The sequence below is a fragment of the Roseibium sp. RKSG952 genome (assembly GCF_009711355.1).
Window position 1 is genome coordinate 1 of record NZ_SMMF01000950.1, and the last position, 52,575, is coordinate 52,575.

The 52,575-nt window shown below is 55.3% G+C and carries 46 protein-coding genes and 2 tRNA genes; 29 read left to right on the forward strand and 19 right to left on the reverse strand.

Annotated elements, in window-relative coordinates; all coding sequences use genetic code 11:
- Positions 1-1,075: 1-deoxy-D-xylulose-5-phosphate synthase N-terminal domain-containing protein (locus tag E1297_RS32815; RefSeq protein ID WP_305793820.1), on the reverse strand; the 1,075-nt coding region annotated here is incomplete at its 3' end.
- 14 nt (positions 1,076-1,089) lie between these two features.
- Positions 1,090-2,289, reverse strand: coding sequence for a methionine gamma-lyase (locus E1297_RS32820; RefSeq protein ID WP_155145526.1), 1,200 nt, complete (start codon positions 2,287-2,289; stop codon positions 1,090-1,092).
- Between the two features lie 115 nt (positions 2,290-2,404).
- Between E1297_RS32820 and E1297_RS32825 the strand changes: the two genes are divergently transcribed.
- Complete coding sequence (locus E1297_RS32825; protein WP_155145528.1) at positions 2,405-2,860, forward strand: Lrp/AsnC family transcriptional regulator; 456 nt, start codon at positions 2,405-2,407, stop codon at positions 2,858-2,860.
- 211 nt (positions 2,861-3,071) lie between these two features.
- Here E1297_RS32825 and E1297_RS32830 read toward each other — a convergent pair.
- Both E1297_RS32830 and E1297_RS32835 read right to left on the reverse strand, forming a co-directional pair.
- Positions 3,072-3,148 (reverse strand) — tRNA-Pro (locus E1297_RS32830).
- A gap of 146 nt (positions 3,149-3,294) precedes the next feature.
- The gene (locus E1297_RS32835; RefSeq protein WP_155145530.1) at positions 3,295-4,407 is read right to left on the reverse strand and encodes a class I SAM-dependent RNA methyltransferase; all 1,113 of its coding nucleotides are present in this window, start codon (positions 4,405-4,407) and stop codon (positions 3,295-3,297) included.
- A gap of 284 nt (positions 4,408-4,691) precedes the next feature.
- On the opposite strand from E1297_RS32835, the gene E1297_RS32840 reads away from it, so the two are divergent.
- From E1297_RS32840 to nqrF, 6 genes are read left to right on the forward strand one after another with little or no spacing between them, the layout of a single operon-like run.
- Entirely contained in the window at positions 4,692-6,053 is a 1,362-nt protein-coding gene (locus E1297_RS32840; RefSeq protein ID WP_244327974.1) for a Na(+)-translocating NADH-quinone reductase subunit A, read from the forward strand.
- Positions 6,054-6,058: 5 nt separating this feature from the next.
- The gene (locus E1297_RS32845; protein ID WP_155145532.1) at positions 6,059-7,267 is read left to right on the forward strand and encodes an NADH:ubiquinone reductase (Na(+)-transporting) subunit B; all 1,209 of its coding nucleotides are present in this window, start codon (positions 6,059-6,061) and stop codon (positions 7,265-7,267) included.
- Positions 7,260-8,075 (forward strand): Na(+)-translocating NADH-quinone reductase subunit C, encoded by an 816-nt coding sequence (locus E1297_RS32850; RefSeq protein ID WP_155145534.1) that lies wholly within the window; start codon positions 7,260-7,262, stop codon positions 8,073-8,075. The genes E1297_RS32845 and E1297_RS32850 overlap by 8 nt, the downstream gene beginning before the upstream one ends.
- Positions 8,075-8,728 (forward strand): NADH:ubiquinone reductase (Na(+)-transporting) subunit D, encoded by a 654-nt coding sequence (locus tag E1297_RS32855; RefSeq protein ID WP_155145536.1) that lies wholly within the window; start codon positions 8,075-8,077, stop codon positions 8,726-8,728. The genes E1297_RS32850 and E1297_RS32855 overlap by 1 nt, the downstream gene beginning before the upstream one ends.
- Positions 8,728-9,336: an NADH:ubiquinone reductase (Na(+)-transporting) subunit E gene (nqrE, locus tag E1297_RS32860; protein WP_010441340.1), complete on the forward strand. Its 609-nt coding sequence runs from the start codon at positions 8,728-8,730 to the stop codon at positions 9,334-9,336. Before E1297_RS32855 ends, nqrE begins: the two co-directional genes overlap by 1 nt.
- Positions 9,337-9,348: 12 nt before the next feature.
- A complete protein-coding gene (gene nqrF, locus E1297_RS32865; protein WP_155145538.1) occupies positions 9,349-10,572 on the forward strand; it encodes an NADH:ubiquinone reductase (Na(+)-transporting) subunit F in 1,224 nt (407 codons plus the stop codon).
- 65 nt (positions 10,573-10,637) lie between these two features.
- Here the strand turns inward: nqrF and E1297_RS32870 are convergent, their stop codons facing one another.
- The 3 genes from E1297_RS32870 to E1297_RS32880 all read right to left on the reverse strand — a co-directional run bounded on the left by E1297_RS32870 (position 10,638) and on the right by E1297_RS32880 (position 13,652).
- Positions 10,638-11,219, reverse strand: a complete 582-nt coding sequence (locus E1297_RS32870) for a hypothetical protein (RefSeq protein WP_155145540.1) — start codon at positions 11,217-11,219, stop codon at positions 10,638-10,640.
- Positions 11,220-11,340: 121 nt separating this feature from the next.
- A complete protein-coding gene (gene tviB, locus E1297_RS32875; protein ID WP_155145542.1) occupies positions 11,341-12,624 on the reverse strand; it encodes a Vi polysaccharide biosynthesis UDP-N-acetylglucosamine C-6 dehydrogenase TviB in 1,284 nt (427 codons plus the stop codon).
- Between the two features lie 14 nt (positions 12,625-12,638).
- Positions 12,639-13,652, reverse strand: a complete 1,014-nt coding sequence (locus E1297_RS32880) for an NAD-dependent epimerase/dehydratase family protein (RefSeq protein WP_155145544.1) — start codon at positions 13,650-13,652, stop codon at positions 12,639-12,641.
- Between the two features lie 359 nt (positions 13,653-14,011).
- Here E1297_RS32880 and E1297_RS32885 point away from each other — a divergent pair, with 359 nt between their 5' ends.
- Positions 14,012-14,782 carry a metallophosphoesterase family protein gene (locus tag E1297_RS32885; RefSeq protein WP_155145546.1) on the forward strand — a complete coding sequence of 257 codons (771 nt, stop codon included), beginning with the start codon at positions 14,012-14,014 and terminating at the stop codon, positions 14,780-14,782.
- Positions 14,783-14,944: 162 nt separating this feature from the next.
- Here E1297_RS32885 and E1297_RS32890 read toward each other — a convergent pair whose 3' ends face one another.
- Positions 14,945-15,469: a CBS domain-containing protein gene (locus E1297_RS32890; RefSeq protein ID WP_155145547.1), complete on the reverse strand. Its 525-nt coding sequence runs from the start codon at positions 15,467-15,469 to the stop codon at positions 14,945-14,947.
- 123 nt (positions 15,470-15,592) lie between these two features.
- Here E1297_RS32890 and E1297_RS32895 point away from each other — a divergent pair, with 123 nt between their 5' ends.
- The 7 genes from E1297_RS32895 (at position 15,593) to E1297_RS32925 (ending at position 22,981) form a co-directional block, all read left to right on the forward strand.
- Positions 15,593-15,778 carry a hypothetical protein gene (locus tag E1297_RS32895; RefSeq protein ID WP_155145549.1) on the forward strand — a complete coding sequence of 62 codons (186 nt, stop codon included), beginning with the start codon at positions 15,593-15,595 and terminating at the stop codon, positions 15,776-15,778.
- A gap of 66 nt (positions 15,779-15,844) precedes the next feature.
- On the forward strand, positions 15,845-16,870 hold the full coding sequence (locus tag E1297_RS32900) for an FAD:protein FMN transferase (RefSeq protein ID WP_155145551.1): 1,026 nt from the start codon (positions 15,845-15,847) through the stop codon (positions 16,868-16,870).
- Positions 16,871-16,885: 15 nt separating this feature from the next.
- The gene (gene nqrM / locus E1297_RS32905) at positions 16,886-17,122 is read left to right on the forward strand and encodes a (Na+)-NQR maturation NqrM (protein WP_155145553.1); all 237 of its coding nucleotides are present in this window, start codon (positions 16,886-16,888) and stop codon (positions 17,120-17,122) included.
- An 89-nt stretch (positions 17,123-17,211) separates the two neighbouring features.
- The gene (locus E1297_RS32910) at positions 17,212-18,885 is read left to right on the forward strand and encodes a sulfatase-like hydrolase/transferase (protein WP_155145555.1); all 1,674 of its coding nucleotides are present in this window, start codon (positions 17,212-17,214) and stop codon (positions 18,883-18,885) included.
- A 101-nt stretch (positions 18,886-18,986) separates the two neighbouring features.
- Complete coding sequence (gene gpmI, locus E1297_RS32915; RefSeq protein ID WP_155145558.1) at positions 18,987-20,504, forward strand: 2,3-bisphosphoglycerate-independent phosphoglycerate mutase; 1,518 nt, start codon at positions 18,987-18,989, stop codon at positions 20,502-20,504.
- Positions 20,501-21,634 (forward strand): murein hydrolase activator EnvC, encoded by a 1,134-nt coding sequence (locus E1297_RS32920; protein ID WP_155145560.1) that lies wholly within the window; start codon positions 20,501-20,503, stop codon positions 21,632-21,634. Before gpmI ends, E1297_RS32920 begins: the two co-directional genes overlap by 4 nt.
- 6 nt (positions 21,635-21,640) lie before the next feature.
- On the forward strand, positions 21,641-22,981 hold the full coding sequence (locus E1297_RS32925; RefSeq protein ID WP_155145562.1) for a S41 family peptidase: 1,341 nt from the start codon (positions 21,641-21,643) through the stop codon (positions 22,979-22,981).
- 45 nt (positions 22,982-23,026) lie between these two features.
- Here the strand turns inward: E1297_RS32925 and E1297_RS32930 are convergent, their stop codons facing one another.
- The 3 genes from E1297_RS32930 to E1297_RS32940 form a co-directional block, all read right to left on the reverse strand.
- Positions 23,027-24,553 carry an MFS transporter gene (locus E1297_RS32930; RefSeq protein WP_155145564.1) on the reverse strand — a complete coding sequence of 509 codons (1,527 nt, stop codon included), beginning with the start codon at positions 24,551-24,553 and terminating at the stop codon, positions 23,027-23,029.
- Between the two features lie 109 nt (positions 24,554-24,662).
- Entirely contained in the window at positions 24,663-25,025 is a 363-nt protein-coding gene (locus tag E1297_RS32935) for a hypothetical protein (protein ID WP_155145566.1), read from the reverse strand.
- 11 nt (positions 25,026-25,036) lie between these two features.
- Positions 25,037-25,798 carry a DUF6478 family protein gene (locus E1297_RS32940; RefSeq protein WP_155145569.1) on the reverse strand — a complete coding sequence of 254 codons (762 nt, stop codon included), beginning with the start codon at positions 25,796-25,798 and terminating at the stop codon, positions 25,037-25,039.
- Between the two features lie 247 nt (positions 25,799-26,045).
- On the opposite strand from E1297_RS32940, the gene E1297_RS32945 reads away from it, so the two are divergent.
- Genes E1297_RS32945 through E1297_RS32960 form a run of 4 tightly spaced genes read left to right on the forward strand, consistent with a single transcriptional unit; the run spans position 26,046 to position 32,292 of the window.
- Positions 26,046-29,141 carry an ABC transporter transmembrane domain-containing protein gene (locus tag E1297_RS32945; RefSeq protein ID WP_155145571.1) on the forward strand — a complete coding sequence of 1,032 codons (3,096 nt, stop codon included), beginning with the start codon at positions 26,046-26,048 and terminating at the stop codon, positions 29,139-29,141.
- Positions 29,131-30,030 carry a CPBP family intramembrane glutamic endopeptidase gene (locus tag E1297_RS32950; RefSeq protein ID WP_155145573.1) on the forward strand — a complete coding sequence of 300 codons (900 nt, stop codon included), beginning with the start codon at positions 29,131-29,133 and terminating at the stop codon, positions 30,028-30,030. Before E1297_RS32945 ends, E1297_RS32950 begins: the two co-directional genes overlap by 11 nt.
- A gap of 58 nt (positions 30,031-30,088) precedes the next feature.
- A complete protein-coding gene (gene accD, locus E1297_RS32955; protein WP_155145574.1) occupies positions 30,089-31,021 on the forward strand; it encodes an acetyl-CoA carboxylase, carboxyltransferase subunit beta in 933 nt (310 codons plus the stop codon).
- On the forward strand, positions 31,018-32,292 hold the full coding sequence (locus E1297_RS32960) for a folylpolyglutamate synthase/dihydrofolate synthase family protein (RefSeq protein WP_155145576.1): 1,275 nt from the start codon (positions 31,018-31,020) through the stop codon (positions 32,290-32,292). The genes accD and E1297_RS32960 overlap by 4 nt, the downstream gene beginning before the upstream one ends.
- Positions 32,293-32,345: 53 nt before the next feature.
- On the opposite strand, the gene zapE is transcribed toward E1297_RS32960, so the two are convergent.
- A complete protein-coding gene (gene zapE / locus E1297_RS32965; protein WP_155145578.1) occupies positions 32,346-33,404 on the reverse strand; it encodes a cell division protein ZapE in 1,059 nt (352 codons plus the stop codon).
- A gap of 145 nt (positions 33,405-33,549) precedes the next feature.
- Between zapE and E1297_RS32970 the strand changes: the two genes are divergently transcribed.
- Positions 33,550-34,791 (forward strand): MFS transporter, encoded by a 1,242-nt coding sequence (locus E1297_RS32970; RefSeq protein ID WP_155145580.1) that lies wholly within the window; start codon positions 33,550-33,552, stop codon positions 34,789-34,791.
- 1 nt (position 34,792) lies between these two features.
- On the opposite strand, the gene E1297_RS32975 is transcribed toward E1297_RS32970, so the two are convergent.
- The 6 genes from E1297_RS32975 to mbfA all read right to left on the reverse strand — a co-directional run bounded on the left by E1297_RS32975 (position 34,793) and on the right by mbfA (position 40,386).
- A complete protein-coding gene (locus E1297_RS32975) occupies positions 34,793-35,413 on the reverse strand; it encodes an HAD family phosphatase (protein ID WP_155145582.1) in 621 nt (206 codons plus the stop codon).
- Positions 35,414-35,568: 155 nt separating this feature from the next.
- A complete protein-coding gene (locus tag E1297_RS32980) occupies positions 35,569-36,024 on the reverse strand; it encodes a YaiI/YqxD family protein (RefSeq protein WP_368669770.1) in 456 nt (151 codons plus the stop codon).
- Positions 36,021-37,499 carry a Si-specific NAD(P)(+) transhydrogenase gene (gene sthA, locus E1297_RS32985; RefSeq protein WP_155145584.1) on the reverse strand — a complete coding sequence of 493 codons (1,479 nt, stop codon included), beginning with the start codon at positions 37,497-37,499 and terminating at the stop codon, positions 36,021-36,023. The genes E1297_RS32980 and sthA overlap by 4 nt, the downstream gene beginning before the upstream one ends.
- A gap of 3 nt (positions 37,500-37,502) precedes the next feature.
- Positions 37,503-38,336 carry an S-formylglutathione hydrolase gene (gene fghA, locus E1297_RS32990; protein ID WP_155145586.1) on the reverse strand — a complete coding sequence of 278 codons (834 nt, stop codon included), beginning with the start codon at positions 38,334-38,336 and terminating at the stop codon, positions 37,503-37,505.
- A 102-nt stretch (positions 38,337-38,438) separates the two neighbouring features.
- Positions 38,439-39,368, reverse strand: a complete 930-nt coding sequence (locus E1297_RS32995; RefSeq protein WP_155145588.1) for an AEC family transporter — start codon at positions 39,366-39,368, stop codon at positions 38,439-38,441.
- A gap of 43 nt (positions 39,369-39,411) precedes the next feature.
- Complete coding sequence (mbfA, locus tag E1297_RS33000; protein WP_155145590.1) at positions 39,412-40,386, reverse strand: iron exporter MbfA; 975 nt, start codon at positions 40,384-40,386, stop codon at positions 39,412-39,414.
- A gap of 128 nt (positions 40,387-40,514) precedes the next feature.
- On the opposite strand from mbfA, the gene E1297_RS33005 reads away from it, so the two are divergent.
- Entirely contained in the window at positions 40,515-41,132 is a 618-nt protein-coding gene (locus E1297_RS33005; protein WP_155145592.1) for a TetR/AcrR family transcriptional regulator, read from the forward strand.
- A 12-nt stretch (positions 41,133-41,144) separates the two neighbouring features.
- On the opposite strand, the gene E1297_RS33010 is transcribed toward E1297_RS33005, so the two are convergent.
- Positions 41,145-41,229 (reverse strand) — tRNA-Leu (locus tag E1297_RS33010).
- A gap of 693 nt (positions 41,230-41,922) precedes the next feature.
- Here E1297_RS33010 and E1297_RS33015 point away from each other — a divergent pair.
- The 8 genes from E1297_RS33015 to E1297_RS49955 all read left to right on the forward strand — a co-directional run.
- Positions 41,923-42,417, forward strand: a complete 495-nt coding sequence (locus E1297_RS33015; RefSeq protein WP_209016150.1) for a hypothetical protein — start codon at positions 41,923-41,925, stop codon at positions 42,415-42,417.
- Positions 42,418-42,419: 2 nt separating this feature from the next.
- A complete protein-coding gene (locus tag E1297_RS33020) occupies positions 42,420-44,432 on the forward strand; it encodes a dynamin family protein (protein ID WP_155145594.1) in 2,013 nt (670 codons plus the stop codon).
- Between the two features lie 8 nt (positions 44,433-44,440).
- Complete coding sequence (locus E1297_RS33025) at positions 44,441-46,234, forward strand: dynamin family protein (protein ID WP_155145596.1); 1,794 nt, start codon at positions 44,441-44,443, stop codon at positions 46,232-46,234.
- A 126-nt stretch (positions 46,235-46,360) separates the two neighbouring features.
- The gene (locus E1297_RS33030; protein ID WP_155145598.1) at positions 46,361-46,762 is read left to right on the forward strand and encodes a hypothetical protein; all 402 of its coding nucleotides are present in this window, start codon (positions 46,361-46,363) and stop codon (positions 46,760-46,762) included.
- Positions 46,763-46,785: 23 nt separating this feature from the next.
- Positions 46,786-47,676, forward strand: a complete 891-nt coding sequence (locus E1297_RS33035; protein WP_155145600.1) for a hypothetical protein — start codon at positions 46,786-46,788, stop codon at positions 47,674-47,676.
- A gap of 72 nt (positions 47,677-47,748) precedes the next feature.
- Complete coding sequence (locus tag E1297_RS33040) at positions 47,749-49,791, forward strand: dynamin family protein (RefSeq protein ID WP_155145602.1); 2,043 nt, start codon at positions 47,749-47,751, stop codon at positions 49,789-49,791.
- A complete protein-coding gene (locus tag E1297_RS33045; RefSeq protein WP_209016151.1) occupies positions 49,788-51,074 on the forward strand; it encodes a dynamin family protein in 1,287 nt (428 codons plus the stop codon). The genes E1297_RS33040 and E1297_RS33045 overlap by 4 nt, the downstream gene beginning before the upstream one ends.
- 340 nt (positions 51,075-51,414) lie before the next feature.
- On the forward strand, positions 51,415-52,575 hold a 1,161-nt coding region (locus E1297_RS49955), incomplete at its 3' end, for a serine/threonine-protein kinase (RefSeq protein ID WP_209016152.1).

The window sequence follows — 52,575 nt, forward strand, 5'->3', positions numbered from 1 at the left end:
GCTCCCATTCTTCGCCTTCTGGCACACCCATATGCGACTGCCACGCGGCAAACTGGTTAGTGTTCATCAGCCCGCCGTGATTGTCCTTGTGGCCTGCAATTGGGGTGCCCCATCCTTTGACTGTGTAGGCTAGGAAGCATGTCGGGCGATCATGATTGATGTCGGAAAATGTTTGGGCCATGGTCTCGACGCAGTTGCCGCCGAGGTTCTCCATAAGGGCTGCAAGCTCTGCATCCGTGCGCCGTTCGATCAGAGCGGTCACATCCCCTTGATCCCCCAGATCGTCCATGAGGCGCTGTCGCCAATTCGCACCACCCATGAAAGTTAAAGCGGAGTAATCCTGGTTGGGGCAAGCATCGATCCAGTCGCGCAGTCGGTCGCCGCCGGGCTCGTCGAAGGCAGCACGTTGCAAGACACCATATTTCACACGAACGACATCCCAACTGAACGCATCGAAGATTTTCTCGATCCGTTCAAACAGTCCTTCCCGGACAATACCGTCCAGCGACTGTCGGTTGTAATCGATGATCCACCACGTGTTTCGTAAGTCGTTTTTCCAGCCTTCTTGTAATGCCTCATAGACGTTGCCTTCATCCAGTTCGGCATCGCCTACCAAGGCTACCATACGACCCATTGGCGCGTCTGAACCCCAGCTTTTGGCCTTGATGTAGTCTTGAATGATAGAGGCAAACGAGGTGATCGCGACACCTAAACCCACAGACCCGGTCGAGAAATCAACATCATCAATATCCTTCGTCCGGCTGGGATAACTTTGCACACCCCCAAATCCGCGGAAATTCTCCATCTTTTCGCGGGTCTGATTACCCATGAGATACTGCATCGCATGAAACACCGGCGACGCATGGGGTTTGACTGCAACCCGGTCCTCAGGGCGTAAGGCCGAGAAATAGAGCGCGGTCATGATAGATACCATCGAAGCAGACGAAGCCTGATGGCCACCGATCTTGATCCCATCCACCTTTGGTCGGACATGGTTAGCATGGTGGATCATCCAATGAGACAACCACAGCAGGCGCTGTTCGACGATCTTTAGTTGGGTAGGATCAATGTGCATGGTGGTCTCCGGGTTCAGGCGGCGCTGCGGGCAGGGTAGGGCAAAGCTTGCTCTAGGTCTGCAAGGATATCTTCCACATCCTCTAGCCCGACAGACAGACGGATCAGGCCATCGCTGATCCCATGCTCGGCCCGCTCTTCCGGCGTATATGTCGAATGAGTCATGGATGCCGGGTGCTGGATCAGTGTTTCCGCGTCGCCCAAGGACACCGCACGCTGGATCATGTTCAGGCGGTTCATGAACTCGATCCCACCGGACAGGCCGGACTTGATCTCGAACGCTATCATAGCGCCCGGTTGGGACATCTGTCGCTGCGCTACATCGTGCTGAGCGAAACTCTCAAGACCGGGGAAATAAACTTCGTCGACGGCGGGATGTGCTTCGAGGAAGTCCGCGACGACCTTGGCGGACGCACAGTGACGATCCAGACGCAGGTTCAGTGTTTTCAGCCCTCGCAGGATCAACATCGCGTTGAAAGGAGCCATCACTGCACCTGTCATGTCCTTCATCCCAACAAGGCGGATTTCAGCAATCTGTTCGGCGGTTCCGACAACCAGCCCGGCCACCACATCTCCGTGTCCGCCGAGATATTTGGTGGCGGAGTGCAGAACGATATCTGCCCCGTGCTCGATCGGGCGGGTCAGATACGGGCTGGCATAGGTGTTGTCGACGACGACTGTTGCACCGACCGAGTGCGCAATTTCGACACTCGCGGCGATGTCCACCAATCGCATGTTCGGGTTGGCCGGGGTTTCGAAATAAACCACGCGGGTTTTGTCAGAAACGGCCGCTTTCAGGTTCTCGAGGTCTGTCATGTCGACATGTGTGATGGTGACCCCCCATTTCGCCAAACCGTGACGCATGAAGGCGAAGGTGCAGCCATAGAGCGTTTTGTCCACGATGACTTCGTCACCTGGCGACAGCAGGGTCCAGAGCACTGCTGTGATCGCCCCCATGCCGCTTGAGAGAGCTAGCCCAGCCTCGGCCCCCTCAAGCACGGCAATGCGTTGTTCAAGAAGGTCGCATGTGGGGTTTGAAATACGGCTGTAGATATGACCTTCACGCTCGCCTGCGAACATCTCTCCACCGGCCTCCGCGGTTTCGAAGGAAAACGTGGACGTCAAGTGCAGCGGTGGCGTCAGCGCGCCGTCATTTTCCAAAGGGTTGTAAGCGTGGTGAATGGCGCGGGTGGCAAATCCGGTTGAACGAGTCATTGCAAGCTCCTGATACATGTTGGAGCCAGTTTGCGCCTTTACTTTGGGCTATTGGTTGCGAAATATGTCAATCTGATTGGTTAAATTGGCATATTCCGCCAAACAAGAGGGTAAAATGGACGCTAAGGACAGGCAGATCATTCGAGCGCTGCAGCGTGACGGGCGCATGACGAACCAGGATCTTGCCGACGAGGTGAACTTGTCTCCCTCGCCGTGTTTGCGCCGGGTCAAAAACCTAGAAGCCAACGGAGTGATAAAGGGATACAGTGCCGACGTTGACGCTGCCGCGTATGGGATGGCCATTACCGTCTTCGTACGTATCCGGTTAGAGCGACACAATGAAACGGACGTTCAGAACTTCGAGAAACGCGTTCGGATGATCGATGAAGTTCTTGAATGCCACGTTCTTACCGGCGCAATGGACTACCAGTTGCGGGTTTTGGTATCGGATCTCGAGGCCTACGAGGAATTTATTCGTCACCGAATTCATCCGATCGGTGGAATAGCCTCGATCGATACCAGCTTTGTCTATGGAACAGTAAAAAGGACCGCTGTTTTTCCGCCCGGATAGAAAGAACGAGTCAGAATGAATTGTTCCCAACTGGCTAAAAATCTTTTCTGTTTGAGTTTTTTCGTCGCAATTTCCGATTGTCAGCTTCGCTATAGCCCCGAGTACCTGCGTAAAGCTGCCAGTGCGTTAGAGTTCGAGTATTGCTCAGGTTCAACGAACCTCGGACGCTGTCTTGAAAACAACAAAGGACCCCTCAGGGTCCTTGTTTTATTGGTCGGAGTGAGAGGATTCGAACCTCCGACCCCTGCCTCCCGAAGACAGTGCTCTACCAGGCTGAGCTACACTCCGACCGTGGCGGGTGATCTATACCCGGTGATGCTGATGCGCAAGGGGGATTTTCTCTCGGTTTGCACGAATTGATGCCGTCAAGGAGAACTGTGATTGACCATAAAATTGCAGCTGAAAAGTCGCGCGATTGGCGGCATTCTAGGCCACTATGGCAAGGCTTCTGTGCGATATAGTCGTATTTTGGTGCCGCCGTGATCGACCACCGGGCCAGCGGGCAACAAAGGCAGTCGGGTCGCGCGGGCGAGGGATTGGTTGCTGGTCACTATTCCGACCTGCCAACCGTGGAATCGGGACATCAATACCTTACCAAGACTACCGTACAGAGATCGCAGCCGCTTCTCATCTCCGATACGCGCGCCATATGGCGGATTGACTATCACGATACCGGCAGGTCCTTCGGGTGGCTTGATGTCACTGACCGAGCGGTGCTGGAACCTGGTAACAGCACCAACTCCTGCCTGTTCTGCATTGGCTGATGCAGCCTCGATTGCGCCCGCGTTTCGGTCGGACCCCAGAAACAGCAGATCTGTTGTGTCGGGCTGCGCACCGCTGCGCATGCCTTGCCATGCGGCGCTGTCGAAGGTTGCAAGCTCCTCAAAAGCAAATCGGCGTGTTCGACCGGGAAACAGCCCCAGGGCGATCTCGGCAGCCTCGATTACGAAGGTACCCGAGCCGCACATGGGATCCAGCACAGGCTGGGTTCCGTCGAATCCACATTCACGCAGAAACATCGCCGCCATAGTCTCGCGCATTGGCGCTTTGGCGACCGCGGTTTTGTGTCCGCGTTTGTGGAGTGGATCACCTGACGTATCGACCGAGAAGGTGCAGAGGTCTTTTTCGATGCGCAGCATCACCCGCACATTGGCATCCGACGAGATCGGAGCGCCAAGAGTTTCTGCAATCGCTGTTTCAATACGCTGACGGGCCGCACCTGCATGATAGATTCGCGATTTGCGACTGGTCGCCTCGACCTTTACCGGGACATCAGGCCGCAAAAATTCAGCCCACGGAAACTTGCGCGCTCGTTTGTCCAGCTGCGCAAGGTGAACCGCCGGAAATGAACCCAGGCGCACAAGTACCTTGTTCGCACCCCGAAGTTGCAAATTGGCGCGCCAGACTTCGGCCCAGTTACCTCGACAAGATACGCCGCCTGGCACTGCCTTGGCATCCGCAAACCCATGTTCGCTTGCTTCGGCACACAAAGGCGCTTCCAGCCCGGGTGTTGCCACCAGAAATATTTCGAGGTCAGTTTTTTCCATTCCGGTTGCTTACACCGGATGGACAGAAGGCGCGATACGCAAATTGGGATGTGAGATTTTGGACACCTGATCGATCAATTCAGTTTAAAGTGAACCCAATTCCCAGAATTGAGCGGGAACGGGTTTGCGTTTAGTGTCATCCCCGCGTAAAGGGGCCGTGATCGGAATTACGCTAGCGGATTCCAGTCGGTTTATGACGCAATCGCGACCACCCCGGCTGAAAGATTCGCGCTATCTGGTGCCGACCTTCGATCGGTCAGGGATAGCAGGCACAGGAAAGAGGCTTGGAAGAACGTAGCGACATGCAAACTTTCAAACTGAAGAAAGGGTTGGACCTACCGGTAGAAGGTGCACCCGAGCAGAAAATCCAACCGGGACCCGAATACTCGAGCGTTGGCGTATTGGGTGGGGACTATATCGGTCTCAAACCACGTATGCTGGTGCAGGAAGGTGATCAGGTTCAGCGCGGCACTCCGCTGTTCTGTCACAAAGATGCGCCAGACTCGATGATGGTCGCGCCGCTGAGCGGTAAAGTGGTTGCCATCAACCGGGGCGCACGCCGCGTATTGCAAAGCGTGGTGATCGAGGTTTCGGACGCCAACGACAACGGTGTGGATTTCTCAGGTATCGGCGATGCCCACACAGCCGAGGGCGTGACCGCCAAGCTTTGCGCCGCTGGTCTGTGGACCGCATTCCGGACACGGCCATATTCGAAAATGCCCGAGCCGGGCACCAAGCCTGCCGCTATCTTTGTTACGGCGATGGACAGCGACCCTCTGGCAGGTGACGCTGCGTTGATCATTGCAGACGCCGACGAAGCTTTTGTCAAAGGCCTTGAGGCGGTCGCAAAACTGACCGAAGGCAAAACCTACCTGTGTCAGAAAGACGGCGACTCGATTCCGGGCGCTGATCTGCCCGGTGTAGAAGCGGCGGCTTTCTCAGGACCGCATCCGTCGGGACTGGCCGGTACGCACATCCATTTCCTTGAGCCGCTGGCCGGAGACAAACAGGTCTGGACCATCGGCTATCAGGATGTGATCGCCATCGGCCGTCTGATGCAGACCGGACATCTGGATCCCAGCGTAGTCATCGCGCTGAGTGGACCCGGGGCACGGCAACCGCGCCTGATCCGGACCGTCATGGGCGCCTCGACCGACGATCTGACCCGCGACGAGGTCAATGTCGATGGTGTGGCGCGTATCATCACGGGTTCGATCTTGTCTGGCGGTCATGCCGAAGGTCCGCACGCGTATCTGAGCCGTTTCGCGCGTCAGATCACCATCATTCGTGAAGATCATGATCAGCACACACTGGGCTGGATCCTTCCGATGCCATCAAAGTACGCGGTGCAGCCGGTTCTGGGATCGGCATTTGCCAAGAAGCTGTTCGCATTTACCTCGAACCTGAACGGTGGTCGCCGCGCGATGGTGCCGACCGGCACGTTCGAGCAGTTGATGCCGCAGGATTATCTGCCCACGCAATTGCTGCGCGCATTGCTGGTAATGGACACAGATACCGCACAGGCGCTGGGTGCGCTGGAGCTGGACGAAGAGGATCTGGGCCTTGTCGGCTTTGCCTGTCCGGCGAAGTATGAATATGGGCTGGCGCTGCGCGACTGCCTTTCCAAGATTGAAAAGGAGGGCTGATCCGAATGGGTTTGCGAAACTTCTTTGACCGGATCGAGCCGAACTTTACCAAGGGCGGCAAGTACGAGAAGTATTTCCCCATCTACGAGATGGTCGAAAGCTTCATCTACACTCCGAAAACCGTAACCACTGTTGCGCCCCATGCGCGGTCTTATGTGGATATGAAGCGAATCATGACTTACGTCGTGATCGCAACAATCCCCTGTATCCTTTGGGGGATGTACAACACTGGCTATCAGGCAAACTCGGCCATTGCCGCGCTTGGTCCGGATTCCGCGACAGGTTGGCGGATTGCCATCCTACAGATGTTCGGCATTTCACTGAACCCCGACAGCATTTTTGCCAATGTGATGCACGGGTTGATGTATTTCCTACCGATTTACATCGTTACTCTGGTCGCAGGCGGTATCTTCGAGGTCATCTTTGCGACCGTCCGTGGACACGAGGTTAACGAAGGTTTCCTTGTAACCTCAATGCTTTATACGCTGATCATGCCCGCATCCGCGCCTCTTTGGCAGGTCGCGTTGGGCATTATATTCGGCGTAGTGATCGGTAAAGAAGTGTTTGGCGGTACAGGCAAAAACTTCCTTAACCCGGCACTTGTCGGCCGCGCGTTCCTGTATTTCGCTTATCCCGCGAACATGTCGGGCGACACTGTCTGGACTCCTGTTGATGGTTTCTCAGGCGCAACGGCGCTGTCGGTTTCCGCATCGGAAGGGTATCAGGCTCTGGCTACCGAAGGTTTGACCTGGTGGAACGCGTTTCTGGGTCAGATGCAGGGTAGTTTTGGTGAAACCTCGACGCTGGCCTGTATGATTGGTCTGGCATTCCTGCTGATGACCCGCATCGCCAATTTCCGCCTGATTGTCGGCTGTCTGGCGGGGACTATCGGTCTTACCCTGCTGTTCAACTTGATTGGGTCGGATACCAACCCGATGTTTGCGATGCCCTGGTACTGGCACATCGTTGTTGGTGGCTATGCCTTCGGTCTGGCCTTCATGGTGACCGAGCCCGTTTCGGCCAGCCACACTAACATGGGACGCTACATCTACGGCGCTTTGATCGGTGTCATGGTTGTGTTGATCCGTGTGGTTAACCCGGCTTTCCCGGAAGGCATGATGTTGGCAATCCTGTTCGGTAACGTCTTTGCACCGCTGATCGACTACTTCGTCGTTCAGGCAAACATCAAACGGAGGGCGCGTCGCCATGTCTGATACGCAACCCCAAGAACCCAAAGGGGCGATTGCCCGGTTCCTGGCGGCCTCGCCGGATTCCGTTGGCAAGACGATCTTTGTTGCCGTCGCCGTCTGTCTGGTTGCCTCGATGGTCGTTTCGGCCGCTGCAGTCAGCCTGCGCCCGGTGCAGGAAGCAAACGCGCTGAAGGACAAGCAGGTCAACGTTTTGCAGGTTGCCGGTGTTTACGAGCCGGGCATCAACGTGAGCGAAGCCTTCGCCGCGTTTGAACCTCACGTACTGGAATTGGCTACTGGCGAATTCGTTGACGATCAGTTCGATCCGGCGACCTTTGACGACATCGCTGCCGCCAGCGATCCCGAGTTGAGCGTTGCATTGGACAATGACCCGGCGGGTATTGGGCGCAAGTCCAAATACCGTGTGATCTATCTGCTGCGCGACGACGCCGGTGACCTGGATAAGGTCATCCTCCCGCTGCACGGTTACGGACTGTGGTCAACGCTCTATGGCTTTATCGCGCTGGAAAACAACGGCAACGATATCTTTGGTCTGCAGTTCTATCAGCATGGTGAAACCCCCGGCCTTGGCGCCGAGGTGGATAACCCGCGCTGGAAAGCACTGTGGAACGGCAAGAAACTGCGGGATGAGGCTGGCGATCTGCAGATCACCGTGTCCAAGTCACAACCCGCCGCCGGCCCTGAGTTCTATGTTGACGCGCTGGCCGGTGCCACGCTGACTTCGGTTGGTGTCGATAACCTGGTGAAATTCTGGATGGGTGATGCGGGCTACGCTCCGTTCCTGGCCAAACTGCAAGCAGGAGAGATTTGATGTCCCAGACCAAGAAAGAGATGCTGGTCGACCCGCTTGTCGACAACAACCCGATTACCCTGCAGGTGCTTGGCATCTGCTCGGCGCTGGCGGTGACCTCTTCGCTGCAGGTGTCCTTCGTGATGGCGCTGGCGGTGACCTTCGTGACCTCGTTCTCGTCCTTCTTCATCTCGTGCCTGCGGAACCAGATTCCGGGCTCGATCCGGATCATCGTTCAGATGGTGATCATCGCCTCGCTGGTGATTCTGGTGGATCAGGTTCTCAAGGCCTACGCCTTTGAGATCTCGAAAACCCTGTCGGTCTTCGTCGGCCTGATCATCACCAACTGTATCGTGATGGGCCGCGCCGAAGCGTTTGCAATGAAGAACCCACCGGTCGCGTCCTTCATCGATGGTCTGGGCAACGGCATGGGCTACGGCCTGATCCTGCTGCTGGTCGGTTTCATCCGCGAGCTTTTCGGGAACGGATCGCTGTTCGGCGTCACCATCCTTGAGACTGTCAACAACGGCGGCTGGTATGTACCCAACGGCATGTTGCTGCTTCCGCCATCGGCGTTCTTTATCATCGGTCTGATCATCTGGGCCTTCCGCACATGGAAGCCGAACCAGGTCGAAGAACGTGAATACAAAATTCAGCAGGTAGAGGCCCACTGATGGAAGGTCTGATTTCACTGGCCGTAAAGGCCATCTTTGTTGAAAACCTCGCGCTCAGCTTCTTCCTCGGCATGTGTACCTTCATCGCCGTATCCAAGAAGATCTCGACCGCGCTGGGACTGGGTATCTCGGTGATGGTTGTTCAGGCGATCACCGTACCGACGAACAACCTGCTGCTTAGCTATCTGCTGAAGCCGGGCGCGCTGGCTTGGGCCGGTTTCCCCGATGTGGATCTGACCTTCCTTGGCCTGATTTCCTACATCGGCGTGATCGCGGCGATGGTTCAGATCCTTGAGATGGTCTTGGATAAGTACTTCCCGCCGCTCTACAACGCGTTGGGGATCTTCCTGCCTCTGATCACGGTGAACTGCGCCATTTTGGGTGGCTCGCTGTTCATGGTCGAGCGCGACTATAACTTTGCCGAAGCCGCAACTTATGGTCTGTCTTCGGGCTTTGGCTGGGCGCTGGCGATTACTGCAATGGCGGGTGTGCGCGAAAAGCTGAAGTACTCGGACATTCCGGATGGCCTGCAGGGTCTTGGTATCACCTTCATCACCGCGGGACTGATGGCGATGGCCTTCATGTCCTTCTCGGGCGTGAAGCTGTAAGGAGAGGCTCGCATGGAAACTTTTAGCCTAGGCGTCGTCCTTTTCACCCTGATTGTTATCGCACTGGTGGCCATCATTATGGCTGCCCGTTCGAAACTGGTGTCGACCGGTGATGTGAACATCACGATTAACGGCGAGAAAACCATCTCGGTTCCTGCGGGGGGCAAACTGCTGCAAACACTGGCGGCCGAGAAGCTGTTCGTCCCGTCGGCCTGTGGTGGCGGTGGTACTTGTGCGCAGTGTCGCGTGCGTGTGCATTCGGGTGGAGGGTCCATCCTGCCGACTGAGGAAAGCCACATCACCAAGCGTGAAGCTGCCTGCGGCGACCGCCTGTCCTGTCAGGTTGCGGTCAAGCAGGACATGGATATCGAAGTTCCCGAAGAGGTCTTCGGCGTCAAGAAATGGGAATGTACAGTTCGTTCTAACGAAAACGTGGCGACCTTCATCAAGGCGCTGACGCTGGACTTGCCCGAAGGTGAGGATGTGAACTTCCGCGCCGGTGGATACATCCAGATCGAAGCCCCTGCGCACGCTCTGAAATACACCGATTTCGATATCGAAGAAGAGTACCGCGAAGACTGGGATCGCTTCAATCTATGGCAGTATGAGTCGGTTGTGAACGAACCGATCGAACGTGCCTATTCGATGGCCAACTATCCGGACGAAAAAGGCATGATCATGCTCAACGTTCGGGTTGCTTCGCCTCCTCCGGGGTCAGAAGGCATCCCGGCCGGTCAGATGTCGTCTTACATCTTCAACCTGAAGCCGGGTGACAAAGTGACAATCTCGGGTCCGTTCGGTGAATTCTTTGCCCGGGAAACCGAGAAAGAGATGGTCTTCATCGGCGGTGGTGCTGGTATGGCACCGATGCGCAGCCACATCTTTGACCAGCTCAAGCGTCTCGAGAACCGCAACCGCAAGATCAGCTTCTGGTACGGTGCGCGTTCAAAGAAAGAGATGTTCTTTGTCGAGGATTTCGACACGCTGGCCGCAGAGTTCGATAACTTTGAATGGCACGTAGCCCTGTCGGATGCGCAGCCTGAGGACGATTGGAAAGGCTATACCGGCTTCATCCACAATGTCCTGTTCGAAGAATATCTCAAGAACCATCCGGCACCAGAGGACTGCGAGTTCTACATGTGTGGCCCGCCAATTATGAACCAGTCGGTCATCAACATGCTGCTGGACCTGGGAGTGGACCGCGAAGACATCATGCTCGACGATTTCGGCGGGTAAGAAACGAAAAACCGGCGCTAATGGCGCCGGTTTTGTTTTTCAGACAGTGCTTGAGCAGAGCAGTGTCAGTGTTTCGGTGGATAAAGCCAAAACGCCATGAGGCGTGTAAATCTCGGCATTATGACGTATGTCATCAGGACCACTACGATGGCCACCGCAATTCCATTTCCTAAAATCGTTGGAAGCGCTCCGAATTCAGGAACGTATGCTAAGGCGGCATGGACCAGCAGGATCGTCGGAAAAAGCGCAATGTAAGTTGTGATGGCCATCTTATATGCTGGTGGCCTTGCCCCTGCGTTAGCCGAGACCGGCAAGGTAAACCAGGTCTCCAACCCGGTCAGCCAGGTCCGCTGAGGCTCACCTGCCGTAAACTCGTCAGCAGCTGTGACGAGGCGCACATGGTCATCAGACGCCTCCCAGGCCTTCAAATGCACATCGCTGTCGAAGGTGCAAATTACTCGGTATGCAGGCTGATGCGGCAGGGAGGGACGAACGACATGAACACTGTTGAGCCCATAAGCGTTACGCATGGCATCGATTATATCACTGATCGCAGCTTCAAGCTGCTGCTCCTGACCAGCCTTCGGTATTCTATCGATGATTTTCGTTGCGCCCTCACTAACGTGATCGCCAGTTGCACTGCTCATCAATCTCGTTCTCCCGAAACAAATCTGTAGCTATGTTAGCACCTTTATCCCACACAAACTGCGGTGTGTTGCAAACTACTGAATGACAGGTTGGCGTCTTTTCGTGAGCGGTTTCTGACTGTTACAACCTCAGATCGCTGGCCTCTCGCGGCAGGCATGACTTTACGTCGAACAGGATGTTCTTCGATTTACCATAGGACCGGATTTCTTCCGGAGACAGTGTAAGAAACTCCCGATGCGCGACTGCCAATACGATCCCGTCATAGCTGTCTCGCTGAGGTTCTGACACGAGCGTGATACCATGTTCGTCCAGCGCGGCCTGCGCATCGGCGTGAGGATCATGAACATCCACCGTGACACCGTAATCCTGCAGTTCATGAACAATATCGACCACGCGGGTGTTGCGCAGATCGGGGCAATTCTCCTTAAAGGTCAGCCCCATGACCAACACCTTTGCTGCCCCTACGTTGATCCCATCGCGCGTCATGCGTTTGACCAGTTGCGAAACCACATAGCTGCCCATCCCGTCATTCAACCGTCGCCCGGCGAGAATGATCTGCGGATGATGCCCAACCGCTTCGGCCTTGTGTGTGAGGTAGTAGGGGTCGACACCGATGCAGTGTCCGCCCACCAAACCGGGGCGGAATGGCAGGAAATTCCACTTGGTTCCGGCGGCACGCAACACGGCGTCAGTGTCGATATCCATCCGGCCAAAGATCATGGCCAGTTCATTCACCAAAGCGATGTTCAGGTCCCGCTGAGTGTTCTCGATGACCTTAGCCGCTTCGGCCACACAGATGCTTTCGGCCTTGTGCGTACCCGCCGAGATTATCCTAGCATAGAGGGCATCCACCAGATCAGCGACTTCGGGCGTTGATCCAGAGGTTACCTTGCAGATATCGGAAATCCGATGGGTTTTATCCCCGGGATTGATCCGTTCGGGGCTGTATCCCGCAAAGAAGTCCTGATTGAAGCGCAAGCCCGAGACACGTTCCAATACCGGAATACAGTCCTCTTCGGTTGCGCCGGGATAGACCGTGGATTCATAGATCACCAGGTCACCGCGCTTCAGTACACCGCCTACTGTTTCAGACGCGCTTAGCAGCGGGCTCAGATCAGGCTGCTTCCCTGCAGTGATCGGTGTTGGGACAGTAACAATGTAAGTATCGCAATCTGCCAGATCCGCAGCGTTGGTGGTGAAATTCAGGCCTGTGGCAGCGGCAAGGTCTTCCGGCTCAACCTCAAGCGTTGAATCCGCACCACGCTGCAGTTCCTCGATACGTGCCTGATTGATATCAAACCCAACTACCGATCCTAGTTTTCCAAACGCCACAGCCAGTGGCAGCCCGACATAGCCAAGGCCGATGACTGCGATTTTTCGGGAATTGGGGTTCGTTTCCAGCATCCAGATCTCTTGAGTCATTTTCCGTGGTAATCACGGAACCATTCTACAAATTGCGCGATGCCATCCTTGAAATCCGTTTGCGGACGGTATCCAGTCAGTCGCTGCAACAGATCCGTATTGGCCCATGTAGCAGGGACATCACCCATCTGCATGGGCATGTAGTTGCGGATCGCCTTTTTCCCGACGGCTTCTTCGATGGCTTCTACAAAATCCAGCAAGCGCACCTTGTCACCGTTTCCGATGTTCACGACCCGATACGGAGCAACCGGCGACAGGCTGTCGCCTTCTTCGATTTCGTCGGGACTCGCAGGTCGGATTGGGGGTGTATCAATCAACAATCGAATGCCCCGGACCAGATCGTTGACGTTGGTAAAGTCACGATACATGTCACCGTGGTTGTAGATGTCGATCGGACGGCCATCCAGAATCGCATCGACGAATTTATAAAGTGCCAGATCGGGACGTCCCCAGGTGCCATACACGGTGAAGAACCGGAACATTGTGGTCGGCAGGTCCCAGAGGTGAGCATAAGAGTGCCCCATCGCCTCATTCGCTTTCTTGGTCGCCGAGTAGATGGTCAGCTGAGTGTCCGCCTTTTCGACCTCGGTAAAAGGCATCTCATCGTTTGCGCCGTAAACCGACGAAGTGGATGCCATCAGCAAGTGATCCACCTTATGCTGACGGGCGGCCTCCATCACGTTGAACGTACCGACAATGTTGGAATCTATGTAGCTTCGTGGTTGCTCCAAACTGTACCGGACTCCGGCCTGACCAGCGAGATGGACAATGACATCGGGTTCAAAATCGTCTGCGACCTGCATCAGGCGTTCGTGGTTTTCCAACAGGTCTTCGGTGGCGGAGAAACCGGGTGTCTGCAGCAGCATCTGGTGTCGGCGTTGCTTGAGGCTGACATCGTAATAGTCGGTCATCCCGTCATAGCCATGCACCTGAAACCCCTCTGACAGCAACAGCTTTGCCAGATGGAACCCAATGAACCCCGCTGTACCCGTAACCAGAACCCGTTTCATGAAACCCTCGAACGTTATCCAAACACTGTGACCATCAGGGACCCTTTCCATCCGGTGAGGTCAAGAGGATTTCCCTGTCGGCGACCGTCATATCAGCCGGGCAGAGGTCTGCGTCAACCAGTTGGCTTATCAGGAGGAGATTGACCTGAACAGGCAGAAGCTAATCCAGCACGCGAGCTCATTGGTGGTGGGTTGCTTTCGGATGGAAGCGAAACAGTCGATGCGCGATATCTGATCGAGATTGCTTGTCGTTGCTCGCAAATCAGGTCCAGCGCTTGTTGATGTGTTGAAGGCACCTAAGTAACCTTTGGCAGTTGGGAATTGCCGATAACGACCGGGCAGGGTACTGAACTTCAGAGATGATTAAGGAATGGATCAGAAAACTCGCCAAGCAGTCCGCTGCCCAGGATATGGGAGCTTCGCTTGCCGAACTCGCACCGGATCAGCGGTTTTATGCGGTTGGTGACATCCATGGTCGACTTGATCTGCTGCAGACGTTGCTTCCCCGTTTGGACCGCCGATACCCTTTGGTCTTTGTTGGCGACTACATTGATCGGGGAGAGTACAGCGCACAGGTCTTGCATCATCTGAAACACCTCAGCGAAGACACCAACCGTCAGGTCGTGTGTCTGCTGGGCAATCACGAAGAAATGCTGTTGAAATTTGTCGATGACCCCAAGCGGATGGGGCGACTGTGGTTGCAAAATGGTGGCTTGCAAACATTGGCTTCTTTCGGGCTTGGTAATGTCACCGAAGCCGTTATCGGCAAGGAGGCGGTAGAGGTTGCAGAGCGATTGCGGGCCAGAATTGGCGACCGGGTTCTCGACTGGCTGCGAGGGCTGCCTCTGACCTGGAGCAGCGGAAACGTGACCGTGGTTCACGCCGCTTTGGATCCCGCCTTTCCCCTCGATGATCAGCCCCGGCAAGTATGTTTGTGGGGGCACCCTCGATTTCGTCTGGATCGCCGTACTGATGATCAATGGGTTGTGCACGGTCACACAATCGTTTCTGAGCCACGCATCAAACATAAGATTGTATCGATCGACACGGGCGCTTTTGCGACCGGTCGATTGACCGCGGCTGAAATCTCGACAGGCGAAATCCGATTTATTTCAGCTGATCAGAAGTAACCGGTACGGTATCTGATGACTTTCCCATAACTGACAAGTTGGTTCAGGCTGCACACCCAAAAGACCACCCCATGAGGTCGTCAGCAACAATCTGCACAATTTACTACACCGACCAACGGGCAGGTCCGTGAGGTCCTTGCCCGTTGCGACGAGGTTTATCTGTCAGCCGACAATCATCTGTTTCATGCGCAAGGCTTCATATTCCAGCTCTTTAAGCCGGAAATGCACGACATCTCCAATGGTAATGACACCTTTGAGGCTGCCATCACTGATCACTGGCATGTGACGGAACCGACCTTCGGTCATGGTCTTCAGCACATCCATCAGCAGATCATCCGGTGCGCAGCTTTTCACCTCTCGCGTCATCAGATCTTGGACGGATTGCGGCAGTGTCTGACCGGGTGTATCGGCCATGCGCCGAACGATATCACGTTCGGACAGGATACCCTGCAGCGCACCGTTCTGGTCTGTGACGACGACAGCACCGATGCGTTTTTCCTTCAGGATGTCCACGACTGAATGGATCGTATCGTTTGGACGTACCGCGATCACCGCATTTCCCTTGCCTTCCAGCAATTTCGCCACCGTCGTCTGAGTATGTGACAGGTTCGACTCGACGGATTGGCTGTAAGTACTGGACTCGGCCTTGTCGCCACGCGTCGGGGGCTGGTAAGAGCTTGGGGCCATGGGCGGTCTCCTCCTTTACCGGATTTGGCTTATACCTCCACCTTAGCGCAGGGACAGAACCTGTATAGGGTACAATTTCACAAACTGGCGTAACTCCGCCACTTCGCAAGGAAAATTGGCTTCTTGGACCAGCTGTATCTTACTCCTCCCGTTGCGGCGCTGATCTTTTTCTTTGTGGTGGTGTGTGGTCACAACTTCCGGAAAACCTGGAAACAGCAAGAAGCGGGCTGGCAAAAGCGTGCGTGGCTGTTCGGGGTGCCTGCCGCCGTTGGGTTGTTGGCATTGGGCTTTCTGCCGCTGAAAATCTGAAGCCGGTTTGACTCTGTTGGGGACCGCTGGCATACGCCGGTCACAGTTTTCCCAGGAGGTCGCCTAATGCGCCGTTTGACTGCACTGGCCCTGATGCTTTTCGTTTCCGGCTGTCTGTTCGATAAAGAACCCGAGGTGGTTCGTCTGTCGGGTGAGACGATGGGAACCACGTTCAACATCACTGCGATTGGTGAAGATATCGACGAAACAGCGCTTGCTGCGTCCGTTGAAGAAACCCTTGCGCAGGTCAATGCCAAGATGTCCAACTGGGATCCGAATTCCGAAGTTTCGACTTTCTCGGCCTCGGACAGCACAGCGCCTGCTGATGTGTCCGAAGAATTCGCGTATGTGATTGCTGCTGCAAATGAGGTTCATGAGAAAAGCAACGGTACCTTTGATGTGACCTTGGGCCCGCTGATCGAGCTTTGGGGCTTTGGCCCGCGCAAACCAGAGGACCCTGTACCTGCTGACGCCGACATTCAAGCCGCACTGAATGGGGTAGGCCAGGCGCGCTTGCTGAAACTGGATAGCGCGGCTGGAACGCTGGCGAAATCCAACGCGGATGTTGGCATCAACCTGTCCGCCATTGCCAAAGGTTACGGAATCGATGCTGTAGCTCAGAGCCTCAGCGATGCGGGTCTTGAGAACTATATGGTCGAGATCGGCGGCGATCTGGTCGCCAAAGGTCAGAATGATAAAGGTGAAAGCTGGCAGATCGGCGTGGAAAAGCCGGAAACCGGTAGCCAGATCATTCAACTGATCGTCCCTGTAGACAATCTGGGCATGGCAACATCCGGTGATTACAAGAACTTCTTCGAACAGGACGGTGTGCGCTATTCACACATCATTGACCCGACAACCGGGCACCCGATTACGCACCGCACAACCTCTGTCACAGTACTGGCTGAGAATGCGATGATGGCTGATGCGTGGGCAACGGCGATGCTGGCCTTGGGTCAGGAAGAGGGCTTGAGACTAGCCGAGGAGCATCAACTTGCCGTGTTCTTCATCTCGCGGGATGTTGCCGCTGGCGAAGATGCTTATATCACGGTACAAAGCAGTGCGTTCAACGACGCGCTGGGAACCAACTGACAGGTAGGAACCGGGATGAGCACCTTTATTCTAGCTTTCGTGCTTTTGCTGATCATCATGGTGGGCATGTCTCTGGGTGTCATGCTGATGGGCAAGACAATCAAAGGCAGCTGTGGCGGTCTGAACGCGATATCCGGTGCCGACAAATGTGTCGTCTGCAAGAAAGATGTCGATCCGAACAGCCCTCTGCGTGATCAGTTGCAATGCAAGCGCGCGAAAAAGATGCTGCAGCAGATGGAAAGCCAGACCTGAATTTTGGACCGCCTTGAAATTTGTCTTCGCTGTTAGGCCGCGACCGGTTAAGTTAGCATGTGAAGTAAATTTCAGGGACACCAATCGCGATGGCCAAAGCCAGGAACATTCTGTTCATCATGTTCGACCAGCTCCGCTGGGATTATCTGAGCTGCTACGGCCATCCACATCTGCATACACCGAACGTAGACCGTCTGGCGGCGCGCGGTGTCCGCTTTGATCGCGCCTATATCCAATCTCCGATCTGCGGTAGCTCCCGCATGTCCACTTATACCGGGCGGTATGTCCATTCTCATGGTGCATCGTGGAATGGCATCCCTCTGAAGGTGGGTGAGGTGACCATGGGCGATCACCTGCGCAAGGCGGGGATGGATTGCTGGCTGGTTGGCAAAACGCATATGCGCGCGGATGCCGAGGGTATGGAACGGCTGGGTCTGGAGCCAGACAGTTTGATTGGCGCTCGCGTGGCCGAATGTGGCTTTGACGTGTTCGAGCGTGATGATGGCATGCGGCCTGAGGGGCCGGATGGCTTTTATGATCCTGAAGGCGCTCGGGAATACAACAAATACCTTAATGCAAAGGGGTATGAGAGCGACAATCCATGGCACGACTTTGCCAATTCCGGCCTCGATGCGGACGGGAACGTTCTTTCGGGTTGGTTCCTGAAAAACTCTCCCGAAGCTGCGAACATCGCCGAAGAGGACAGTGAAACCCCATATCTGACCACACGCGGAATGGAGTTCATGGAAACCCACGATGGCCCGTGGTGCTGTCATCTCAGCTATATCAAACCTCATTGGCCCTACATCGTGCCGGAGCCTTATGCGTCAATGTATGGACCCGAACACGTACTGCCGGTGGTTCGATCTGAATCCGAGCGACAGAATGCACATCCCGTGCTTGCAGCTTTCATGAACACCAAGATCGGGCAGACCTTCTCGCGTGACGATGTGCGGGACGCAGTCATTCCAGCCTACATGGGTCTGATCAAACAAGCCGATGATCAGATCGGACGTTTGCTCGACTGGATGGAAGAAACGGGTCGGATGGACGATACCATGATCGTACTGACCTCGGACCACGGCGACTTTCTGGGTGATCACTGGATGGGGGAAAAGACATTCTTCCACGACGCCTCAACCAAAATGCCCCTGATCATCTACGATCCATCGGACGAAGCGGATGCCACGCGCGGGACTGTCAGCGACGCGCTGGTCGAGTCGATTGATCTGGCGCCAACCTTTTTGGATGTGGCAGGTGGTCAAGTGGCAGATCACATCCTCGAAGGTCATTCCTTGCTGCCCATTCTGCACGGTAAAACCGAGGCCACAGCCCGGGAATATGTGATCTGCGAATACGACTACTCTGCCTCACCCATCGCTGACATTCTGGGGGTTTCGGTTCGGGACGCGGTGATGTTCATGGTGGCGAACAGGAAATGGAAGCTGGTCCACTGCGAAGGCGGATACAGACCGATCCTGTTTGATCTGGAAAATGATCCGGACGAATTGGTTGATCTGGGTACCAGTGCTGAACATGCGGATGTGATTGCAGAGATGTATAATCATTTGTTTGCGTGGGCTCGCAGACCGTCGCAACGCACCACGCGTTCGGAACAGCAACTGACCGAGATGCGCACAAAAAGCCGGGGAAAAGGCGTGGTGTTGGGTATCTATGATGAAAACGATGCGCCGCTGGATCTGACGGTCAAGTATCGTGACAGAAAGGCCAAGCCGTATCGCGATCTCATCGATAAGGGTTAGGGCGGCAGAATTAATTCTGGCAACCCGGACATAAAAGACGGTTCACGCCCGCGCGGGCAGGGGGTAGAAGACTGCGCAAGAGCAGTAACCGGAGATCTTCTATGACCGCCCCCAAGCCCGTTGTCCTGTGCATTCTCGATGGATGGGGTCTGTCGAATGACACACGGGCCAACGCGCCTTATCTTGCCGAGACGCCAACCTTCGACGCCATCATGTCCAAAGGGCCGCATGCAACGCTGATCACGCATGGCCCGGATGTAGGGCTGCCGAGCGGTCAGATGGGTAATTCCGAGGTCGGTCACACCAATATCGGCGCGGGCCGGATCGTCGCGATGGATTTGGGACAGATTGATCTGGCGATTGAAGATGGATCGTTCTTTGATAACGCTGCGCTTCAGGATTTTATCAGCAAGGTCAAGGCTGCCAATGGTACTGCGCATCTGATGGGTTTGATCTCGGATGGCGGGGTACATGGTCATTTGAATCATATCATTGCTGCCGCAAAAGCCATCACCGATGCCGGTGTCCCTGTGGCATTGCACGCAATGACAGATGGGCGCGATGTATCGCCCAAATCGGCCTTCACATACGTTGCCCAGCTTGAAGAACGCCTGCCTAAAGGCGCAAAGATTGTCACAGTCAGCGGGCGCTACTTTGCCATGGACCGCGACAACAGATGGGAACGCGTAAGCGAAGCCTATGACGCGATGATCAACGCAAAAGGACGCGAGGGTAGGACCGCTCACTCTGCAGTGGACCATGCGTATAATCAGTCGGAAACAGACGAGTTCATCACGCCAACGGTGCTGGCTGGCTATGACGGTGTTAAGGATGGGGACGGTGTCTTCTGCCTCAATTTCCGGGCCGACCGCGCCCGTGAAATCCTGCGTGCCATTGGTGAGCCTGGATTTGCAGATTTCGATACCGGCCAGCGGCCACACTTGTCTGCGTTGCTGGGTATGGTCGAATACTCAGATGGCCACAACGCCTATATGACAACCGTTTTTCCCAAGCGCGACATCGTGAATACTCTGGGCGAATGGGTGGCAAAGCAAGGGCTACGGCAGTTCCGACTGGCCGAGACCGAAAAGTACCCGCATGTGACCTTTTTCCTCAACGGCGGCAAAGAGAAGCCGGAAGAGGGCGAGGATCGCTTCATGCCCAAATCACCCAAAGTGGCCACCTACGACCTACAGCCCGAGATGTCTTCGGCCGAAGTCACAGCCAAGTTTGTCGAAGCGATTGAAGCGGGTTACGACCTGATCGTCACCAACTATGCCAACCCCGACATGGTTGGACATACCGGAGATTTGCAGGCCGCAATCAAGGCCTGTGAAGCAGTGGATCAGGGATTGGCTCAGGTCGTCGCAGCGCTAGAGAAGGTGGGTGGTGCGATGATCGTGACTGCTGATCACGGGAATTGTGAGATGATGGTCGATCCCGAAACGGGTGGCCCACATACAGCACATACCTTGAACCCGGTTCCGGTGGCTCTGGTCGGCGGACCAGAGGGGGCTAAACTGCGGAGTGGTCGTTTGTCCGATCTGGCACCGACTCTTTTGGAGTTGATGGAACTGCCTAAACCACCCGAGATGACCGGAGAAAGCTTGCTGTCATGAGGTTTCTTGCGCTTCTGTTTGCAACTGCTTTGGGATCTGCGCCCGCATACGCGCAGACAGATCCTGCTCAGGCGGCGTTGGAAGCAGCGCAGATGCTGGAACAAGCTTCAATCTCTCTGACCGAGGCGGATAGCGCCCGTGATCGGGTACGTGCACTGACCGAAACACTGCAGGCCTATGAGGCAGGTCTGACCGCCATGCGTGACGGGCTGCGCAAGGCTGCTACGCGTGAGGCCCAGCTGACCGCAGAACTGCGCGCACGGGAAAAGGATGTCGCGCAGCTGTTGGGCGTTCTTCAGACCATCGAAACCACTGCGCCGCCGGTGTTGATGCTGCATCCATCAGGCCCATTGGGTTCCGCACGCACAGGAATGATGTTGTCCGAAGTAACATCAGGCCTGAACGCCAAAGCGCAGGCTTTGGCGCATGACCTGCAAGAAGTGCAAACCTTGCGACAGTTGCAGCAAAGTGCAGCTGAGACCCTGACAGAGGGCCTGATTGGTGTTCAGGATGCGCGCACGCGGCTCAGCGAGGCGATTGCCGACAGAACTGATCTGCCACGCCGGTTTGTCGAAGATCCGGTGCGTACGGCAATCCTGATTTCATCAACCGAAACTCTGGACGGTTTTGCCAGCGGGCTTTCCGAAATCTCCGAGGGTGAGATCGTGGAAACCAATGCCGATGTAACGGATCTGAAGGGGCAGATCGCATTGCCCGTTCAGGGGGTCCTCCTACACAAAGCGGGTGAGACGGACGCGGCCGGAGTGACACGCCCCGGGCTTGTCATGGGAACCCGTCCCCGTTCGTTGGTAGTTTCTCCCACAGCTGCAACAATCCGTTATCGTGGGCCATTACTGGATCTCGGGAACCTCATAATTCTGGAGCCTCAGCCCGGATTGTTGTTTGTGTTCTCGGGCTTGCAGGAAGTTTACGGCGAATCCGGACAGGTGATCCCAGAAGGCACTCCAGTGGGGTTGATGCCCGGCGGTACGCCAGAAATAGGCGCGATTTTGTCAACATCCGGTGATGGCACTGGAACTGACCGGTCAGAAACGCTCTATATAGAAGTAAGAGAAGAAAATACGCCCGTGAATCCGGAATCGTGGTTTCGGACAGACAAGGATGGATAAACGAGTATGAAGAAATTTATTATGGCCGGTCTGGCCGGAACCGTGGCAGGGATTGTTGCAACGACACAAATCGCCGGACCGCTGCTGGCGCAAGAGGCTGAAAACAAGGCCAGTGTCTATGAGCAACTGGACCTGTTCGGTGACATCTTTGAACGGATCCGTGCACAATATGTCGAAGAAGTCGAATCTGACGAACTGATCGAAGCGGCAATCGATGGCATGCTGACTTCGCTTGACCCACACTCCAGCTACTTGTCGCCTGATGACGCTGAGCAGATGCGCGTTCAGACTCGCGGAGAGTTCGGTGGTCTGGGCATCGAGGTCACGCAGGAAGAAGGTTTCGTCAAAGTGGTTTCGCCCATTGACGACACACCAGCGGATGAGGCCGGGATCGAAGCCGGCGATTTCATCACCCATGTCGATGGTGAGAGCATTCTTGGCCTGACGCTTGATAAAGCGGTTGACCTGATGCGCGGGCCGGTTGGGTCCGAAATCGTCATCACAGTGGTTCGTGAAGGCGAGCAGGAGCCATTCGATGTCACCATCATCCGTGACACGATTAAGCTGACCGCGGTGCGCGCCCGTACCGAAGGCACCAGCGTTGTTCTGCGCGTGACCACCTTCAACGATCAGACCTATCCGAACCTTCAGGCCGGGCTGGAAGAGCAAATTGAAGAAGCTGGTGGCATCGACAAAGTCAACGGTTTCGTTCTGGACCTGCGTAACAACCCTGGCGGTTTGCTGACACAGGCAATCAAGGTGTCTGACGCGTTTCTGAACGAAGGCGAAATCGTCTCGACCCGTGGCCGCAACCCCGAAGAGGGTGAGCGTTTCAACGCGACACCAGGTGACCTCGCCGAAGGCAAACCGATTGTGGTTCTGATCAACGGCGGTTCTGCGTCAGCGTCCGAGATTGTTGCCGGTGCTCTGCAGGATCACCACCGCGCGATTGTTGTCGGCACCAAGAGCTTCGGCAAGGGATCGGTGCAGACTGTCATGCCTCTGCGTGGTGATGGAGCAATGCGCCTGACGACCTCGCGCTATTACACCCCTTCGGGTCGCTCGATCCAGGCGCTTGGTGTCAGCCCCGACATCATCGTTGAGCAGCCGCGCCCGACGCCGGAAACCGAAGAGGAAGAGACCAACACGTTCTCGCGCTCTGAGGCCGATCTGCGCGGCAGCCTGAACAATGACAGCCTGAGTGAAGACGAAATTCGTCAGATCGAAGAAGACCGTGCCAAGGCCGAAGCAACGGCTGAACTGCGGGAAGAGGATTATCAGCTGGCTTACGCCATCGATATTCTAAAAGGTCTGTCCGCCTTCAACCCGAACGGGCCATCGCAGTAAGACAAAAAGGGCCGCGCCACTGTCGCGGCCCTTTTCATTTCCAGGTCAGCTTTCGACTTTGTGCAGTTTGTTTTCGTCCAGCATCAGGGCCAGTAAAACGCCGATAGATACGGATACAGTCGCAAAGATAAACGCCATATTCATACCGCTGTCGAAGGCTGCATTTATCGCGTTTCGAACCTGTTCTGCCTCAGTGGTACTGAGCTTGTTTAAAACGTCCTGAGCAGAAGCTGTCGAAAGTGTGCCCCCATTGATCGCGCGTTGGTCAGCCTCGGACATGCTAATGCCCGCGGCACTCAGTCGTTCGCGCAGTGATGAAAGACTGGTGACATACATAATCGCAGTCGCACAGGCGACAGAAATGGCACCATAGACCAGATGAGTCATGAAGCTGAGGCCGCCAACCAAGCCCGCGCGCTCAGGCTTGACGGCACACACTGCTGCAGTCCCGGAAGGACCAACGGTAAGCGTCGCACCCAGGCCAATCATCGCCATTCCGGGCAATATCTGAAAATACCCTAACCCTGCAGGCAAGATCACCACGCTGGCCGCTCCGAGAGTTGCGCACATATAGCCCCAAAACAACAACCGCTTGGGGCCAAAATCGTTGTAGAGAGTGCCAGAAATAATCGACCCGACCGCCAGCAATACCGTAAGTGGAGCCAATCCAAGCGCAGATTGAAAAACCGACCAGCCCAGAACCTTTTGCATGTATTGGGGGAAGTACAGCAGGCCAACAAAGGCAGCTGACACATTGAACATATTCAGACCAAGGGTGATCAGAAATTCTCGGTTCTGCATCATTTGGGGCAGCAGCAGCGGTTCCTTCACCCGTTTTTCGACCCTCGGGAACAGCAGGAACAGCACGGCACTTACGAAAAACAACAAAAGCAGCGGAACCGAAGTCCAGCCCCAGTCCGCGCCCACATCCAGCCCATAAAGCAACAGCAAAACCGCAAAAGACAGGATGCCCATTCCGGCAAAGTCGATGTGTTCACCTTGTTTGTGGGTCTTCTCGCGCTCCATAAGTATAAGGGCGGTCGCCATCGAAATGCACGAAAACACAACGTTGGCCAGGAAGAACAGGCGCCAATCTCCGAGATTGACGACAAACCCGCTGATCATCGGCCCAAAGACGTTTCCGGTGGTAACACCCGCAAGGATCAACCCCATGACCATGGCGCGGTGTTCCTCTCGGGATACTTTTGTTGCACCAAAGGCCAAGGTGCAGGGCCAGACGCACCCAGCACCGATTCCTTGCAGTGCACGTGCCCCAACCAGAAAATCCAGACTGGGCGCAACAAAACACATAATGGACGAAAACAGGAATATCGAAAGACCGATGATCATCATCTTCCGATGTCCGAACATGTCACCCAACCGACCACCAGCAACCATGGTCATGGCAAAGAACAGGGCGTAAATGTTCAAAACCCACTGCGTGCTGGTGATGTCTGCGTCGAATGTGTTTTCGATGGCCGGAACCAGCATAAGCGCGCCCGTGAAATCGATACCGATACCAAAGGCAGTCACCATCAGGGCGATGACCTTTACAATGCTGCTGCGTTCCATGGGGTCACCCGAAATGTGCTGGATGCCCGTTATGATGCATTGTTCCGGCTAAAAAGATAGAAAAATAGGTCAATTACCGCTTTCTACCTAGTGTCATGCCCAACCCGGATCAGAGGTTGTTTCCACCGTGAAGCCGGCGAAACGCGCGTTTCAACATATCCAGTTCAGCACGCAATAGGGCCAACTCAGCTCGCATGTCTTCTGCGACAGGTGAGCCAGATATAACTGTGAAATCACCTAGCTTATGGTTGGAACGCTGATCCCAAATAACAACACTATGTACACCTTCGGATAACAGGCTCGAGGGGACCGGGACGCGCAGCGTCCATCCACCTTCGGCCTCTACCAATTCAACATCCGGCAAGGTTTGATCCCGATAGCGAACTTCTATCTCAGGCGTATCTTCCGAGGCCAGATGCCCTTCCCAGATCGCATTTTCAAAGCGAATAGGGGTCAAATTCGTTTGTGTCATTTATTGAACCCTCACAAATCAGCCCGATGATGGCGACACAGTGTCAGGTCGCGCAGAACGATCCGGTTCATTCTTGGATCGTTTATGATGAGATCCAACCAGATTTTCTCGACCCGGCGTTCATTCAGATGGAGATGAGCCAGATCGAAATCTACCGACATAGAAGAATCAGAGTAGCTCAGTTCACGTAGAACTTGTTCAGTGTTGGGCCCGTGCTGAATGTTGAGGCGTGCGAACATGCCTGTGGGTCTTTCACACTCGATCTGGGCACTGGCGCGTATCAGATGCTGCCGCGTAAGGCCAAAAGTGGCTTCGGCAGGCAATTCAATGGACAGAGACAGGAACGAACCGGTGAACTCAAAAATCTCCAGTGCAAGACTGAAAGGTGCCAGATCCTTGTCCGCAGTGTTTCGGGTTTGCCGGATGGCGATTTCGCCAAGATCGCAGTCATGAAACAGGGTAACCTGCTTATCCATTGACGTTTTGCGCGAAAGTGATGCGTGGCCATGCTTTGCCAAAGGTCCGCGCCATAGATCTGGTCGCCACGCCCAGTCGGTACCGAGCGGCTTGGGAAAACTCGTCGATCCGATCAGGGGGCGGGTTAGCCTCCCATCGGCAACTTGGATCAACCGCTCCAGATGCAATCTGAATTGACGGGCTTCATCTCTCTGCCGTCGCAACAAATGCAGCGCGGTAAATGGCGCCGACTGCGCTGCTTTGCGCCAACGCCCCAATACCTTGCGGCTCACATATTGATCCAGAATCTTGCCCATGGCTCCAACGTTTGAAACTGCATCTGTTTAGCCAAAGAGAACGGGTGGGATAAACCCATGTTTCGACTCCGACTTCAGAATTTTGTGATTTGATAAGGTCACGACCAGAGGCAGAGCTCTTATTCGAAATTTGTAGCTTCTGCCATTCTTGAAATAGTCGAACCCAGAGCTTACCGTCAGGCACCCGGTCGCAGTGGATCCCCCGCAACGTGCCGAAGATCACTCAAGTTCATGGCGAGGCCGGGGTATGGAACCCACTCTATTCGCGTTCATCTGGAAACACTCAAAAAAGCAGCAATTAGTCCTGCTGCTGCTGACTGTGTTGTCGTTTCCGTTTCTGTACGCCTCGCTTGAACTGCCCAAGCAGATTATCAACGACGCAATCGGTGCACCGGGAGATACCGTCACCAAATTTGGCATAACGGTCACCCAGATACAGTATCTGCTGGTCTTGTGTTTCGCATTTCTGGCAACGGTGATTGCCAGCGGCCTGATGAAGATGCGCATCAATACGATGAAGGGCATTCTGGCCGAACGGATGCTGCGCCGGTTGCGATTCACGCTGATCAGCCGGTCCATGCGGTTTCCAAAGTCATATTTTGCCACCACCAGCCAGGGTGAGCTGGTGTCGATGATCACGTCCGAGGCCGAACCGATGGGCGGGCTCATGGGTGATGCCATTGCACAGCCGGTGTTTCAGTTCGGACAGATGATGACCATCGTCACCTTCCTGTTCATGCAGAGCGTTTGGTTCGGGCTGGCCAGTATCGCGCTGATCCCGTTACAAGCTTGGCTGATCCCCAAGCTGCAGCGGCAAATTAACCTGCTGAACAAGGAACGTATTCAGGAAGTTCGCCAGCTTAGTTCGGAAATTGGTGAAAGCGCGGCCGGGATCAGTGATCTGCGCACAAACGGTGGCTGGCGGTATCGTCTGGCGCAATTCAGCCATCGGCTAGGGACTTTGTTCGAGATTCGGTTCCGGATCTACAACAAGAAGTTCTTTATGAAGTTCCTCAACAATCTGATCACTCAGATGACGCCGTTTCTGTTTTATTCGGTCGGCGGCTATCTGGCGATCACAGGTGAGGTAACGGTCGGTGCGCTGGTCGCCGCACTTGGAGCCTATAAGGACCTGAGCGGGCCCTGGAAAGATCTGCTGACCTATTACAACCAGGTACAGGACATGTCCCTGCGCTGGCAGATCGTGACCGAGCGTTTTGCCCCATCCAACATGATCCCCGAAGATCTGTTCGAGAATGAGCCCGAGACGATCCCACACCTGAAAGGCGATATTGAGCTGCGGAATGTGACTGTCCGCGACGATGACGGCAAGACCGTTCTGGAAGATATCGACCTGACCATACCCAGCGGTGCGCGCGTCGCGATTCAGTCGACCCACGCTGCGGAACGCAATGCACTGGCTCAGTTGCTGACCCGTGAGCTTTTGCCAACTCAGGGCCAAGTCGTTTTAGCCGGGCATAATCTCAGAGAATTGCATCAGGCGGTGATCGCTGCGCGGATCGGCTACGCATATTCCAGACCCTATCTGTTCGACGGCACATTGGGCGATAACCTGATGATGCCGCTTCGCACCCACCCGCAGCACGAAAGCGATGCAATCAAAGCCCCCACGCGACGCCAGATCGAGGCCGTTCGTGCGGGTAATCCACCGGACTCGCTATCGGATGAATGGGTTGATCCGGGCCTTGCCGGGCTGGATGACATTGACGAAATTCGCGACTGGTGGTTCCAGCTGGTTGAAGCGATGGGCATTGACGAGTTCATGTTCCGGCGCACTTTGCGCTCGCAATTTAACCCTGAACTGCATCCGGATCTGGCAGGTGAAATCGTAAGGTTGCGAAATACGGTTGCCGAGCGGCTGAAAGAGCGTGATCTGGACCAATACGTCTACCGATTTGATCCGGACCAGTTCAACCCGGCCGTACCTTTGGGTGGAAACCTGTTGTTCGCTTCGCCTTCGCGGGATATTTCGCCTGACATTCTGGCTGGTGATGGTCGGTTTATGGCGATGCTCAAGGCGCATGATCTGGATGATGATGCGATGGGAATCGCGAATGCGGTTCTCGACACGCTTCACAAGACATTTGGGCGTGATGGCACCGATCACCCGTTGTTTTTGCGGCTGGGCATGGCCAAAGATATGTTCCACCGGCTTCTGGATATTGAAGAGCGGCGCAAGTCCAAAGGGGATGCAGACCTGAGCGATCAGGAACGTGCTTTGCTGCTGACAGTACCCTTCCTTCTGACTGCTGAACAAATCGGTCCGAGTTTCCCAGAGGAATACAAAGAAAAAATCCTCTCAATCCGGAAAAGCCAGGCTGAAAAACTCCATGCGTCTCTTAACGGGCTGTTCATTCCTGTCACACCTGACGTCTACGTGCCGCGGCTGACTGTCATTGAAAACGCTCTGTATGGCCGGATTTCAATCATGGCCGGTGCCCACGCGGATGAGATTGAAGAGGTCGTGGCCGAAGTCCTGAACGAAGCCGGCCTGAGACGTCGCGCGGCCGCCATTATCTATGACCTTCCATCGGGCTTAGGCGGGAACAACCTGCCGACAGTGTTCCAGGAGCGGGCAGCGTTCTCACGTGCGGGGATCAAGCGTCCTGACATTCTGATCCTCGATAAAGCTCTGGCCAGCCACGATTCCGAGAGCCGCCTGAGAACCCGCCTCAGACTGCGCGAGCTACTGCCGGATTCGATCATGATCTTCATGGAGGATCATTTTGCGCATCCCGAGGCATATGATCTGTTTGTCGAAGTAAAAGATGGCCGCATTGATGGTATTTCACGCACACAGCTCGAAACCGAAGAGGAAACCTCAGACGACCTGAGCCGCAAGCTCAAAATCATATCTTCGACCGAGCTGTTTTCGCGCATCGACGCAAAAAACCAGCGTCTGTTGGCGTTTTCAGCCCAATGGTACGATGCTGCGGCAGGTCAGACTATTTTCGCACGCGGTCAAAACCCGGACGCCGCCTATCTTTGCATCTCGGGTCAGGCCAGTCTGAACTGGACACAGGGTGACGGAGAAAAAGGATCCATCTCGATCGTCGAACCGGGTCGGCTGATTGGTGATCTGTCCATCATCACCGGAGACCCGAGACAACTGGATCTTGTCGCGTTGACCGATTGTTCGTTCCTCAGAATCGGAGCCGAGGAACTGCGTGCCGTGGTCGAAAGCGATGCAACGGTGGCGGTAAAGCTGCTTGAAACCGTGGCGGGATACCTGACAGAACTTGCTGAGATCATGCGGGAATCCAACACACTGATACCTACGGATTCAGTCACTGCAACCACCGAGCAAGTCAATGAAGGATGAGCGATCGATAAGCGCTTATGCCAGCCATGAACAACTGGTGGCAAAGGCCCGACCATATCCGGAACTCTGGCGCCTGTTGGTCGGTCTGACGATTGTTGTTGCAACCTATACAATTCTGAACCTGATCTTATTTGGGCTTGCCGCCGGGCTGGGGCCAAGCGGGTGGCAGACAGGCCTGCAGAATGGCTCATCACCGCTGGCTATGCTGGTATTACTCGCAAGTTTTGGATTTGTGACCTTTGGTGTCACACTCGCTGCCAAATGGATGCAGCACCGTACCCTGACCTCAGTAATCGGCCGGTGGTCAGCGACGATTCCGCAATTTCGTGTCGTTTTGCGAGCCTTGTTGATTCTGGGCGCGGTTATTTTTGTTTTACCACCCTACGACTACGGCGCTCCTCTGGTGCCGAACCTGGCGTTTTTTACCTGGCTGGCGCTGCTCCCGCTGTCAGTGCTGGTGGTTCTCATCCAAACGAGTGCCGAGGAGATTCTGTTTCGCGGCTATCTTCAACAATGTCTTGCCGCCCGTTTTCGTTCTCCGCTGATTTGGATGGGTCTTCCGTCCTTGCTGTTTGCTATTGGTCACTACGCACCCGCGGCTGCAGGTGACAACGCAATGCTGGTTGCGGTCTGGGCCTTCATATTTGGACTATTGACGGCAGATTTGACTGCAAGGGCAGGGACATTAGCACCCGCTATAGCACTGCATTTCTTTAATAATGCGGTGGCTCTTCTGGTCGTGTCACTGCCAGATAGCCTCAGCGGCCTCGCGCTCTATCACCTCCCATATGACATGACGGACACTGGGGTTCTCAGACAATGGCTCATCGTTGATTTCGCGGTGATGATTGTCAGCTGGCTGACAGTACGTCTTGCACTCAGGCGTTGATTGCATTTCCTTCCGTTGCGTCTTATTTGACGTCAACGCCGCATAACAAGGTTCCGACATGAACTGGATCACAAACTACGTCCGCCCCCGGATCAACTCGATCTTCTCGCGCCGGGAAGTGCCTGAAAACTTATGGCATAAGTGCGATGAGTGCGGAACGATGCTGTTCCATCGTGAATTGGCGGAAAACCAGAATGTCTGCACCCAGTGCGATCACCACATGGCGATCACCCCGCGCGATCGCTTCAAGCATTTGTTTGATGGCGGCATATTTACCGAAGTTACGGTTCCGGCCCCCAAAGATGATCCGCTGCAATTTCGCGACCAGAAGAAATACCCCGACCGTATGAAAGCAGCCCAGAAAAAGACGGGCGAAAAAGAGGCGATGCTGGTGGCAACCGGTGAAATCGGGCGTACACCCATTGTGGCAGCAGCTCAGGATTTCTCGTTCATGGGCGGATCGATGGGCATGTATGTCGGCAACGCCATCATCGCGGCTGCGCAAGAGGCGGTGAAGCTTAAACGCCCGCTGATCCTGTTTTCTGCCGCAGGCGGTGCCCGGATGCAGGAAGGCATCCTCAGCCTGATGCAGATGCCACGCACCACTGTTGCGGTGGAGATGCTGAAAGAAGCAAACCTGCCTTACATCGTTGTTCTGACCCACCCGACCACGGGTGGTGTGACCGCTTCTTATGCGATGCTGGGCGATGTTCATATTTCAGAGCCAAACGCCCTGATCTGTTTTGCCGGTCCTCGCGTGATCGAACAGACCATCCGTGAAAAACTGCCCGAAGGTTTCCAGCGCGCCGAGTATCTGCTGGATCACGGTATGCTGGACCGTGTGACCAAGCGGACCGAGATGCGGGATGAACTGATTACCATCACCCGAATGCTGATGGGGATGTCCCCTGCGGTCAAAGGCGATCTGCCTGCACCCGCAGCCGAAGAAACCCCGGCCGAGACCGCTGCTGAAGACGCAGGCGAGAAATGACCACTCAGACCTCGGACGTCATCCTTGATCGGATGATGGCGCTGCACCCCAAGATCATTGACCTGACCTTGGATCGTGTCTGGCGTTTGCTGGCCGCGCTCGACAATCCGCAAATCAAGCTGCCACCGGTGATCCACATTGCCGGGACCAATGGCAAGGGTTCAACGCAAGCGATGATCCGGGCGGGTCTGGAAGGCGCCGGTCTGTCGGCACATGCCTATACCTCACCGCATCTGGCGCGTTTCCATGAACGTATCCGCCTGGCGGGCGAACTGATTTCCGAAACCGACCTGACTGCAGTTCTGGATGAGTGCTATGCCGCCAATGGCGGTGAGAACATCACCTATTTCGAGATCACAACCTGCGCAGCGTTGCTGGCCTTTGCCCGTACAAAGGCAGATTACACGTTGCTTGAGGTTGGTCTGGGCGGACGTCTGGATGCAACCAACGTCATTGAACAGCCTGCGATGACGGTCATCACGCCCATCTCGATCGATCATGAGCAGTTTCTGGGCGATACACTTGGAAAAATCGCGGCTGAAAAAGCTGGCATCATCAAACCTGGTGTTCCATGCATCGTCGGGCCACAGCAGGATGAGGCACTGGAAGTCATCGAGTACACAGCCGCTCGTCTGGGTGCACCGCTGCTTGTGCATGGTCAACATTGGCACGTTCACGAAGAAAACGGACGCCTGATTTATCAGGACGAAACTGGTCTGCGCGATCTGCCGCTTCCCAACCTGTTGGGTGCCCACCAGATCCAGAACGCAGGCGCAGCTGTCGCTGTTCTGCGCTACCTCAAACTGGGTGATGACGCCTACGAAGCAGCCGTGAGCAAAGCCGAATGGCCGGCCCGGATGCAACGGCTGAAAACCGGTCCCTTGGTTGAGCAGGCCCCTCAGGCTGAGCTTTGGTTGGATGGGGGTCACAACGCGGCTGCCGGGATCGCTCTTGCGGACGTGCTGTCAAAACTGCCCAAACGTCCGACCCATATGATCTGCGGTATGCTGAACACCAAAGATGTCACGGGTTATCTGGAACCGCTCGCTGCACAGGCAGAAAGCCTGACGGCAGTTTCAATTCCGGGTGAGGCCAATACGCTCAGCGCAGAAGACACATCCGCTGCCGCAAACCGAGTCAACTTGCCTTCTGATACGGCTGACAGTGTTGCAGATGCTTTGGCGGCGATCACTGCCAAGGATCCGCAAGCACGTGTTCTGATTTGCGGCTCGCTTTATCTGGCGGGCAACATTCTGCGCGAAAACGGATAGACTGCATCCTGCTGGATGGGTTCTGAAGCGTTGCCCATGACTGGGCAGTGCCTTTACTTGCCCCAATCCTTATCCTGCATCTCGCGCAGGCGCGAAGCGGTACGTTCAAACTCAAAAGTTCCCTCACCTTCGACATAGAGCATTTCCGGCTCTGCGGCGGCGGAACAGATCAATCGAACTTTGGCCTCATACAGTGCATCGATCAGCGTCACGAACCGCTTGGCTTCATTGAAGTTGTTCCGCGATAGGCGAGGAACATCTTCAAGTACCAGAACCTTCAGTGCGTCTGCGATCGCCAGATAGTCGCCCGGACCCAACATACGCCCGCACAAGTCATAGAACGATGCCCGAGCGACCCCATTCCTGAATGCCGGCAGCACCACTTCACGGCCCTTGACCTGCAAGCTGAGCGGTTCTGCGGGCCCGCCAGACAGATCATTCCAGACAGACCGGATCTTCTCTCTGGCTTCGGGTCCAATTGGGGTGAAGTAGACCGGCGATCCCTCCAGACGGTTTTGCCGATAATCGGTCGGGGAGGTCAGCTCCCATATCACCAACTGCTCTTTGATGTGATGGATAAAGGGCAGGAACAGCTGGCGGTTCAGACCGTTCTTGTAGAGGTCATCAGGATGCCGGTTCGAGGTCGTGACAATCACGACACCGCCATCATGCAGCATATCAAACAGGCGACCGACGATCATCGCATCGGTGATATCGGTGATCTGCATCTCATCAAAGGCCAGCAACCGCACGGTTTTGATCACATTCTCAGCAACCGGTGCAAGCGCGTCCTGAACACCGTCTTCTCGCGCCTTGTGCATTCCGGCATGGATTTCCTGCATGAAGGCGTGGAAATGAACACGCCGGGCAGGGATGTCACCCATCGTCTCAACGAACATGTCCATCAACATCGACTTGCCGCGCCCCACACCGCCCCACAAATACAACCCTTTTGGTGGCGGGGGTGGCTTGCGGAACAACCCACGCTTTACCGGTGTGGCCAGAGCCGAGCGAATGCGTTCGAATTCAGGAAGAACAGCCTCTTGCGCGTCGTCCCGCGTCAGGGTGCCATCTGCAATGCGGGCTTCATAGAGCGAAATCAAATCCGTCATAACCGAGCCATAGCGCTAGCTCAGCGCCTTGAAAAGCAGACAATTTCGGCACGCATCAAAAATGGTTAAGCGTAACCGCAAAACTCCTGAATTGACGCGATCAGCATTCCGGATAATTTCTGTCCCGATATGTAACGGAGGCCCCATGCCGCAATCAGCCCGCTTGCTGAACCCTGTTCTGATCGTTGGATGTATCATCATCACGGTCAGCTTTGCCGTGCGTGCCTCTTTTGGGGTATTTCAGATTCCGATTGCGGATGAGTTTGGTTGGTTGCGAACCGATTTCTCTCTGGCAATCGCGATTCAAAATCTCGCCTGGGGTATCGGGCAGCCAATATTTGCAGCCATCGCCGAAAAGGTCGGCGACAGACGCGCGGTGGTTCTGGGCGCATTGACCTATGCCGCAGGGATGGTCCTGTCTGCATGGTCGGTCACGCCATTTGGCCATCAGATGTATGCATGGCTGGTTGGCTTTGGCATCGCAGGTACCGGTTTTGGCGTTGTACTGGCCGTGGTTGGACGCGCGTCATCGGACAAGAACCGATCCATGTCTCTGGCGATTGTCACAGCCGCTGGCAGTTTCGGTCAGGTGATCGGCGCACCAACGGCGGAATGGCTGCTGTCCTTCCTGCCGTGGCAGCAGGTCTTTGTTGTCTTTGCCGTATCGATCCTCGCACTTGTTTTGACGCTCCCTTTCATGCGTGCACCTACGCCGGTCAGCAAAGCCGAGCTGGAAGAAAGCATGAGCCAGATACTGGGCAAGGCGTTCCGCGATCCATCCTATGCGCTTATTTTTCTTGGCTTCTTCAGCTGTGGCTATCAGCTCGCATTCATCACCGCGCATTTTCCGGCTTTCGTGACTGAAATGTGTGGTCCGATCCAGCCCGGTGGCGTTCTACACTCACTGGGCATCACGACCACATCCGCTCTGGGTGCAGTTGCAATTTCATTGGTTGGGCTCGCCAATATCGGGGGCACTCTGCTGGCGGGCTGGGCAGGCAATCACTTCCCAAAGAAGTATCTGCTGGCCGCCATCTACACAGCCCGAACGATTGCAGCGGCCGCGTTCATTATGATGCCGATCACACCCATGTCGGTCATCGTATTCTCGATTGTCATGGGTTCGCTCTGGCTTGCGACCGTTCCGCTAACCTCCGGTCTGGTCGCCCATCTTTATGGCCTTCGCTATATGGGTACGCTCTATGGCTTCGTATTTCTCAGCCACCAGATTGGCGGGTTCCTCGGCGTTTGGCTGGGTGGTCGGATGTATGATCTGTACGGGGATTACACCATGGTATGGTGGATCGGCGTAGCGGTAGGCGCCTTCAGCGCCATCGTCCATCTGCCAATCCGCGAGAACCGTACGGTTGAGCCTGTTGCCGCCTGAGTCAGGCGGCTTCTTCAGGGCTCAACAACCCTTCGGCAACCAACCGGTCCGCCCACCCCTGTGGCCCATTAAAGAGATGGGTCTGCCAGCCACGCGCTCTGGCCGTTTCGATATTGTCGATACGGTCATCAGCAAACAGCAGTGTTTCAGGTGAATGCCCGCAATCCGCCTCAACCATCTCGTAGATAGGAGAATGAGGTTTCACGTGCTTCATTCGACCCGAAACATAAAGACGATCAAACTCATTCAGAAACGGGTAGACGGTCGTCGCATAGTCAAAATTCTGCACTCCGAAATTGGTCAGGGCAAATACCGGAACGCCCTTTTCGCGCAGGGCACGTTGCAAGCGAACTGAATGCGGAATCTCAGGCGAAGCCAGCTTGATCCAATCGTCATGCCACATACGGATTTCATCACGCCATTCCGGGTACTTGTCCGCCCAGTTGTAAATCGTGTCGGTGAAATGATGACCCTGATCGACCAGATCGTTCATACCGTGCAGGTCAACCTCCGAGAACATCGCCCGGCGGCGGTCTTCTCCAATCACACGATCATAGTAACGCTCGGGCTGCCATTCGATCAGAACATTTCCGATATCAAAAATCACGGCTTCAACGGGCATGGGGCATTCCTGTCTGCTCGGGTTTGATTGTGATGACTGAAGCAAGCTCTGCCGCCATATTCAAGGCGGAACCGCACCGCGCGGGCTTTACCCGGGCGGTGCCATGCCCAACAGAAAAGGGGGCATCATTGATGCCTCCTGCGCTGGCGGGAGCCTCAGCTTCGCATTGCCGCGCGGATTTCCCGTTCCAGAGCATCCAGAAAGCGTGACCTGTCCGCTTTACCAAACGGTTTTCCATCACCGCCCGCACCCAGCGGATTGGCGGCGCGCAGGTCTGCCATCAGATCGCGCATTGCGAGCTGCTGCCCTATGTTGGCGGCTGTGAATGCCTCGCCATTGGGGCGCAGGACTCGCGCACCAGCTTCAACGCATTTTGCCGCCAACGGTATGTCGGATGTCACCACCACATCACCAGGGCCACAGCGCTCGGCTATCCACTTGTCCGCTTCATCTGCGCCCTCAGCCACGATGATGACCTGTACCAGCGGGTTCGCGGATGGCCGTAACCCGCCGTTCGAGACCAGAGCCATGGGCACCTTATGTCGCGTAGCGACCCGTTCAGCCTCGGCTTTGACCGGGCAGGCATCACCATCGACATATAGGGTCGTCACGCTTTCTTCGCCTCTTTCTTGGCGGGTTCGACTTTGATCTCAGCCGGCTTAGCCTCTTTCTTGCGCACCTTGAATTCGTCCGGGATCGGCATCCGGTTGAAGGCATCCAATCCGGCGATTTTATAAGCCTCGGCCAATGTCGGATAATTGAAGGTGTTCTGAACGAAATAATCGACCGTACCTTTGAGGTTCAGCACCGCCTGTGCAATATGGATCAGCTCAGTCGCGCCTTCACCAACAATCTGTACACCCAGAACCCGGCGGGTTTTCAACGAGAACAGCATTTTCAGCATGCCATGCTCCAACCCCATGATGTGGCCGCGCGACGTTTCGCGGAATCGCGCCACACCAACTTCGTAAGGGATGCCACGTTCCTGCAGTTCTTCCTCAGACATACCGCAGGTCGAAATTTCAGGAACGGAATAGATACCGTAAGGGTACCAGGGGCTCTCGGGCAAAGTGGGTGTCTCAAGGGCGTGACAAGCAGCAACCCGGCCTTGCTGCAGCGAGGTCGAGGCCAGCGAGGGGTGGCCGATCACATCACCCGTTGCATAGATATGCGGCACCGAGGTCTGATAGGTCTTCCGATCCACACTGATGCGGTTCCGGTGATCCGTCTCAATACCCACTGCATCCAGATTGAGAGCCGAGGTCGCGCCCATACGCCCGGCTGCGAACAGCAGCATCTCAGACCGAACGTGACGCCCGTTTTCCAATGTGATCTCGACGTGACTTCCTGCGTCTTCGATCTTTTCAACGGCCGAGCCCAGCCGCAAATCCACGCCATTTTCACGGATCTGGTGCGTGAATTCGTGGATGATCGTGTTGTCGATGAAATCAAGAAACGAGTCGCGTGGTTCTATCAGGGTCACCCGGACATCGAGGGCCGAAAACATCGTCGCATATTCGACACCAATCACGCCCGCACCAATCACACACAACGAACGGGGTATTTCCGCCATCTCAAGGAAATCATCACCATCCACAACGGTCTTGCCGTTGAAGGGAACATATTCCGGCCGATAGGTTTTAGTCCCGGTGGCGATCAGAAACTTTGCGCCGGTCAGGCGCGTCGTCTCGCCTGAATCGGTAGCCACCTCAACCTCGTGCGGACCAACGAATTTGGCCAGCCCTTCCAGCGTCTCCACGTGGTTACGGTTGAATTGGTGCTCCAGCACATCGACCTCATAATCGAGGGTCATATGCAGACGCGCCTTGAGGTCCTCTGCTCGGATCTGATCTTTGACGCGATAGGACCGGCCGTAAAAGCTGCGCTCACGCCAGCCCGACAGATTGAGAACGGTCTCACGCAGGGTCTTGGACGGGATCGTACCTGTATGTACCGAAACACCGCCCAATTTGTCCTTGCGATCAATGACAAGTACCCGACGCTTGAGTTTACCCGCCTGAATCGCAGCGGACCGTCCCGAAGGGCCGGAACCGATGATGATCAGATCATAGTCGTATTTGCTCATGCATCAGTCTCCGTAAAGAGCATCTGCGTGGAAGGACACGTGGTCTTCCATGAAGGTCGAGACAAAGAAATAGGAATGATCATAGCCCGGCTGCAGACGATTTGTGGCTTGCTGGCGACGCTCGGCGATGGCCTGCGCGAGTGCTTCGGGGCGCAACAGATCGATAAATTGATCATTGGTGCCAGTATCGATCAGGATCGGCCCGTCAAAACCTTTTTCCTTCATCATCAGCGTTGAATCGTGCTTGGCCCATGCAGCCTCGTCATCACCCAGATAGGCAGACAGCTGCTTGCGGCCCCAATCGGAACCTGTCGGGTTCGAGATCGGAGCAAAGGCCGAGACGGAGCGGAACCTGCCCGGCAGGTTCATGGCGAGTGTCAGGGCTCCATGACCACCCATCGAATGACCCGTGATAGACTGACGCTCACCATCGATGGCGAACTTCTCGGTCAGCAAGGTGGGCAGCTCATCTGCCACGTAGTCCCACATATTGAAATGCGGCGCCCATGGCTTCTGCGTGGCGTTCACATAAAAACCGGCACCCTGGCCAAGATCATAATCATCATGATCTGCCACATCAGCCCCACGCGGAGAGGTATCGGGAAACACCAGTGCAATCCCTTGCTCGGCAGCCCAGCTTTGCGCACCGGCCTTGGTCATCGCGTTTTCATGTGTGCAGGTCAGCCCGGACAGGTACCACAGCACTGGAACCGGGCCATCCTTGGCCTCGGGCGGCAGGAACAGGCCGAAAGTCATGTCACATTGGCAGGCCGACGAAGCATGGCGATAAACGCCCTGCACACCGCCGAAACATGCATTTTCCGATAGGGTTTCCATCTGGCATTGTCCTTGCGTTAGGTCTGGCCCATGGCTAACGGTCCGCGGTCCCGGCGTAAAGTGCGCGGGCTTGTTACGGCGGCTTTTTTCGAGGGTGACACCCTAGTTTGCACTCACCCAGGCGATCACAAACGGTAAAGTGATGATGCTGGCGATGGTGGACAACAAAATTGCAGCCGAAGCGCGATGCGGTGCGATCCCATAATGCGCCGCCAGCATGTATACGTTACCCGCAACCGGCAGCGCGGCAGCAGCGATGGCAACGGACGAGGGGAAGGGTTCAATCGGGATAATCCAGATCAGAACGATCGCCACGCAAACCGGATGAACAATCAGTTTGCAAAAGCTCAGCCAGGCTGCAATCTGCACTCTTTCAGCAGACTTGGTGGCCAGCGAGGCGCCGATAGCGAACAATGCACCCGGTGTTGCCGCCCCGCCAAGAATAGTAAGAAAATCATTGAGAGGCGCGGGTACAGGCAACCGCAGGGCTGACCAGATCAGACCCGACGAAATCGATACAATCATCGGGTTCTTCAGCAAGCCAACACCGATCAGTCGCATCGTGCGCAGCGTTAGCCGACCATCGCGACCGCCGTTGATCAGGATCACGATCAAGGACGAAAACACCACCAGATCGACGGCAAGCACCAACATAACCGGACCAATTGCCGCCTCAGAGAACAGCAGCGCCAACATTGGCAGGCCAAGAAAACCAACATTGCCAATAGCCGCACATTGCGCCTCAACCGCAGCCGTCGGGATGTCGAGACCACGAAGGTAAGCAACAAGCGTCGCCAAACCATAAACGCAAAGCGTTCCGATCAGATAGCCGATCACCAGTCTTCCATTGAAGATATCGGCAAAGGGCAGAGTGGCCGCAAAACGAAACAGCATTGCGGACAGTGCAAAGTAGAACACGAATTTGGTCAGGTAGGCAGTGGCTTCTTCACTAAAAAAACGACTGCGACCGGCCCAGTATCCAAGGCCGATGATCGCGAAAAAAGGCAGGGTGCGCAGAAAGATATCGACCATGGGCGAATTGGTAACATGAATTTACCGCACCGCAAGCAGGACATCAGCCACTGCCGATCAGAATACCTGCAGCCAGCACCAGTGAGCCACCCAGCACAACCTGGAATGCCGCGCGGAAGAACGGAGTGTCCATGAAGCGGTTCTGAATCCACGCGATTGCCCAGAGCTCGCAGAATACGATCAGGAAGGCGATGCTTGTGGCCGTCCAGAATTCTGGGATGAGGTAGGGCAGGGCATGCCCCAGCCCTCCGACAGTAGTCATGACCCCCGATGCCAGGCCGCGCTTTACAGGAGAACCCCGCCCGGACAACTCTCCATCATCTGACGCCGCCTCGGTAAATCCCATTGAAATCCCGGCACCGACTGAAGCTGCAAGACCAACAAGAAACGTGGTCCAGGTATCCTGCGTCGCAAAAGCGGTGGCAAAGATCGGTGCCAGTGTGGAAACGGACCCATCCATCAGCCCGGCCAGTCCTGGCTGAACCCATGTCAGCACAAACTGACGACGCGAGACCGCCTGTTCGGATTCCTGACTGTCCGGATCCAAATAGGTTTGCTCCAATTCGGCAGCTGTGGCCTGATGGCCTGCCTCGGCCACGGCGAGATCGCCGAGCAGCTTGCGAGTTGCGGTATCGGTGCTGCGCTCAGCGGCGGTCAGATAAAACCTTTCGGCATCGCGCTCCATCATTTCGGCTTCTTCGCGGATACGTTCGATGCCCAAATTTTCGATCAGCCAAATGGGCCGTCGCGCATAATATCCTGCGACATGCTCGCGACGGATCAATGGGATCACTGATCCGAACCGATGCTCATGTAACCCGATCAGAAGGGACCTGTGCTGATCCTCTTCAGCAGCCATGCCGTCGAACACCTTTGCACTCGCGGGATAGTCACTTCGCAGCATTTCAGCATAGGACCGATAGATGCGCGCATCGTCTTCTTCGGACGAGATGGCAAGCGCAATGATCTCCTGTTCGGTCAGGTCGCGAAAGTGTTTTCGCTGGGTGAAAAAACGCATTAGCGCCTCACTATATTAGAACGATTCCAATTTACCGAACGTAACGAAGCTTTCAACCAGAACCGAAAATCGTTGAAACTAAACCGAACGGTTTATAGATTTGGAATACATCTAGCCAAGGAGACAACATGACCCAAGCCGCCACCATTCTGCGTACAGGCCGAAAATTCGATCAGGTCTTGCGCGGAGCCCGAGAGGTTTTCATGGCGGATGGCTTCGAAGGTGCCAGCGTGGACGATATCGCCCGCGCTGCAGGCGTCTCAAAGGCAACGCTCTATAGCTATTTCCCCGACAAACGGCTGTTGTTTATGGAAGTGGCTCAGACCGAATGCAGCCTGATGGCTGAACGTATCATCTCGATGATTGACGAGACCAAACCAGCGCGTGAGGTCCTGACAATCGCAGCGACTCAGCTGACTGCCTTTCTGGTGTCAGATTTCGCGCAGCAGGTGTTCCGAATCTGTGTAGCCGAGAGGGATCGGTTTCCTGAGCTTGGTAAGGCTTTTTATCAGGCTGGTCCCGAGAACGGTCAACGACAGCTCGCAGAGTACCTGGAAAAGGCCGTCGCCAATGGCGAACTGGTCATCGAGGACATTCACATCGCGGCGGAACAGTTTTCTGAACTTTGCAAAGTCCGACTGTGGGGCAGAGCAGCGTTTGGCATCCAGTCAAGCTTTTCGCAGGAAGAAATTGATGAGGTCGCCCTGCAGGCGGTGGACATGTTCATGGCCCGCTACGGGACCTGACATACAAATCTTTGGTGCGGGTGGAGGGACTTGAACCCCCACGCCTTGCGGCGCCAGAACCTAAATCTGGTGCGTCTACCAATTTCGCCACACCCGCAACCTGGAGCCAATGACCCCGGAATGTGGCGCTGCATAACAAAGCTTCCAGACAAGTGCGAGAGGTAAATTGCGGTGTGATGGAGTTTATTGACCCCTACATCGCAACAATACATCGCAACCGATCAGGAAACTTCTGGCTCGAACCAGCGAACAGCAGCAAGCTCTCTCTCGAACTGCATCGAAAAAAGCTCCATGATTCATTAGAATTTAGGCACTCTCATATCCTAAAAAACCTGTCAAAATCTTATTAGGAAGGGTCTGCCACAAATTGCCTCTATTGTTGCCAATTACGAGACATTAAAATTTATCCGCCAGATTCTTTTAGCTCGCTTACGTTGAGTAATGCTGAATCAACAACGTTCCGCACAATGCCCTTCAAGACCCTCAAAAGTTTCACTCCAGATCAAAATGCACTCTAAAACAACTAAAGGGAGAGTCGCATTGGTGTCGATTATGTATTATTAATGTTTATTATCATGTATTTAGGTGGAATATGAGCTGCATTGCGCAGCCGGCGCACAAAAGGTCAGGCGCTCGTCCAATCGATGCCGACATTGTCGAACACTCTCCCATTGGTTGAGGCATTAATAAGCAAGTGCAAACACAATTGCGCCACAATTCAACCGCCAAAAAATCTTATTCACGTCAAAATAACACCGCCTTAAAGGTTGTTATTTCTAGCAAGGAGTTAATGAGTCTTTTCGCCGCGAGGCATTGTTACGAGTTCCTGCTCAACTCCAACACAAGGGTCTCCGTCGTGACCGAACAGATCAACTCCGCTGCCGCCGAGCAAGACGCTGTCTTTCTTGCACGTGAGAGCTTTATCGGCGAGCTCAAAACTCTGAACAAACAACACCCTGATACGGGCTTTGGTATCGCGCTCAAGACGCATTCAGGCGAACAGTATCTGCTGGCCAATACCCGGATGCCGCTGCCATCCAGCAAATCCGATGGCTTCCCGACAGGTCGGCGCGTAGCCTGCCTTGAGAATGGCGACCGGTTCAGCTCGATCGAAGTTCTGGCTGACTCACAGGCCTACGAATCGATCTCTCCGCGCAAAGAAGCTGCGATCTTGGGTAACGCTCTGGATCTGATCGCGCGGATCGACACACTTACCAGTATTCCGGCTGGACGTCTGTCTGACGTTGCAGAGGCACAGATTCCCGCTACTGGCACCGGAGGCTAAACATGGCGCGTAACGATCACCTTCTGTCTGTAGGGAACGAAACACTTGCGCCGATGACATCGGCCATGTCTTCGCTGACGACGCAGATCGACCAATTGACAGAGGTGGCGGATGCGCGCTCCTCGGCCCGACTTGCAACGCTCAAGACGCGGATGGAGAATTTCACTGCCAGCGTCACGATGGTGGGGCAGGTCAAAGCCGGCAAATCCTCGATTGTGAACATCCTCGCGGGTCGCCCGGGCCTATTACCATCGGACGTAAACCCGTGGACCTCGGTCGTTACCACGCTGAACATCAACACCCGCACACCGGGTGATACCAAGTCCAAGTTTACTTTCTTTGAGCAGGAAGAATGGGACAACCTGATGGTCGGCGGTGGCCGCTTGGGTGAGCTGGCCAACCGCGCCGGCGCCGATGACGAAATGGACGATATCCGGCGTCAGATTGGCGAGATGAAGGCCAAGTCCGAAGAACGGCTGGGCAAGCATTTCGACCTCGTGTTGGGCCAAAGCCACCAATACGACTATTTCGATGAAGAACTGATCCAGCGCTATGTCTGTCTGGGTGATGAAGACGACCCGGACATCGACCCCAAGACCGGTCGCTTTGCAGATGTGACAAAATCTGCGGAACTGTACATGGATATTCCGCAATATCCTATTTCGCTGAAACTCTGCGACACGCCCGGCGTGAACGATACCTTTATGGTACGCGAGCAGATCACACTGCGCAGCCTGCGCGGATCAGAAGTATGTATCGTGGTTCTGGCGGCCAGCCAGGCGCTGACCACCATGGATATGGCGCTGATGCGGATCATCGCGCAGTTTGAAAACCGCCAGATCATCCTGTTCGTAAACCGCATTGATGAACTGTCAGACCCGGTCAATCAGGTCCCGGAGATCCGTGATCGGATTCAGGACACACTCAAGCAGAACAATATCGATGCCAATACCAGCATCGTGTTCGGGAGCGCCCTTTGGGCCGAGGCTGCTTTGACCGGTAATCCTGATGTTCTGAACGAGGAATCGCGTCAGGCATTGAACACTTTCTATCTGGCAGCCGGGTTTGGTGAACAGGCGGCTTCGCTGGACAAGATCTGGGCGCTGTCGGGCCTGCCCGACCTATTGCTCGCGATGAATGAACGAATCGCCGAAGGAGCGGGCAATCGCTTGCTGGATCGTGTGCGTCATCGCGCGCGTAACATCGCGAGCCAGATTCGCGCCACGGCTGTTGCCAAGAACCTCTCAAGCGGTGAGGGCGTCGTACGCGATCTGGATGGCGTATCCCCCGAAGACGCGATTTCGGCAGTTTCCGCTGAATATGAAAAGAAAGTAGCCGAACTAACGACAGCGTTGCGCGACAAAGTGCTCGAACGGCTTGCTTCGGCTGAGGCAAACTTTGTCAAACGCGCGACAGACTCGCTGATTGCACATCTCGAGCAGAACGGCGAACAGGGCACCTGGCAATATGATCCGGCCGGACTTCGCACCCTTCAGAAGGCAGCATATTTCAGCTTTGCACGGTCAATGCGCAAAGACGCAGGTGCGCTGTATTCTTCTGCCGCAGGTGACGTTGAAGCGCTGTATCACAAGCTGTTGGGCAACCATCTGGGTGAGTTCAGCATCGAAGCGCCGATCGTTCCGCGCGTGCCGCCGCCACTGGGGATCGGGCGTACAATCGCGCTGGATCTTCAAAGCACCTGGTGGCGCCGCTGGTGGCAAAAACGCAAGGGCTTTGAAGCGTATGCCGCTGATTACAAGCGCCTGATCGCGTCCGAGGCGAATTCGATCACCAAGGACATCGAGGAAAACCAAATCGCAGCCGTACTTGAAAATGTACGCGCCATTCTCTCGGACTTCATGCGTGAACAGAAGGAGACCCTGCTGAGCATCTCGCATTCGGCAGAAAAGGATCCCGCACGCAATGCCGAGTTAATGGCAGGGATGCAGCCCACGAAATCACGTGATGAGATCTTGGGCGACATCCTCAAAGACCTTAGTAACGAAGCAGCATAAGAAGAGTTATGGTAAAAGATTCTACAACCCGCTTCGTCTCTCCTCGGGCATGGGAGCGTATCGAGCAGTGGTCCCGCCGCAAGCCCGTTTTCGCGCTTATGGGAGAATTCAGCGCTGGTAAATCCACGCTGATGAACTTCCTGTTGCGCACGCAGGCCCTGCCAACGCAGGTTACGGCAACCCAATTGCCACCCGTTTGGTTCAGTTGGGGCAATCAGTCCGCGTATGTCAAAGGCCACGATGGCAGCACTCGCAATATTGAACTGGATCAGCTGGATGAAATCGGCGTCAACGATGCACAGTTCATCCGCATCTATCTTGAGGCCGACATTCTTGAAGCCGTTGACCTGATCGACACGCCCGGCATCTCGGATCCCAAGATTTCGACTGATGTGTGGCGCCGAGCGGTTGGCCAGGCAAACGGAGTGTTGTGGTGCACCCACTCGACGCAGGCGTGGCGCGAAACCGAACGTGCAACCTGGGTGTCGTTGCCCGAACGCCTGCAGCACAATTCGCTGCTTCTTGTCACACGTGCGGATGCTTTGGGACCGAAAGACCGCCAGAAGGTACTGCGCCGCGTGAACCGCGAAGCAGGTCATCTGTTTAATAGATCGATCCTGTTCTCTGCCCGCGATGCGATAACCGCGCGTGACCAGACAGGTGATGCCGAACTTTGGTCGCGCAGCGGCGGCGGCAAAATGATCGACAGTTTCCTCGAGATCACCGAGCAGATCATGGACAACCGCGCCGATCAACTGGCCCGGTACCAGATCGACAAGAGCCTATCCGAAGCGCCCAAGGTTCAACCTTTGCGGCCAAAACAACAAATGGATCAGGCAGCTCCAGCGCCAATCGAAGCAGATCAGACCGCTCCGCTGAAACTGATGAACCCGCTTGAGGATACTGAGACCCCCATTAGTCCGACTGACGAAGATGATGTCATCACCAGCTTCCCAGTACGCCCAGCCCGGGTCGAGCGGAGAAGCGAAGAACCCGAACGTACCCGTATTGACTCGGATGAGGCTGAACGGCTGCGTGCGGAAATGGCTCCTGAAACCAACCTCGAGGAAGACGCTGCAACGGGCACATCCGAAGATGAGCTGCGAGCTTTCTTCAAGGATACAGCGAACGATCCGTTGGAATTGTCCAATCTCGGACAATCCATGTCTGATAGTGACGAATTCGATCTCGATTATATCGACGACGATGACGATCAGGACGAGGAAGTGCTTCTTGAGGCTGAAGATGACCCAGCGCCGTCCGAACAGACGAATGAGACGGAGTCGGATGACCTGCTGGAGTCGTTGGCCAGCAAACTTGCTGATCAGTCAATAGCGATTGCAGAAGAGACTGAAGCTGAGGAAACGCCTGTTTCCGAAATCGAAGTATCGGTTTCCTCAATTACGGCATTGCTAAGCGAGCAATCCGAAAACAATGAAGAGTATGAGCCGGAGCCAGTGTCAAACGCACTGAATGGGGCCGAAGTCGTGTCGATGCCTGACGTGATACCCGAAGCTGAAAAACCGGAAACTCTGGCCGAAACCAGCAAAACCGAAACCGCGTTGGAAGAGCTTCTGAACGTGCCTGCAGGAACACCGCTGAGCGCGGCGGCCATGTGGCGCGAGATTGCAGCCAACGAAGATCTGCCTGAGGACTCTCAGGGACTGAAAACCGTGTTCAAGGCATTTCTGGAAGAGTTCGACCAGATCGCTCTGGAGCACAACGCAAAGCAGGCGAAGGAGGCCCTTCGGGCGCTTCCGAATGCCAACAAGAACAGTGGAGCGGAGTGGCATGTCTTGTGACCGTCCGCCTCCTTTCCGGCCGCATGTCGATTTTCATTTGCGGTGTCGAATAATGATGTTAATCAGCGGCGCGACGGTTATAACCCGTTGCGCCTGAAGGGTTTTTATAGGGATGCAGGTTTTTAGATGACAATCGAAGCCGCGTTGACAACAGCAATGGAAACCATCCCCGACTGCATCGCAGCCGGATATGTGGATATGGAAACCGGAATGCTGTTGGGAACCAAAACCACAGAGCCAGAGAGTGAGGAAGTTCTGGATACTCTGGCAGTTGCGGTGGCCAATCTGTTTCAGGGTCAGGGTGTGAAAGCATTCGAAAAACTTCTGCGTGCAGCAGGTGTTCAGGATTCGGAAAATCCGGGATTTGGGGAAATCGCCGTGTTTTCGAATGATCGGCTGCACATCTTTCTGCGGACCAAGGAATATCCTGAACATGTGGTCTGCTACATCTGCCGCGACAGCGCAAATATCGGGCTGGCGCTTACGAAATCACATCTCAGCCTGGGGCCGGTTGCGGCCGCAGTTTAGACGGGACCAGAGGGGGTCACGGGATGATGGATACAGAAATACTCGACATGCTCGAAGACATCGGGCGGTCAGCGCGACCTCGTTTGTCGCCCGCGATTCAGCTGCCGGGGGAAACGGCTGATGCGCGACGGTCAGATGTGCTGCGCGTGATACGCGGCACTATTCTGCCGCGCCGACTTGAGTTTACATCGCCAAATGGCAACTGCCTCGCGGTTGAGGTCAACAGCTCTCGGGTGACCGATGTATTTGGTGCCAGCACCGGTTCCGTACCGGATTTCGAAACCGAGCCGCGCGAGGCTTTGACGGAAAAGCTGGCCCAGCTTGTTTCGAATATCGCCGCCGCGCCTGGCCCGCTCCAACTGGTGTCTGTACGCCCGGATACTGCGCTGGAAGCAGATGATGTGGGCATCACCTATTCAGAGATCGAAAGCGCCTGTGCTCAGATCGAATTGCCTGCGGAACCTCGGGTTTCGATCGTTCCGGATATCGAGGACGTGGCATTAGACGCGCCAGATTCCGAGCAAGAACCCTCGGCGATTGAACAAGCCGCTGTTCCTGAAGGTTCGGGTATGGCGCAACGCTTCTTTGACGGTGCCGAGCGTTTTGCCTTGGGCCGTTTCCTTTCCGCCAGCGATAGTGGCGCCACGCAACTGGACGGCGCATGTACCGAGGGGCAACCCCTGCATCCGGATCAGGCATTGTTGCAGAACTTTGCCAAGGATCTTGCCGGTTGGGACGCTGACAGCGCAACAACCCTCACACATCCGCAGTTGATCGTGATGCGCCCGGCAGGTGGACAAGGTGCCGGACTTGCCCTGCTGCGCGACGGCAAAAACGTTGCTGCTGCCGTACATGAGGCGCGCAAGCTGGGCGCCGTAGTTAGTCTGTGGAAATCCATTCGGGAGACGGCCTAATGACCGTCTCCCCAAAACATTCATTATTTCTGTTGAGTCGATCCTTGAATACGAGTGCTTGGGGTAAATGTTATGAGTGAATCTGATCGTCGTGAGTTAATACGCATCGCAAACGACATGAATGAAGTGAGCAATGACGAAACCCGTCAGTTCATTTCGCGCATCGTTGATGACCTATCAAATCTGAAACCATCGATCGCCTTCGTCGGTCAGATCAAGGCCGGGAAATCCCGACTTATCAACGGTTTCACCGGTCAGGCAGAATTCCTGCCTTCTGATGTAAACCCTTGGACCACGGTCATCACCGACATGCATTTCGGTCATCCCTCCGGGCGCAAGGCCGGGGCCGAGTTCCATTTCTTTGACAACCGCCAATGGCAAGCCCTCATCGCCGAAGGCGAAGAGCTGCGCAACATGTTCCCCGATGACGAGGACAGCTATAAGCGCGAGATGATCGAAGAACAGGTCGAGGCGATGAAAACGCGCGCCCGCCTGCGTCTTGGTGACAGTTACGAGCAGCTGTTGGGCCAGCAACACGACCTGGAGGAGCTGACTTCGGACGACCTGGCCCGCTATGTGTGCGCCGGCGACGATCCGTCAGATGAAGAGGAGCATGATCCGGGTTCTGATAGGGGGCTTTATAGCGATATCACGCGGAAGGCCGAGGTCTATTTTGACATTGGTCACTTCCCCTACCCCCTAACCGTTACCGACACACCCGGCGTTAACGACCCCTTGCTGATCCGCGAAGAAATCTCGCGGCAGTATCTCAAGGAATCTGATTTCTTCGTCGTCGTCCTTTCGGCGCATCAGGCCCTTTCGCGGGCTGACTTGAAGCTGTTTCGGCTTATGCAAGCGCTGGAGTTGGGCCAGATCGTCGTTTTCGTCAACCGCGTGGATGAGCTTGGCGGCGGTGCAGAAGATGCAGGCAAAGTCCGTGCGGATGTGCTTGATGGCTTGGAAAAGGCGCTGGGGAACTCGAACATCGATGTATTGATGGGCAGTGCTCAGTGGGCGCACTATGCGTTGACCGGCGATGAAACGGGCATCAATCACGATGCGGTTCTGGCCTGGCTGCGCGCGCATCCGGAACAGATGAAGCAGTATCTGGATGGGGTCGAAGAGATCAAACAAGGCCCCGGCCCTATCAGCCGCGAGGCGGTTCTGCGCTTTGCAGCAATGATCGCTTCGGGCCTGCCTGATTTACGTCGACATGTGACAACCGCGCTGACCGATGGCCCGCGTAGTGAACAGTTGCGGATGGCATGGCAACATCTCAACAGCTTTGCTCAGGGTGAACTCGAGCGCAGCACTGCACGGCTGCGCGTGCTGGAGAGCGAGGAAGACTCGACTGCTCAGAATGCAGATGAGAATGACAAGACCCTTGCCTCGTTGCGCGAACTGGTAGCTGACAAAACAAACGAGATAACCAAGGATATGGACGATGTCCTTGCCAACTTGCGCGGCGTTATGGACGACACCGTATCCGAGGCGGTTTCAAACGTTGTTCGTGGACCAGATGGTCAATCGCCCCTGCTTGCCAAAGGTGGTGCGACCGAACTGAACTTCACCCCTCTGCGGGAACGGATGCGTGAACTGGTACAGGGTGCCACACAAGTGGTGCGCCAGCGGATGCTGAGCGAGCTTTATGCGATCGATATGCAGAGCAATGCTGCACTGCGCTCCCTGCCCGGCTGGCAGGAACCGGCTGACAACCGCATGAACACGAGTGCTGTGCGGTGGTTCCGTCCAGATACGACCGCTCTGACCCGAGGCATTACGGTGGAATTGCGCGTCAATTGGTTGTCCCGGCTGATCTCGCGCAACAGCGTGGTTTCGCGCGCTGAAAAGATGATTGTGCAGGAATTCGAGATGATCGGGGACGATCTGGTCGATACTGCACGCGGTGATCTGATGGAGCGTTTGAACACGGTTCTGGATCATTTTCTGGCTCTGCTTGCAGGCCATCTTGAAAACCGCACCGGCTCGGGCGAAACATGCGCCCGAACCGAAGCGCAGGCCGATTTCGACCGTGCGCGCCGCATCGCAGATGAGCTGGGATCGGCATTTGGATCAGAACACGCGGAAGATATACAAGCGGAGGCTGCCGAGTGATCGAATTTCCCGGAACCGAGCAGGAGGTACGGCAGCTGGAGCGTTTTCTGAACGCGACCGAAAAGCAGCCGTCCACGCCCGAATTGGATGATATGCGCACACGGGCGCTGGCCCATGCCGAGCGGTTGTCGAACGCCGTTTCCATCGGTTTTGCCGGCGAGTTTGGTGCAGGTAAATCCAGCCTGGCCAATATGCTGGCTGGCGCAGATATCCTGCCGACCGGCCCTCAGCACCTGAAGCTGCCGCTGGTGATCGTCGCTTATGCCGACACCCCGGAAACCACAGTTGGCTGGTGGGACAAAGAACCCAAAGTCTATTCTGGTATCGCGCTTGAGAAGGCCGCCGCTGACAATCCCGACTTTATTTCCGTAGGGCTGAATACCCCTGCCCTGCGCGAAATCTCATTGTTTGATCTGCCGGGTACCGGCGCCTTGGACGAGACATACAAGCCAACCCTGGACCTGTTGAAATTCGTGGATTGCGCGATCTGGTGCACCAACGGTGCAAACGCATGGCGCGAAACGGAACGGCACCTTTGGGCTCAAGTTCCGGAAGAACTGCGAGCCAACAGCCTGTTGGCCGTCACCCATGCCGACCTTCCTCATGTCAGCGATGCCTTGGACCGGGTTCTTTCGCGCCTGGAGAAGGAAAAGGCCGGCATGTTCCGGTCAGTTGTGCCGATTGGCACCCCGGTTGCCGTGCGTGCAATGGCGAAGGAGCCTGAACCCGATTTTGCACTTTGGGAAACCTGTGGCGGTCAGAATCTGGCTGAACAGGTTCTCGCGGCCGCATCGGATCGCCGTCAAAGTGATCTGGATGCAGCGCGCAAAGATCTTTCGGAACATTTCATGCCATATCTGGATGAACTGACCGGCGACAAAACTGAAGAACCTGAATCCGACAATCGTTCCATTCAGTCGAGCCTTGGCTCTGCCCTTCCACCGCTGAACAATCCTATTCTAGAGGATTGGCTGGCCGCCATCGCCAGCATCTACGAAGATCTTCGCGATTCCTCGGATATCGAACCGGCAGCCTTCCTGCAAAGCTGTCAGGAAATTGTTGAGGACTTCGCTGAACGCCTGGAAAGTGGTGCTGAAATTGACCCGGAAGCAGATTGGATTCCCGGCGAATTCGAAAAGGCCACAGACCTGCTGCTTTTGCTTCAGTTCGAGAGTGGTGATGCCCCGCTCAAAGATGCAATCGGCATACTCGCTCAGCTCAGCGACAACCTTGCATGGGCCGGAAGCACAGTCGAATCTGCGCAGACAAAAACCGGAACATGATCAGTTCACGCATTGATTGAGCCGCAGTGCGGCGAATCGAATCCATCGGAATCAGATTCGCATTGTTTCGAATTCGTAGACCAAATGAACATATCGGGGGCAACTGCCCCCATTTTTTTGGCCCATCATATCTATATATGGTTTTTACACCCACCATAAAAACAACATATAGATGTTCGCAAAAAACGATCCTTAGTGAAGCCATGAGGCGGCCCCAATAAAGTCAAATTTGAAACGTCTAACCGTTCTCAAGTGTCCTGCGGTTGTGTCTGGTTATGAGTTCGCGGGTTTTTAACCCTGTTAAATAAGGCCGCAAAACGAGTAATATGGGCGGGTAGAAATGAGCCATAACCAGGCTGTCGGTGCATCGCACGACGAACCACAGATTCAAGGTCTGCAACCAGGTGCAAAACTGTTGCGTGGCCAGTATGAGATCCTTCGCTTTCTGAGCAATGGCGGCTTTGGGATCACCTATCTTGCACGCGATAGCCTAGAGCGTGATGTCGTCATCAAAGAGTGCTATCCGGGCGCGCTTTGCCGTCGCGACGGGGATCATGTCGAACCTGCTGATCCGGCATATAAAGAAGACCTGAGCGCGATTGTTGACCTCTTTATTCAAGAGGCACGCAACCATGCACGCCTGGTTCACCCAAACATCGTCGATGTGCATCAGGTCTTTGAAGACAACAACACCGCTTATATCGCGATGGATCTGATCCGCGGTTGCGACCTGTTGGATTACATGGACGATCCTGAGAATGAATCCGGTCCGGATTTCATTGTTCAGGTAACCGAAAAGATGCTGTCAGCGGTGTCGTTCATTCACCAGAGTGGCATGCTGCATCGTGATATTTCGCCCGATAACATCCTGATCGATGAAAATGGTGAACCTGTCCTGATCGACTTCGGCGCCGCACGTGAGCAGGCCGCCAACAAGACTGCTGCGCTTCTGACGCTTCGGGTGATCAAGGACGGCTATTCCCCGCACGAGTTTTATGTTCGCGGTGCCGAACAAGGGCCCAGCAGTGACCTCTATGTGCTGGCTGCCACATTGTATCACGCCATCAGCGGCGAACGTCCGGTTGACGGTCAATCCCGCCTGACTGCTTTCAACAATGGTCAGCCGGATCCCTACACTCCACTGGTCGGTCGGTTCGAAGGATACCCCGAGGGGTTCCTTGAAGCTATTGACAAGGCGATGGAGGTTCATGCGACCGATCGCCTGCAAACTGCGCTGGACTGGCTGCGCATGTTCCGCGGTCCCGGCGTGATGTTCGACTCGTTCGCTTACCGTCCGGTTTCGGTGATCGTTGGTATGGATCGCAAGGATGAAGAGGCCGAACAGGCCCGCATCAAAGCGGAAAGCGAAAATGCCGAGGCGGTCGTGACTGCGCTTTTGGCAGGCAACTCCGATCTCGCATTGGGCAACGAAGACAAGAAAGACGACGAACAGGCCAAGTTCGCTGCCAGTGAGGACACCCCAGCTGCCGTTGATACGGTG

Coding starts and splice junctions, on each gene's coding strand:
- E1297_RS32910 (WP_155145555.1), top strand. CDS start 17,212: ATGGCCAAAGCCAGGAACATTCTGTTCATCATGTTCGACCAGCTCCGC.
- E1297_RS32835 (WP_155145530.1), bottom strand. CDS start 4,407: ATGGAAAAAACTGACCTCGAAATATTTCTGGTGGCAACACCCGGGCTG.
- E1297_RS33025 (WP_155145596.1), top strand. CDS start 44,441: ATGGTAAAAGATTCTACAACCCGCTTCGTCTCTCCTCGGGCATGGGAG.
- sthA (WP_155145584.1), bottom strand. CDS start 37,499: ATGAGCAAATACGACTATGATCTGATCATCATCGGTTCCGGCCCTTCG.
- E1297_RS33040 (WP_155145602.1), top strand. CDS start 47,749: ATGAGTGAATCTGATCGTCGTGAGTTAATACGCATCGCAAACGACATG.
- E1297_RS32850 (WP_155145534.1), top strand. CDS start 7,260: ATGTCTGATACGCAACCCCAAGAACCCAAAGGGGCGATTGCCCGGTTC.
- E1297_RS32825 (WP_155145528.1), top strand. CDS start 2,405: ATGGACGCTAAGGACAGGCAGATCATTCGAGCGCTGCAGCGTGACGGG.
- E1297_RS33015 (WP_209016150.1), top strand. CDS start 41,923: ATGAGTCTTTTCGCCGCGAGGCATTGTTACGAGTTCCTGCTCAACTCC.
- tviB (WP_155145542.1), bottom strand. CDS start 12,624: ATGCTGGAAACGAACCCCAATTCCCGAAAAATCGCAGTCATCGGCCTT.
- E1297_RS32855 (WP_155145536.1), top strand. CDS start 8,075: ATGTCCCAGACCAAGAAAGAGATGCTGGTCGACCCGCTTGTCGACAAC.
- E1297_RS32935 (WP_155145566.1), bottom strand. CDS start 25,025: ATGACACAAACGAATTTGACCCCTATTCGCTTTGAAAATGCGATCTGG.
- nqrE (WP_010441340.1), top strand. CDS start 8,728: ATGGAAGGTCTGATTTCACTGGCCGTAAAGGCCATCTTTGTTGAAAAC.
- gpmI (WP_155145558.1), top strand. CDS start 18,987: ATGACCGCCCCCAAGCCCGTTGTCCTGTGCATTCTCGATGGATGGGGT.
- E1297_RS33005 (WP_155145592.1), top strand. CDS start 40,515: ATGACCCAAGCCGCCACCATTCTGCGTACAGGCCGAAAATTCGATCAG.
- E1297_RS32845 (WP_155145532.1), top strand. CDS start 6,059: ATGGGTTTGCGAAACTTCTTTGACCGGATCGAGCCGAACTTTACCAAG.
- E1297_RS32820 (WP_155145526.1), bottom strand. CDS start 2,289: ATGACTCGTTCAACCGGATTTGCCACCCGCGCCATTCACCACGCTTAC.
- accD (WP_155145574.1), top strand. CDS start 30,089: ATGAACTGGATCACAAACTACGTCCGCCCCCGGATCAACTCGATCTTC.
- zapE (WP_155145578.1), bottom strand. CDS start 33,404: ATGACGGATTTGATTTCGCTCTATGAAGCCCGCATTGCAGATGGCACC.
- E1297_RS32870 (WP_155145540.1), bottom strand. CDS start 11,219: ATGAGCAGTGCAACTGGCGATCACGTTAGTGAGGGCGCAACGAAAATC.
- fghA (WP_155145586.1), bottom strand. CDS start 38,336: ATGGAAACCCTATCGGAAAATGCATGTTTCGGCGGTGTGCAGGGCGTT.
- E1297_RS32975 (WP_155145582.1), bottom strand. CDS start 35,413: ATGCCCGTTGAAGCCGTGATTTTTGATATCGGAAATGTTCTGATCGAA.
- E1297_RS32960 (WP_155145576.1), top strand. CDS start 31,018: ATGACCACTCAGACCTCGGACGTCATCCTTGATCGGATGATGGCGCTG.
- nqrF (WP_155145538.1), top strand. CDS start 9,349: ATGGAAACTTTTAGCCTAGGCGTCGTCCTTTTCACCCTGATTGTTATC.
- E1297_RS32940 (WP_155145569.1), bottom strand. CDS start 25,798: ATGGGCAAGATTCTGGATCAATATGTGAGCCGCAAGGTATTGGGGCGT.
- E1297_RS32970 (WP_155145580.1), top strand. CDS start 33,550: ATGCCGCAATCAGCCCGCTTGCTGAACCCTGTTCTGATCGTTGGATGT.
- E1297_RS32885 (WP_155145546.1), top strand. CDS start 14,012: ATGATTAAGGAATGGATCAGAAAACTCGCCAAGCAGTCCGCTGCCCAG.
- E1297_RS32920 (WP_155145560.1), top strand. CDS start 20,501: ATGAGGTTTCTTGCGCTTCTGTTTGCAACTGCTTTGGGATCTGCGCCC.
- E1297_RS33035 (WP_155145600.1), top strand. CDS start 46,786: ATGATGGATACAGAAATACTCGACATGCTCGAAGACATCGGGCGGTCA.
- E1297_RS32950 (WP_155145573.1), top strand. CDS start 29,131: ATGAAGGATGAGCGATCGATAAGCGCTTATGCCAGCCATGAACAACTG.
- mbfA (WP_155145590.1), bottom strand. CDS start 40,386: ATGCGTTTTTTCACCCAGCGAAAACACTTTCGCGACCTGACCGAACAG.
- E1297_RS32890 (WP_155145547.1), bottom strand. CDS start 15,469: ATGGCCCCAAGCTCTTACCAGCCCCCGACGCGTGGCGACAAGGCCGAG.
- E1297_RS33020 (WP_155145594.1), top strand. CDS start 42,420: ATGGCGCGTAACGATCACCTTCTGTCTGTAGGGAACGAAACACTTGCG.
- E1297_RS32900 (WP_155145551.1), top strand. CDS start 15,845: ATGCGCCGTTTGACTGCACTGGCCCTGATGCTTTTCGTTTCCGGCTGT.
- E1297_RS32880 (WP_155145544.1), bottom strand. CDS start 13,652: ATGAAACGGGTTCTGGTTACGGGTACAGCGGGGTTCATTGGGTTCCAT.
- E1297_RS32930 (WP_155145564.1), bottom strand. CDS start 24,553: ATGGAACGCAGCAGCATTGTAAAGGTCATCGCCCTGATGGTGACTGCC.
- nqrM (WP_155145553.1), top strand. CDS start 16,886: ATGAGCACCTTTATTCTAGCTTTCGTGCTTTTGCTGATCATCATGGTG.
- E1297_RS32995 (WP_155145588.1), bottom strand. CDS start 39,368: ATGGTCGATATCTTTCTGCGCACCCTGCCTTTTTTCGCGATCATCGGC.
- E1297_RS33030 (WP_155145598.1), top strand. CDS start 46,361: ATGACAATCGAAGCCGCGTTGACAACAGCAATGGAAACCATCCCCGAC.
- E1297_RS32945 (WP_155145571.1), top strand. CDS start 26,046: ATGGAACCCACTCTATTCGCGTTCATCTGGAAACACTCAAAAAAGCAG.
- E1297_RS32925 (WP_155145562.1), top strand. CDS start 21,641: ATGAAGAAATTTATTATGGCCGGTCTGGCCGGAACCGTGGCAGGGATT.